This window comes from Streptomyces lydicamycinicus (assembly GCF_000829715.2).
GTDB lineage: Bacteria > Actinomycetota > Actinomycetes > Streptomycetales > Streptomycetaceae > Streptomyces > Streptomyces lydicamycinicus.
Window position 1 is genome coordinate 1 of sequence record NZ_BBNO01000002.1, and the last position, 57,671, is coordinate 57,671.

At 71.7% G+C, this 57,671-nt stretch carries 46 protein-coding genes (1 of these 46 running past the window's edge); 21 read left to right on the forward strand and 25 right to left on the reverse strand.

All coding sequences use genetic code 11. From position 1 onward, the window contains the following. Nucleotides 1–871 precede the first annotated feature (871 nt). The gene (trpS, locus tag TU31_RS05445) at nt 872–1,891 is read left to right on the forward strand and encodes a tryptophan--tRNA ligase (protein ID WP_042150137.1); all 1,020 of its coding nucleotides are present in this window, start codon (nt 872–874) and stop codon (nt 1,889–1,891) included. A gap of 56 nt (nt 1,892–1,947) precedes the next feature. Here trpS and proC read toward each other — a convergent pair whose 3' ends face one another. The 3 genes from proC to TU31_RS05460 form a co-directional block, all read right to left on the reverse strand. After that, the gene (proC, locus tag TU31_RS05450; protein ID WP_042150140.1) at nt 1,948–2,757 is read right to left on the reverse strand and encodes a pyrroline-5-carboxylate reductase; all 810 of its coding nucleotides are present in this window, start codon (nt 2,755–2,757) and stop codon (nt 1,948–1,950) included. A 101-nt stretch (nt 2,758–2,858) separates the two neighbouring features. Next, entirely contained in the window at nt 2,859–3,638 is a 780-nt protein-coding gene (locus TU31_RS05455; protein WP_042150143.1) for an ABC transporter permease, read from the reverse strand. Continuing rightward, complete coding sequence (locus TU31_RS05460) at nt 3,635–4,432, reverse strand: ABC transporter ATP-binding protein (protein WP_042150146.1); 798 nt, start codon at nt 4,430–4,432, stop codon at nt 3,635–3,637. The genes TU31_RS05455 and TU31_RS05460 overlap by 4 nt, the downstream gene beginning before the upstream one ends. A gap of 296 nt (nt 4,433–4,728) precedes the next feature. Between TU31_RS05460 and TU31_RS05465 the strand changes: the two genes are divergently transcribed. The 3 genes from TU31_RS05465 to TU31_RS05475 all read left to right on the forward strand — a co-directional run bounded on the left by TU31_RS05465 (nt 4,729) and on the right by TU31_RS05475 (nt 8,470). Then, on the forward strand, nt 4,729–5,130 hold the full coding sequence (locus TU31_RS05465; RefSeq protein ID WP_042150150.1) for a hypothetical protein: 402 nt from the start codon (nt 4,729–4,731) through the stop codon (nt 5,128–5,130). A 224-nt stretch (nt 5,131–5,354) separates the two neighbouring features. Next, a complete protein-coding gene (locus TU31_RS05470) occupies nt 5,355–6,932 on the forward strand; it encodes a SulP family inorganic anion transporter (protein WP_245698429.1) in 1,578 nt (525 codons plus the stop codon). Between the two features lie 113 nt (nt 6,933–7,045). Beyond that, nucleotides 7,046–8,470, forward strand: coding sequence for a M1 family metallopeptidase (locus TU31_RS05475; protein WP_245698430.1), 1,425 nt, complete (start codon nt 7,046–7,048; stop codon nt 8,468–8,470). A gap of 70 nt (nt 8,471–8,540) precedes the next feature. Here TU31_RS05475 and TU31_RS05480 read toward each other — a convergent pair whose 3' ends face one another. The 5 genes from TU31_RS05480 to TU31_RS05500 form a co-directional block, all read right to left on the reverse strand. Next, entirely contained in the window at nt 8,541–9,671 is a 1,131-nt protein-coding gene (locus tag TU31_RS05480) for an NAD(P)/FAD-dependent oxidoreductase (protein WP_042150156.1), read from the reverse strand. A 166-nt stretch (nt 9,672–9,837) separates the two neighbouring features. Continuing rightward, entirely contained in the window at nt 9,838–10,896 is a 1,059-nt protein-coding gene (gene sigJ / locus TU31_RS05485; RefSeq protein ID WP_078885570.1) for an RNA polymerase sigma factor SigJ, read from the reverse strand. A gap of 83 nt (nt 10,897–10,979) precedes the next feature. After that, nucleotides 10,980–11,819, reverse strand: a complete 840-nt coding sequence (locus TU31_RS05490; RefSeq protein WP_078885571.1) for a class I SAM-dependent methyltransferase — start codon at nt 11,817–11,819, stop codon at nt 10,980–10,982. A gap of 682 nt (nt 11,820–12,501) precedes the next feature. Beyond that, entirely contained in the window at nt 12,502–13,056 is a 555-nt protein-coding gene (locus TU31_RS05495) for a hypothetical protein (RefSeq protein ID WP_042150159.1), read from the reverse strand. Between the two features lie 86 nt (nt 13,057–13,142). Beyond that, nucleotides 13,143–13,463, reverse strand: coding sequence for a peptidase (locus TU31_RS05500; RefSeq protein WP_042150162.1), 321 nt, complete (start codon nt 13,461–13,463; stop codon nt 13,143–13,145). Nucleotides 13,464–13,677: 214 nt separating this feature from the next. Between TU31_RS05500 and TU31_RS05505 the strand changes: the two genes are divergently transcribed. Continuing rightward, nucleotides 13,678–16,146, forward strand: coding sequence for a serine/threonine-protein kinase (locus TU31_RS05505; RefSeq protein WP_042150165.1), 2,469 nt, complete (start codon nt 13,678–13,680; stop codon nt 16,144–16,146). Nucleotides 16,147–16,297: 151 nt separating this feature from the next. Here the strand turns inward: TU31_RS05505 and TU31_RS05510 are convergent, their stop codons facing one another. Then, the gene (locus tag TU31_RS05510; RefSeq protein WP_042150168.1) at nt 16,298–16,525 is read right to left on the reverse strand and encodes a hypothetical protein; all 228 of its coding nucleotides are present in this window, start codon (nt 16,523–16,525) and stop codon (nt 16,298–16,300) included. Nucleotides 16,526–16,694: 169 nt separating this feature from the next. Between TU31_RS05510 and TU31_RS05515 the strand changes: the two genes are divergently transcribed. Both TU31_RS05515 and TU31_RS05520 read left to right on the forward strand, forming a co-directional pair. Further along, complete coding sequence (locus TU31_RS05515) at nt 16,695–17,537, forward strand: helix-turn-helix domain-containing protein (RefSeq protein ID WP_042150171.1); 843 nt, start codon at nt 16,695–16,697, stop codon at nt 17,535–17,537. Then, nucleotides 17,519–17,734 (forward strand): DUF397 domain-containing protein, encoded by a 216-nt coding sequence (locus TU31_RS05520; RefSeq protein ID WP_042150174.1) that lies wholly within the window; start codon nt 17,519–17,521, stop codon nt 17,732–17,734. Before TU31_RS05515 ends, TU31_RS05520 begins: the two co-directional genes overlap by 19 nt. Before the next feature lie 74 nt (nt 17,735–17,808). Here the strand turns inward: TU31_RS05520 and ilvD are convergent, their stop codons facing one another. From ilvD to TU31_RS05540, 4 genes are all read right to left on the reverse strand, one after another. Next, complete coding sequence (gene ilvD / locus TU31_RS05525; RefSeq protein WP_042150176.1) at nt 17,809–19,659, reverse strand: dihydroxy-acid dehydratase; 1,851 nt, start codon at nt 19,657–19,659, stop codon at nt 17,809–17,811. A 257-nt stretch (nt 19,660–19,916) separates the two neighbouring features. Then, nucleotides 19,917–20,567 carry a TetR/AcrR family transcriptional regulator gene (locus TU31_RS05530; RefSeq protein WP_042150178.1) on the reverse strand — a complete coding sequence of 217 codons (651 nt, stop codon included), beginning with the start codon at nt 20,565–20,567 and terminating at the stop codon, nt 19,917–19,919. After that, complete coding sequence (locus tag TU31_RS05535; RefSeq protein WP_181018549.1) at nt 20,564–21,388, reverse strand: sugar phosphate isomerase/epimerase family protein; 825 nt, start codon at nt 21,386–21,388, stop codon at nt 20,564–20,566. Before TU31_RS05535 ends, TU31_RS05530 begins: the two co-directional genes overlap by 4 nt. 181 nt (nt 21,389–21,569) lie before the next feature. Further along, nucleotides 21,570–22,496, reverse strand: coding sequence for a Ppx/GppA family phosphatase (locus TU31_RS05540; protein WP_042150187.1), 927 nt, complete (start codon nt 22,494–22,496; stop codon nt 21,570–21,572). 77 nt (nt 22,497–22,573) lie between these two features. On the opposite strand from TU31_RS05540, the gene TU31_RS05545 reads away from it, so the two are divergent. Beyond that, entirely contained in the window at nt 22,574–23,428 is an 855-nt protein-coding gene (locus TU31_RS05545; RefSeq protein WP_042150191.1) for a DUF3109 family protein, read from the forward strand. Nucleotides 23,429–23,473: 45 nt separating this feature from the next. Here the strand turns inward: TU31_RS05545 and TU31_RS05550 are convergent, their stop codons facing one another. Next, the gene (locus TU31_RS05550) at nt 23,474–25,225 is read right to left on the reverse strand and encodes a sigma-70 family RNA polymerase sigma factor (protein ID WP_042150194.1); all 1,752 of its coding nucleotides are present in this window, start codon (nt 25,223–25,225) and stop codon (nt 23,474–23,476) included. A 243-nt stretch (nt 25,226–25,468) separates the two neighbouring features. Between TU31_RS05550 and radA the strand changes: the two genes are divergently transcribed. Beyond that, nucleotides 25,469–26,881, forward strand: a complete 1,413-nt coding sequence (gene radA / locus TU31_RS05555; protein ID WP_042150197.1) for a DNA repair protein RadA — start codon at nt 25,469–25,471, stop codon at nt 26,879–26,881. Between the two features lie 125 nt (nt 26,882–27,006). Then, the gene (gene disA / locus TU31_RS05560) at nt 27,007–28,131 is read left to right on the forward strand and encodes a DNA integrity scanning diadenylate cyclase DisA (RefSeq protein WP_042150200.1); all 1,125 of its coding nucleotides are present in this window, start codon (nt 27,007–27,009) and stop codon (nt 28,129–28,131) included. A 143-nt stretch (nt 28,132–28,274) separates the two neighbouring features. Here disA and TU31_RS05565 read toward each other — a convergent pair whose 3' ends face one another. Both TU31_RS05565 and TU31_RS05570 read right to left on the reverse strand, forming a co-directional pair. Further along, a complete protein-coding gene (locus TU31_RS05565; RefSeq protein WP_042151657.1) occupies nt 28,275–28,772 on the reverse strand; it encodes a pyridoxamine 5'-phosphate oxidase family protein in 498 nt (165 codons plus the stop codon). A gap of 107 nt (nt 28,773–28,879) precedes the next feature. Continuing rightward, nucleotides 28,880–30,169 (reverse strand): globin domain-containing protein, encoded by a 1,290-nt coding sequence (locus tag TU31_RS05570; RefSeq protein WP_042150204.1) that lies wholly within the window; start codon nt 30,167–30,169, stop codon nt 28,880–28,882. 268 nt (nt 30,170–30,437) lie between these two features. On the opposite strand from TU31_RS05570, the gene TU31_RS05575 reads away from it, so the two are divergent. After that, entirely contained in the window at nt 30,438–31,136 is a 699-nt protein-coding gene (locus TU31_RS05575) for a response regulator transcription factor (RefSeq protein WP_042150207.1), read from the forward strand. A gap of 46 nt (nt 31,137–31,182) precedes the next feature. Here the strand turns inward: TU31_RS05575 and TU31_RS05580 are convergent, their stop codons facing one another. The 3 genes from TU31_RS05580 to TU31_RS05590 form a co-directional block, all read right to left on the reverse strand. Further along, nucleotides 31,183–32,793: a GAF domain-containing sensor histidine kinase gene (locus TU31_RS05580; protein WP_042151660.1), complete on the reverse strand. Its 1,611-nt coding sequence runs from the start codon at nt 32,791–32,793 to the stop codon at nt 31,183–31,185. Nucleotides 32,794–33,429: 636 nt separating this feature from the next. Next, nucleotides 33,430–34,416 (reverse strand): NAD-dependent epimerase/dehydratase family protein, encoded by a 987-nt coding sequence (locus TU31_RS05585; protein WP_042151663.1) that lies wholly within the window; start codon nt 34,414–34,416, stop codon nt 33,430–33,432. Between the two features lie 411 nt (nt 34,417–34,827). Continuing rightward, nucleotides 34,828–35,643 carry a hypothetical protein gene (locus TU31_RS05590; RefSeq protein ID WP_042150209.1) on the reverse strand — a complete coding sequence of 272 codons (816 nt, stop codon included), beginning with the start codon at nt 35,641–35,643 and terminating at the stop codon, nt 34,828–34,830. Between the two features lie 272 nt (nt 35,644–35,915). Here TU31_RS05590 and TU31_RS05595 point away from each other — a divergent pair, with 272 nt between their 5' ends. Next, entirely contained in the window at nt 35,916–36,500 is a 585-nt protein-coding gene (locus TU31_RS05595; RefSeq protein WP_042150213.1) for a phosphatase PAP2 family protein, read from the forward strand. A gap of 268 nt (nt 36,501–36,768) precedes the next feature. On the opposite strand, the gene TU31_RS36515 is transcribed toward TU31_RS05595, so the two are convergent. Next, on the reverse strand, nt 36,769–37,599 hold the full coding sequence (locus TU31_RS36515; protein WP_245698431.1) for a hypothetical protein: 831 nt from the start codon (nt 37,597–37,599) through the stop codon (nt 36,769–36,771). A 381-nt stretch (nt 37,600–37,980) separates the two neighbouring features. Here TU31_RS36515 and TU31_RS05605 point away from each other — a divergent pair, with 381 nt between their 5' ends. From TU31_RS05605 to cseC, 5 genes are all read left to right on the forward strand, one after another. Next, a complete protein-coding gene (locus TU31_RS05605) occupies nt 37,981–38,940 on the forward strand; it encodes an HhH-GPD family protein (protein ID WP_042150219.1) in 960 nt (319 codons plus the stop codon). A 559-nt stretch (nt 38,941–39,499) separates the two neighbouring features. Then, on the forward strand, nt 39,500–40,105 hold the full coding sequence (locus TU31_RS05610; RefSeq protein ID WP_370682710.1) for a SigE family RNA polymerase sigma factor: 606 nt from the start codon (nt 39,500–39,502) through the stop codon (nt 40,103–40,105). Nucleotides 40,106–40,358: 253 nt separating this feature from the next. After that, complete coding sequence (locus tag TU31_RS05615; protein ID WP_052718826.1) at nt 40,359–40,970, forward strand: hypothetical protein; 612 nt, start codon at nt 40,359–40,361, stop codon at nt 40,968–40,970. Nucleotides 40,971–40,979: 9 nt separating this feature from the next. Continuing rightward, the gene (gene cseB, locus TU31_RS05620; RefSeq protein WP_042150225.1) at nt 40,980–41,690 is read left to right on the forward strand and encodes a two-component system response regulator CseB; all 711 of its coding nucleotides are present in this window, start codon (nt 40,980–40,982) and stop codon (nt 41,688–41,690) included. 8 nt (nt 41,691–41,698) lie between these two features. After that, nucleotides 41,699–43,003: a two-component system sensor histidine kinase CseC gene (gene cseC, locus TU31_RS05625; RefSeq protein WP_042150228.1), complete on the forward strand. Its 1,305-nt coding sequence runs from the start codon at nt 41,699–41,701 to the stop codon at nt 43,001–43,003. Nucleotides 43,004–43,253: 250 nt separating this feature from the next. Here the strand turns inward: cseC and TU31_RS05630 are convergent, their stop codons facing one another. Next, complete coding sequence (locus TU31_RS05630; RefSeq protein ID WP_370682703.1) at nt 43,254–44,897, reverse strand: MDR family MFS transporter; 1,644 nt, start codon at nt 44,895–44,897, stop codon at nt 43,254–43,256. Between the two features lie 141 nt (nt 44,898–45,038). On the opposite strand from TU31_RS05630, the gene TU31_RS05635 reads away from it, so the two are divergent. Next, entirely contained in the window at nt 45,039–45,650 is a 612-nt protein-coding gene (locus TU31_RS05635; RefSeq protein ID WP_042150234.1) for a TetR/AcrR family transcriptional regulator, read from the forward strand. On the opposite strand, the gene TU31_RS05640 is transcribed toward TU31_RS05635, so the two are convergent. Next, complete coding sequence (locus TU31_RS05640) at nt 45,632–46,303, reverse strand: M23 family metallopeptidase (protein ID WP_042150237.1); 672 nt, start codon at nt 46,301–46,303, stop codon at nt 45,632–45,634. The genes TU31_RS05635 and TU31_RS05640 overlap by 19 nt on opposite strands. 721 nt (nt 46,304–47,024) lie before the next feature. Between TU31_RS05640 and TU31_RS05645 the strand changes: the two genes are divergently transcribed. Then, the gene (locus TU31_RS05645) at nt 47,025–50,267 is read left to right on the forward strand and encodes an NACHT domain-containing protein (RefSeq protein ID WP_042150242.1); all 3,243 of its coding nucleotides are present in this window, start codon (nt 47,025–47,027) and stop codon (nt 50,265–50,267) included. 59 nt (nt 50,268–50,326) lie between these two features. Further along, entirely contained in the window at nt 50,327–53,023 is a 2,697-nt protein-coding gene (locus tag TU31_RS05650) for an NACHT domain-containing protein (RefSeq protein ID WP_042150245.1), read from the forward strand. Between the two features lie 214 nt (nt 53,024–53,237). On the opposite strand, the gene TU31_RS05655 is transcribed toward TU31_RS05650, so the two are convergent. Continuing rightward, the gene (locus TU31_RS05655) at nt 53,238–55,763 is read right to left on the reverse strand and encodes an ATP-dependent Clp protease ATP-binding subunit (protein ID WP_042150248.1); all 2,526 of its coding nucleotides are present in this window, start codon (nt 55,761–55,763) and stop codon (nt 53,238–53,240) included. Nucleotides 55,764–56,261: 498 nt separating this feature from the next. Between TU31_RS05655 and TU31_RS39355 the strand changes: the two genes are divergently transcribed. Next, nucleotides 56,262–56,942, forward strand: coding sequence for an SCO3374 family protein (locus TU31_RS39355; RefSeq protein ID WP_078885572.1), 681 nt, complete (start codon nt 56,262–56,264; stop codon nt 56,940–56,942). Here the strand turns inward: TU31_RS39355 and TU31_RS05660 are convergent. Then, nucleotides 56,873–57,211 carry a histone-like nucleoid-structuring protein Lsr2 gene (locus tag TU31_RS05660; RefSeq protein ID WP_042150251.1) on the reverse strand — a complete coding sequence of 113 codons (339 nt, stop codon included), beginning with the start codon at nt 57,209–57,211 and terminating at the stop codon, nt 56,873–56,875. The genes TU31_RS39355 and TU31_RS05660 overlap by 70 nt on opposite strands. 156 nt (nt 57,212–57,367) lie before the next feature. Then, on the reverse strand, nt 57,368–57,671 hold the 3' portion of the coding sequence (locus tag TU31_RS05665) for an amino-acid N-acetyltransferase (protein ID WP_042150254.1). Its footprint extends 215 nt past the window's final position; only the last 304 of its 519 coding nucleotides appear in the window; its start codon lies beyond the right edge, outside the window; the stop codon is at nt 57,368–57,370.

The following is a 57,671-nucleotide window of genomic DNA, read 5'->3' on the forward strand; positions in this document are numbered from 1 at the left end:
CGCTGTGTGTGCCATCCGCACCACATGGGCGGGATGGGCTTTTCAAAGGAACCTCATCCTCCGGATGTTTCCGGTGGACGGGGTATCAACATATCTGGCGTTGACTTTTGGCACGCTGTTGAGTTCTCAAGGAACGGACGCTTCCTTTGTGCCTGTTTCACCAGGCTCTCCGGGCGCTTCCCTTCGGTCTTGCGTTTCCGACTCTATCAGATCCTTGCGGGCCCGATTTTCGCCGGTGCGTTTCCGCCTTTCGGCTTCTTCGCGTTTCCAACCTTACCAGATCCGTTTCCGTCTCTGGCGCCCTGCTGGAGCGGGCTCGGCCGTTTGGCTTTCGCTTTTCGGCCTTTCCGACTCTATCAGATCCGTTTCGGTCCGTTGCCGGTCCGAATTCGTTTCCGAATCCCCGTCGGAAGGGGGTTCCGCCGTGGTCCGGCAATTTGCGTTGCCGTGCCTTTCGGCGTGATCACTACTTTAGCGGAATTCCTCGTTGACGCATAATCACGTCGCGGTTCGAATTTCGGCATGCGAAATCGTTCCCGTTGAGGGGCCGTGCAGTAGTGGTGTGCCGCGAAGCGGCGGGATGGCTGCCCCGGGCCTGTCGGCTCCGTGGCAACTCGGAGGACACTACACGAGGGGTTGGGGTTGTTCAAACCCGCACGACGGCGGGTTGTGGGGGGTACTTTGGGGGTCATGACTACGCATGCGCTCGTACAGCAGTGGTGGCTCGCCTGACGGCGGCCGACCACAGCGCATGCATGACGACGGCCGCCGCTTCGGCGGCCGTTTGCGTATCTCCCTCTCGTAGCCGGCCGGTGAGGTCGGCGGTCCCGACGCGCACTCCTTGGGCAGTGCGGAGAGAAGGACGGACGAGATGGCGATCACGGCGAGCGGGCGTACGCGGATCTTCAGTGGGGTGCAGCCGACGGGGCATCTGACGCTGGGGAACTACCTCGGGGCGGTGCGGCGGTGGGCGCAGGAGGACCAGCACCGGGCGGAGGCGCTGTTCTGTGTGGTGGATCTGCATGCGCTGACCGTGGAGCACGATCCGGCGCGGGTGCGGCGGCTCAGTCGGCAGGCGGCGACGCTGCTGCTGGCCTCGGGGCTGGATCCGGAGCTGTGCACGGTGTTCGTCCAGAGCCATGTGGATGAGCATTTGCGGCTGTCGTATCTGATGGAGTGCACGGCCTCCGACGGGGAGATGCGGCGCATGATCCAGTACAAGGAGAAGGCCGCGGCGCAGCAGGCACGTGGGGGGAGTGTGCGGCTGTCGTTGCTGACGTATCCGGCGCTGATGGCGGCGGACATCCTGGCGTACGGGACGCATGAGGTGCCGGTCGGGGAGGACCAGGCGCAGCATGTGGAGCTGACCCGGGATCTGGCGGAGCGGTTCAACCAGCGCTACGGGACGACGTTCGTGGTGCCGAGGACGACGCTTCCGGCGGTGGCGGCGCGGGTGATGGATCTCCAGGAGCCGACGTCGAAGATGGGGAAGTCGCATGCCCGGACGGCGGGGGTCATCTCGTTGCTGGATGAGCCGGAGGTGGTGCGGAAGAAGGTGCTGCGGGCGGTGACCGATGCGGAGCGGGATGTCGTGTACGCCCCGGAGCAGCGGCCGGGGGTGGCAAATCTGCTGAATGTGCTGGCCGCGTGCAGCGGGGGTGATCCGGGGCGGCTGGCCGAGGAGTACGACTCGTACGGCGCGCTGAAGAAGGATGTGGCGGAGGCCGTGGTGGAGACGTTGCGGCCGGTGCGGGAGCGGCATGCGGAGCTGGCCGCCGATCCGTCGTATGTGGACGGGGTGCTGCGGCAGGGGGCGGAGCGGGCGCGTGCGCTCGCCCGGCCGCGGGTGGATGCGGCGTTCGAGGCGGTGGGGCTGCTGCCCGCGGGGTGAGGTGGCGGACGTGCCGGGGGCGCGGTGGCCGTCGCGCCCCCGGTGGCGGTCGTGGGTCAGCCGTTGCCGGAGGCCAGTTCGCGGCTGCGGTCGCGGGCGGCCTCCAGGGCGGCGATGAGGGCGGCGCGTACGCCGTGGTTCTCCAGTTCGCGGATGGCGTTGATGGTGGTGCCGGCCGGGGAGGTGACGTTCTCGCGGAGCTTGACGGGGTGTTCGCCGCTGTCGCGGAGCATCACGGCGGCGCCGATGGCGGCCTGCACGATGAGGTCGTGGGCCTTGTCGCGGGGCAGGCCGAGGAGGATGCCGGCGTCGGTCATGGCCTCGACGAGGAAGTAGAAGTAGGCCGGGCCGGAGCCGGAGAGCGCGGTGCAGGCGTCCTGCTGGGACTCCGGGACGCGGAGGGTCTTGCCGACGCCGGAGAAGATCTCCTCGGCGCGGGTGAGGTGGGCGCCGTTGGCGTGGCTGCCGGCGGAGATGACGGACATCGCCTCGTCGACGAGGGCGGGGGTGTTCGTCATGACCCGGACGACGGGGGTGCCGGCGGCCAGGCGCTCCTCGAAGTACGAGGTGGGGATGCCGGCGGCGCCGCTGATGACCAGGCGGTCGGCGGGGACGTGCGGGGCCAGCTCCCGCAGCAGGCTGCCCATGTCCTGGGGCTTGACGGTGAGGATGAGGGTGTCGGCGGACTTGGCGGCCTCGGCGTTGCTGACCGCTTCGACGCCGTAGCGCTCATGGAGCTGTGTGGCGCGTTCCGGGCGGCGGGCGGTGACCAGCAGGTCGGAGGGTGCCCAGCCGCCCCGGATCATTCCGCTGAGCAGGGCTTCGCCGATTTTTCCGGTGCCGAGTACTGCGACCTTCTGGGTCATCGTGCGGGTTCACCTTTCCGCTGCGCTGGGCGTTTGCGGCCATCCTCGCACCGCGGGGGTCCGGCTCGGGGGTCGGCTGTCCCACAGCGGCGGTGCGTGCGTCACGCCGTGCGGCGGCGGAGGGTGGCGGCGCCGAGGGCGAGGACGAGCAGGGCGCAGCCGGTGACGACGGCCGCGTCGCGGACGAAGCCGCCGGTGATGTCGGGGTGCTGGAGGACCTCGTTCATGCCGTCGACGGCGTAGGACATCGGGAGGACGTCGGAGAGCGCCTCCAGGGCCGGCTGCATCGTGGCGCGCGGGGTGAACAGGCCGCAGAGCAGCAGCTGGGGCATCAGGACGGCGGGCATGAACTGCACGGCCTGGAATTCGGAGGCGGCGAAGGCCGAGACGAACAGGCCGAGGGCGGTGCCGAGGAGGGCGTCGAGGACGGCCACCAGGAGGAGCAGCCAGGGGGAGCCGGTGACGTCGAGGCCGAGGAGCCAGACGGACAGGCCGGTGGCGAGGGCGGACTGCACGATGGCGAGCAGGCCGAAGGCGAGGGCGTAGCCGCTGATCAGGTCGGCCTTGCCGAGGGGCATGGCGAGCAGGCGTTCCAGGGTGCCCGAGGTGCGTTCGCGGAGGGTGGCGATGGAGGTCACCAGGAACATCGTGATCATCGGGAAGATGCCGAGGAGCGAGGCGCCGATGCCGTCGAAGGTGGCCGGGCGGTCGTCGAAGACGTAGCGCAGCAGGGCGATCATCACGCAGGGGACGACGAGCATCAGCGCGATGGTGCGCGGATCGTGGCGCAGCTGGCGCAGGACCCGGGCGGCGGTGGCCAGGGTGCGGGACGGGGAGAAGGGCGCGGGGGCGGGTGCCGCGGTGCGGGGCGTGGTGGTCATCGCGCGGACTCCTGGGGGGTGCTGGGGTGCGGTGGCCGGGTGGCCGCCGCGGCCTCGTCGACCAGGTGGAGGAAGGCGGCCTCGACGGTGGCCGCGCCGGTGCGGTCGCGGAGGGCGCCGGGGGTGCCCCCGGCCAGCAGGCGGCCCTCGCGCATCAGGAGCAGCCGGTGGCAGCGCTCGGCCTCGTCCATGACGTGCGAGGAGATCAGGAGGGTGGTGCCGCGGTCGGCGGCGAGGGTGTGGAAGAGGTTCCACAGGTCGCGGCGGAGTACGGGGTCCAGGCCGACGGTGGGCTCGTCGAGGACGAGGAGTTCCGGGGCGCCGAGCAGGGCCACCGCGAGGGAGACCCGGCTGCGCTGGCCGCCGGAGAGCCGGCCGGCGAGGGCGTCGGCGTGGCGGGTGAGGTCGACGTCCTCGATGGCGCGGGTGATGCGCTCGTGGCGCAGGCCGCGGGCGGACCGGCCGGGGTACAGGACGGCGGCGAAGTAGTCGAGGTTCTGCCGGACGGTGAGGTCGTCGTAGACGGACGGGTCCTGGGTGACATAGCCGATACGGGGGCGCAGCCGGGGGTCGCCCGCGGGCCGGCCGAGGACGTCGAGGGTGCCGGTGACCTTGGCCTGGGTGCCGACGAGGGCGCGCATCAGGGTGGATTTGCCGCAGCCGGAGGGGCCGAGCAGGCCAGTGACCTGGCCGCGGGGCACGTCGAAGGCGAGGGCGTCGAGGACGGTGCGGCCGCCTCGGACGACGGTGAGGTCGCGGGCGTGGACGGCGGGGTCGACGCCATAATTCATCATGTGATGAATAATGCGCCGGGCGGGGTGGGGCGTCAAGGGTGGGGACGGGATGGAGGGTCTGCGCCGCGAGGACGGCAGAGGGGTGGGGACATGGGGGTGGTGATCCGGCCAGGCGTGGTGCGGAAGCGGCGCATGGTGAGGATCTCCGCGCACCGGCGGGCGCCGTAGTGAAAGAAACCAGCCGTTCTTGGTCGATAACTCCGCGTTTACAGGGTGGTTACAAACCGACTGCCGGTCCTGCATGTCCGCTTGGACACAATGGGATGACCTGTCCAGGCGCACCGGAAGGGGCGACGATGGCGAAGATCCGGGTCCGCGGCCTCGGCCGGCTCCTGTTGATCGTCATGGCTGTCCTGCTGGCCTTGCCCATGGGTGCGGAGGGCGTGTACGGGGAACGTGCGACGGCCGCGCCGGCCACGAACGGAGTGGGCCGTACCGGTCCCCCCGGCCCCACCCCCTGGGCATCGGACTCCTCCGAGGACTCCGAATCCGGCAGCGACCGCTGCCCGCCGCGCCGCGACGGACGGTCCACGGCCTCGGTGTCCGCACCGACGCCCCCGCTCACCACCGTCTCGACCGCCGCACCGGCCCGGACCGGGGGCGGTCTGCACCTGACCGCCCCGCTGACCGGCCGGCAGGCCGTACCCGTGTCGAGATCCGGTGAACTTCCGGTCCAGCACGCCGTGTTCCGCTGCTGAGCGCTGAGAGCTGCCCCCAAGGGCCTCCCCCGGCCCGCGCATCCGACGGATCCAGCCGTCATTTCCCCATGGCGCGCACCGCGCGGGCAGTGCGCGGCAGCAGGCGACCGCACAGACCAGTCGCGGTGGTCGCCGGCCGGCTGCTCGTACCGCCCCGCGTCCGCTCGTGCGTATCCGTGCGTACCCGTGCGCCACCGCATCTCGCACTCGCTGGAGGCATCCCCATGCGTAGGTTCCGTATTGCCCGACAACGCCCGTCCCGGCCCTCCATACCGTCACGGCACACGCTGTCGGTCTGGCGCGCCGACTTCACCGCCTCGCTGGTCGTCTTTCTCGTCGCCGTCCCGCTGTGTGTCGGGGTGGCCGTCGCCTCCGGAGTACCGGCCGAACTGGGGCTGGTCACCGGAATCGTCGGCGGGCTGCTCACCGGCTTACTGCCGGGCAGCAGTCTCCAGGTCAGCGGTCCGGCCGCCGGGCTGACCGTGCTGGTTTACGAGGCCGTGCAGGAATTCGGTGTCGGGGCGCTCGGCGCTCTCGTACTGCTCGCCGGGCTGCTCCAGCTGGCCATGGGCGCGCTCCGGCTGGGGCGCTGGTTCCGGGCGATCTCCGTGGCCGTCGTCCAGGGCATGCTCGCGGGCATCGGGCTGGTGCTGATCGCCGGGCAGTTGTACGCCCTGGTGGACGCACGGGCGCCGGGCAACGGGCCGGCGAATCTGGCCGGGCTGCCGGACCTCGCGGCGGACACCGCCGGATCCGCTACGGCGCTGTCGGCGCTGGCGGTCGGCGCGGGCACCATCGTGCTGCTGGTGCTGTGGCCGAAGTGGCGGCGGGCGGCGCGGGTGCTGCCAGCGCCGCTGGTGGCGGTGGCCCTGGCCACGGTCGTGGTGTTCGTGCTGGACCTGCCGGTGGCCCGGGTGGAAGTGGCGGGTCTGCTGGAAGTCGTACAGCCACCGGGCGGCGCGGACTTCGCGCGGCTGACGGAGGCGGGGGCACTGGCCGGTGCGCTGGGCACGGTGCTGGCGTTCGCCCTGATCGCGTCGGCGGAGTCGCTGTTCAGCGCGGCCGCCGTGGACCGGCTGCACGACGGCCCGAAGACCGATTACGACAAGGAGCTGATGGCGCAGGGCGCGGGCAACACCGTCTGCGGGCTGCTCGGCGCGCTGCCGATGACCGCGGTGATCGTCCGCAGCTCCGCCAATGTGTTCGCCGGGGCGCAGACCAAGGCCTCGCGGGTGCTGCACGGGGTGTGGCTGCTGGTCTTCGCGGCGGCCTTCCCGGCGGCGCTGGGCGTGGTGCCGCTCGCGGCACTGGCGGGCGTACTGGTGCATGCGGGCGGCAAGTTGATCCCGGTGAAGCAGTGGCGTCCGCTGTGGCGGGAGCACCGGGGTGAGGCCGTGGTGCTCGCGGCGACGGCGGTGGCGATCGTGGCCACCAACATGTTCGAGGGGGTGCTGCTGGGGCTGCTGATGGCGGTCGCCAAGTCGGCGTGGGAGACCTCGCACGTCCACCTGGAGATCGTGGGGCTGGACGAGCCGGCGGCGCGCGACGGGGCACCGGCCGGTCCGGGGATCCGGCGCCCGATCCGCGTACGGGCCCTCGGCAATGCCACTTTCCTCCGGCTGCCCAAACTGCTCGACCAGTTGGAGGCGCTGCCCAAGGACCGGGAGGTCGAGCTGGATCTGACCGGGCTGCGGCATCTCGACCATGCCTGCGCGGCCGCGCTCGGTGCCTGGGAGGAACAGCGCCGGGGCCGGGGCCCGGACGGGACCGCCCGGAAGGAAGCTCCGTCCGTCGCCCCGTAGAACGGCTGCGTGGGATAACCGGGCAGGACGGCCGCGTAGGAACGGCCGTGTAGGACGGTCGCGCGGTAAAGGGCCGGTGTGCGCGCGGAAATGACCGTAGGGTCGGGACGCTGATGTCCGCCGACCCCGGGAGTGCTGTGAACCGCCGGCCCCTTCGCAGTTGCGGTGCGACCGCCGCCCTCTCCGTCGCCCTGCTGCTCTCCTCGTGCACCGGTGGTGTACGGGGCGCGGCGGGCAGCGGCGGAGTGGGCGACCCGCTCTTCCCGTCGCTCGGCAACGGCGGCTACCAGGTGCGCCATTACGGGCTCGACCTCGACTACGACATCAAGAAGCGGCATCTGGACGCGACCGCCGACCTCACCGCCGAGGCCACGGCGGATCTGCGGTCCTTCCAGCTCGACCTCCAGGGGCTGCGGGTGACGGAGGTCCAGGTCGACGGCGAGAAGGCGGAGTTCTCCCGTAAGGGACACAAGCTGACCGTCCGGCCGGCCGAGGTGCTGCGCAAGGGCGCGGAATTCCGTACCCGCGTCGACTACGACGGCACCCCGCAGGAGTTGAAGGACCCGGACAAGTCGACCGAGGGCTGGGTCAAGACCCGCGACGGGGCGTTCGTCTCCGGTGAGCCCGCCGGTTCCATGACGTGGTTCCCGGGCAACAACCACCCCCGGGACAAAGCCACCTACGACTTCACCCTCACCGTGCCGAAGGGCTACACCGCCGTCGCCAACGGGGAGTTGCGATCCGAGCGGACCGCCAGGGGCCGGACCACCTTCCGCTGGCACAGCGGCCGGCCGATGGCCAGCTATCTCGCGACGGCCACCATCGGCAGGTTCGAGGTCCACACCTCCCGTACGCCCGAGGGGCTGCCGCTGTATGTGGCGGTGGACCCGGCGGAGGCGAAGGCCAGCAAGGAGGCACTGGAGAAGCTGCCGGAGATCGTGAAGTGGCAGAGCAAGCTCTTCGGGCCGTACCCCTTCCCCTCCGCGGGCGCGATCGTCGACGACACCCCGAAACGGATCGAATGGATCGCCCTGGAGTCCCAGACCAAGCCGGTCTATGCGGGGGCGCCGGACACCGCGACCGTGGTGCACGAGATGGCCCACCAGTGGTTCGGCGACTCGGTGACGCCGAAGACCTGGGCGGATGCCTGGCTCAACGAGAGCTTCGCGACCTACGCCGAGTGGCTGTGGGAGGAGCGTGAGGGCGGCAAGACCCCGCAGGAGCAGTTCGACGCGCTCTACGACGACACCACGGACCCGAAGCGCTGGGCCTTCCCGCCGGGCAAACCGGGCCAGGCGAAGAATGTGACCGGCACCCCCGTCTACGAGCGGGGCGCGATGCTCCTCCAGGAGCTGCGCAACGCCGTCGGCGACAAGACCTTCTTCACGATCCTGCGCGAGTGGCCCACCAAGTACCGCTACCGCAACGCCGACGCACAGGACTTCATCGACTTCTGCCAGGACCGCACGGATGTGGACCTGGAGCCGCTCTTCAAGAAGTGGCTGTACGAGAAGGGGAAGCCGGAGCTGACGGACTGAGGGGGCGGTGGCCGGACCGGGCCCGGAACGCGGCGGTCCCGCCGGCCTGCCCCGGGCCCTCCGCACCCGCCTAGCCGATGCCCGGGATCAGCGGGATGACGCCCGGGCGGCGGGCCGCCAGGTGCAGGACGCGGACGGCGTTGCGGACCACCTGTTCCTTGACCCGGGCGGCCGGGCGGCCCGTCAGGACGCGTTCGCGCGGAGTGTCGTCGGCCCGTACGGACTGGATCAGGGCGTCATGCCGCCCCAGGCTCACGCACTGCACGAAGAAGCCGTACGACAGCGGCCGGGGCTCGGCGCCGCGCAGCTCGGCGGCGATGGCGCCGGCCACGTACGAGCCCGTGGGCAGCGCGGCCGCGCAGGACATCCGCAGCGCACCGGCGCGGGGCGTACGGGCCGCAGCGGCATCGCCCGCGGCGTAGATGTCGGGGTGGCTGACCGAGCGGAGCCGCGCGTCGACCCGGAGCCGGCCGGTGACCGGTTCGGTGACCAGCCCCGCGTCCTGGGCGAGACCGCCGGTGGCCCGCAACGCCCCGGCCCACACCACGGCGTCGGCATCGACGGCGTCCCCGTCGTCGACCCGGTGGCCCTCCTCGACCCGGACGCGCAGCCGGTCGAGGACGGTACGGACATGGTCCCGGCCGCGCACCGACAGACCGCCGCCGAGCTCGCCGCCCGTAACCAGCCGGACCCGCCACTCCGGGTGCGACTCGGCGATCTCGGTGGCCATCTCGATGCCGGTCAGCCCCCCGCCGACCACGGTCAGCGCACCCGGCCCGTCCACCAGCCGCTTGTGCAGGGCGGCGGCGCTCTCCGCGGTGAAGGCCCGCTCCCCGATACCGCGCGGATCGGTGTGGCTGCCCAAGGCGTAGACGAGCCGGTCGTAGAGGAGCGTGCGGCCGCTGTCGGTGTGTACGGCGCGGACGTCCGGGTCGAGGGAGGTGGCGCGGGCGGCCAGATGCTCGATGCCGGTGCCGTGCAGCATCCGGGCCCGCGCGTGGCTCACCTCGGGGCGGCCGGCGGCCAGTTCGTGCAGCCGGACGCGCTCGGTGAACCGGTCACTGGGGTCGACCAGCGTCACCTGCGCGTACGGGGCGAGCCGGAGCGCGGCCATCGTCCCCGCGTAACCGCCGCCGAGGACCACGACCCTCCCCCGGGCCCTGCGGCCCCGGGAGCCCCCGTGCTTCGTGACGCTCTTCATGCTGCCTCCTGAGGTCGGTCGGTCCGGGGCGCCGGTGTGGGTGGTGGCGGCGCCACGAGGGGGACGACGTGGGGCGGTGGGGTGTGACATGGGGGCGGGGTGGGGTGGGGCGGCGAGCGGTGGGGTGGGGCGGCCGGGGCCGACCACCCCGGGGCGACCGGCCGGATCAGAGCCCGTCGAGGTCCAGATGGCCGAGCTTCTCGGGGTTGACGACGGCATCCACCTCCGTGATCCGGCCGTCGTCGACGGTGAAGGCGAACACCCCGGACTGCTCCCCCGCCGGGTCCACGAAGACCAGCCCGGTGGCGCCGTTGACCTCCGTCAGCGCGACCCGCAGCCCCTCCCGCTGGGCGCCGCGCTTGACCAGGCCCTGCACATAGCGGGCCACCTTCTCGCGGCCCAGCACCGGCCGGCGCGCGGCGGACACCTTGCCGCCACCATCCGTACGCCAGACCACCTCGGGGTCGAGCACGGACAGCAGCGCCTCGAAATCGCCGCCCATGACGGCGGAGAGGAATGCCTCGACGGTGCGGCGGTGCTCGGCCCGGTCGACGCTGCGGCGCGGCGCCTCGGCCCGCACCCGCTTGCGGGCGCGGGAGGCCAACTGCCGTACGGAATCCGGGGTTCGGCCGACCGCCTCGGCGATCTCCGGGAAGGGGACCGCGAAGACGTCGTGGAGGATGAAGGCGGTGCGTTCGGCCGGGGTGAGCCGTTCCAGGACGGTCAGCAGCGCCATCCCGACGGATTCGTCGAGGGTGACCCGGTCCTCGGGACCGCCGGGTCCCGCGGAGGCCGCGCCGCCCAGCGTCAGTGGCCCGCCGGTGCCGTGGAGCAGCGGCTCCGGCAGCCAGGGCCCGACGTACGTCTCGCGGCGGGCGCGGGCCGAGCCCAGCAGGTCGTAACAGATGCGGCTGACGACGGTGGTGAGATAGCCGCGCGGGCTGGCCACCACCTGCTCACCGGGCAACGCCTGCCAGCGCAACCAGGCCTCTTGGACCGCGTCGTCGGCGTCGGTGACCGTGCCCATGATCCGGTAGGCGATGGCCCACAGCCGGCCGCGCTGCTCCTCGAACTGCGCGAGGCGGTCGGCGGCGGGGGTGGCCGGCGCCGGTCCGGGCGCCCCTGCGGCAGCTCCCGTCTCCGGCCCCGGCTCGGTCCTCGTCTCCTGCTCCTGCTCCTGCTCCTGCTCCTGCTCCTGCTCCTGCTCCTGCTCCTGCTGCGTCATCGTCCGTTCCCCTGTGGTCCGTTCCCGCCGTCACGTCGTTCCACCACCTGTACAACACCGCACCGCGTCGGCCCTGCACCCCCTTAGGACGAAGCGGGCGGCCGGAGTGTGACAGTCAGGTCGAGCGCGTAGGCCTCCTCGACGATGCCGTCCGGGAAGACGTCACGCAGGGCTTCCCGCTCGGCCGCGAGAACGGGGGCGGCGGCGGCCGGGCCGATGGCGGAGAAGTACGAACGGCTGCCCAGCATCGCGAGGTGGGTGTCGACGGGAACCCGCCGGGTCCAGTGCAGGACCTGGGCAACGGGGTGCAGGCCGAGACCGAGGCCGCGGATCAGGTCGGGGGCCTCCGGCGCCACGCTGTGGGCGTGGTAGCCCGGTAGACGACGGGCGATCCTGGCCTCTTGTTCAGCGGCCCAGTCGACGTCCGGGTTCGGAACGTTCCACCAGAGGGCGAGCGCGCCGCCGGGGCGCAGCACCCTCAGCGCCTCCGGGACGGAACGGGCCGGTTCGGTCCAGTGCCAGGCCTGTGCGTAGCCGACGAGGTCGAAGCCCGCGTCGTCACGGAACGGCAGCGCGTCGCCGAGGGCGCGGACGAGGGGGACGGCGGGGTGGGCGGCGTGCAGCTCGGCGGCCATGGCGGCGCCCGGCTCCACGGCGGTGACCCGCGCGCCACGCTCGGCGAGCAGCCGGGTCGCGATGCCGGTGCCGGCCCCGACCTCCAACACCCGCGCCCCCGCCAGCGGCAGCCCGGCCAGCTCCTCGATCGCGTCGAAGAGCGCCGGTGGATAGCCGGGGCGGGCGGCGGCGTACTGGGCGGCCACCGCGTCGAAGGACCGGGCGAGGGTGGCGTGCTGTGGTGTCGAAGCGGGCTCTAACGGCTGGTTTTCCAGGGGGCGTTGGTCGCGCTGGGAGCTCTTCGGCATACGGGTCATCCTGCCCGAGGTGGGGTCTTCGGCCGTGGCGTTTCCGGTGGCTGGGGTGGGGGCGGGTTGCCGGTGGCTGGGCGCCGGTGCGGGTTTGCCGGTGGCTGGGCGCCGTTCGCCTACGGCTTGTGGGTGGTGGGTCGGAGGGGACGCCCGGTACCCCGTCCTCGGCGCGGGCGGCCCTGGTCCCAGAGGTTGGAGCCCCGGTGTTCGCTCCGGTCCTGCGGGCGGGGCACCGGACATCCCCTCCGACCACCGTGCATGCGCGACTGACCCGCCGTACGGATCACCGTTACGGCGATGCAGCAGCACCTCTTGGCAGGCATCTGGCCGAGCTGTCCGCCGCTGCTTGGGCGCGGGTCGAGGTGGTCTGTGACGGGCGGTGCCACCGGCCGGCAGTCGGCAACGCCGGACGGTCGGAGGGGATGTACCGGGGCCCGCCCGCAGGACCGGAGCAAACGCCGGGGTAATCAAACGCGTGGACCCGCGTCGCCCGCGCCGAGGACGGGCCCCGGTGCGTCCCCTCCGACCCCCGCGGCAACCACACAAGCCGCCCGGCGCCAGCCACCACGGCGCCGCACCGAACAACGTACGGCGCCCCCTTAGGGGCGCGGGGAACGGCGCGCCCAGCCACACCCCACCCGCAGACAAACCCGCAACCAAACAACAAGAAGCGCCGGCCTCAACGCCGCTTCTTCGGCCGGGACTTCCGCGCCGCCGGATTGCCGGTGCGGCTGCCACGACGACGCTCGTAGCAAGCGCGGGCCGCGGCGTACTCGGTGCGGTGCAGCTTCTCCCCGGGGGCCTCGACAAGGCTGCGGCAGAAGTAGGCGAGCAGCGAGCCGATGAAGCCGATGAACATCAGGCTCTGCGCGGACCTGTCGGCCGCGCTCTCGGCGGCCGGGTCGGGGCGGCGGACGAACCCGTCCCAGGTACGGCGGAAGGCCAGCGCGCTACAGATGGCGAAGCCGGCGACGACGAGGATGCCGACGAACGGGCCGACGTCGGCGATCTCCAGGCCCTGGAACGCGAAGCGCAGGACGGCCGCGCCGGCCGCGGCGAGCGCGAGCGAGCCCACCGCGACGCCGGCCCGGCGCAGGCCGTAGCCGCCGTCGTGGTGGAGCCAGGTGGTGCCGAAGAACCGGATCGCTTCCGGCTCGGGCCCCTGTCGCTCGGGCCCGCCGGACGCGCCGCCGCCGGGCTCCGGGCTCCCCGAGGACCGCTGCTCATCGCTCATGGCATCGATTATCCCCGGCGGGCCCGGTCACCCGGCGACCTGTGGCCGCGAGGCGCACCCGTTCCACGCTCCCGCGGCGCCGTGCCTCAGCTCGTGCAGAGCGGCGCGACCATGCCGCTGCTGCCGGTCCGGACGTACGTGTCGGAGATGTACTCGCCGGGCGCGATGTTGTCCCAGATGTCCGAGGTGCCGTACGGGCCGCTGACCTTCTGGCCGTGCCGCTGGCAGCGGATCTGGATCCTGGCGCCCTCGGCGAGCTGGCGGACGACCGGCGAGTCGGTGCTGGGGCCCTGGCGGACCTTGACGCGGTAGCCGGGCGCGATGGGGTAGGTGAGGCCGCCCGCCACGGCGGCGAGCGCCTGGCCGTCGGCCGCTTCCGCGGCGCCCTGATGGTCCTGTGTGGTCATTTCGTGTTCCCCCGTGGATGAGATCGGTGATGGTGGTGACGTCGGCCCAGGGGCCGTGCGTGGAGTGGCTCGTGGAGCCCCCCGTGAAGCCGCTCGGTGCGGCTCCGCAACGCGCACGCTAGCAAGCCTCGTTCATCTCGTACGCGCTATCGACTAGGCTCCGCGCGTCGCACTTGCGACCGAATGGCACGGGTAATGACACGGGGGTGGAACCATGCCATCGCTGCGCGATTCCGGCATCGGGCCGGAAGCGGAGCATCCGGAATACGCCGGCCAATACCGCCTGGAGGCGCGGCTCGGCTCCGGCGGTATGGGCGTGGTCCATCTGGCGCGCTCGTCCTCCGGGCTGCTGCTCGCGGTCAAGGTCATCCATGCCGAATTCGCCCAGGACCCGGAGTTCCGCGGGCGGTTCCGGCAGGAGGTGGCGGCCGCGCGGCGGGTCAGCGGGGCCTTCACGGCGCCCGTCGTGGACGCCGATCCGGATGCCGAACGGCCCTGGATGGCGACCCTCCACATCCCCGGCCCGACGCTCTCCGATCATGTGAAGCGGAATGGCCCGCTGGCGGTCGACGAGGTACGGCGGCTGGCCTCGGGGCTCGCCGAGGCGCTGCGTGACATCCATCGCGCCGGGGTGGTGCACCGCGATCTGAAGCCCGGAAATGTGCTGCTGGCCACAGATGGCCCGAAAGTCATCGACTTCGGCATCTCGCGGCCCTCCGACAGTGAAATGCGCACCGAGACCGGCAAGTTGATCGGCACTCCGCCGTTCATGGCGCCCGAGCAGTTCCAGCGGCCGCGTGAGGTGGGCCCGGCGGCGGATGTCTTCGCGCTGGGTTCGGTGCTGGTGCATGCCGCCACCGGGCGTGGCCCGTTCGACTCGGAAAGCCCGTACCTCGTCGCGTATCAGGTGGTGCATGACGAGGCCGATCTGGCGGGTGTGCCGCCGGAGTTGGTGCCGCTGGTCGAGAGCTGTCTGGCCAAGGATCCGGCGGACCGGCCGACACCGGATGCGCTGATGGAGCTGCTGCGGACGGAGGCGCCCGCGGACGTGCCGATCGGCGGCCTGGCGGCGGGCGGTCTCGTGGCGGGTGACACGGTGGCCGGTGAGGCGCTGGCCGGCGGCGCAGGCCCGGGCGGCGTACTGCCGGGCCCATCGGCGCCCCACGGCGTGGTGCCGGCCGCGCGGATACCGGAGCAGCGGCAGCCCGTGCAGCACCGGCCGGAGCAGCCGCATCCGGTACGGGCCGAGGCCACCCCGTCGCGCGCCGAGACCACGCATGTCCGCGCACCCGCGCCCGTCGAGCATCCCGACGGCCCCGGACTCCCCGACGATTGCGGACGCGCCGGGACCCCGGAACTCCCCGCCGCCCCCGCCGACTCCACAAGGCCCCACCGCCCTGGCCGTTCCCGCACCGACACCGACACCGGCTCGCGCTCCCGCTCCCGCCTCCGCGCCCGCCGCTGGCCCCTCTGGGCCGCCGTCGCCCTCGTCGTGACCGGAGCCGGCACGTACGCGGGCGTCCAGGCGCTGTCCGGCGGCCCCGGCCGGGACCCGGCCCTTCAGACCCACCCGTCACGCGACGGCCACGCCGACTTCCGCCCGTGGCACACCACCCTCGTCGAGCACCCCAAGGGCCACGACGCCGAACTCCCCCACTGCACCACCGGTTCCGGCGCCGTCTTCTGCGGCCAGCCCGGCATGCTGGCCGCCCGGCTCGACCCGGACTCCGGCCGGGTGGCATGGCGGAGCAAGGACCCCTCCGCCACCGGTAAGCAGGCGGCGAAGAAGGCCATCTCCCGGACCGCACCGGTGCTCTCCGGCGGGCTGCTCTACGTCTTCTCCAACGACGGCAGCCGGCTGCTGGCCCTCGACCCGTCGCCGGGCGGCAAGGGCGCCACCCGCTGGACCAAGGACGTCTCCGGGTACGAGGGCGGGGCCAAGGTCGTCGGCGACCGCATCCTGCTGGCCGCGTCGGACGGCACGGTCACCGCGCTGGACAGCAGAACCCACCAACAGCGCTGGCAGAAACGGTTCCCGGGGCATCAGCTGCCGCTCTTCACCTCGTACGGTGACGCCCACACCGCCTACGCGGCCGAGCCCACCCCCGACGGGAACGGCACCCAGGTCACCGCCATCGACCCGGCCAACGGCAAGGTCCGCTGGGCCCGTCGGCTGCCCGGGCTGCTCACCGTGGCCGGTTCCGGTGCGTCCGGGACGCTCTTTCTGACCGTCACCGACCCGACGCTCTCGTACCGCACCACCGCCGTCGTCCGCTACGACCCGGCCACCGGGCACAGCCGCCGCCTCAAGCTGACCGCGCCGCTGGACGGGGCGTCCGCCGTGGTGCACGGCGAGTCGGTGTATCTGCTGGCCGAGGGCGGTGCGCTCCAGGCCGTCGGCCAGCGGAAATGGGACACCGAGACCTCGGTCAGCCGCGGCTCGGCACCGGTCGTCAGCGGCGGCCGGCTCTTCTTCACCGCGGCGGACGGCCGGCTCCTCGCTGTCGACGCCCGGTCGGGCGAGCTGCTGGGGCAGACCCCGCCACGGATGAACGGGCGCCACAACGGCTTCGTGGAGACGCTCCCGGCCCCGCGTACGGACGGCCCGGGTGGCCGGATCTATGCGGCGGCCCCCGACGGCACGGTCTTCGCGGCGGCGACGAAGGACCCGGCGGGCTGGTGAGGGGACGGCCCGCCTCCCGTATGGCAGCGGCAGGCACAGCTTTCGCGCCGCACGCCGGGCACGGTGACGACCTCCGCCGCGGGGACGCCCTTGTCACACGCCGGATGCCTGCCGACATGACATGCGGGCGAGACGTACGGGGCGCGCCCGCTCACCGGGCCGCCGCCCTCTCCAGCACCGCGATGAGCTTGCGCGTCGTCTCCACGTTGCAGCGCCCCAACTCGACCAGGACACGGCTCTGTTCGTAGCCGTACGTCACCGGGTCGACCATCAGTGACGGCAGCACGATCCCGGTCCGCCGCAACACGGCGGCCAGCTCCTCACACACTGCTTCGGCCTCGGCCATCCCGTCGGCCACCGCCCGTCGTTCGCTCGTCATGAGTGCCACTCCCGTCTGCCGTTTCCCTGCGTGAGACCCCGGAGCGCCACTACTGTGCGTGTTCCGGCCCTCACGAGAATGGCCCGGAAAAAGGGCGCGAATACCCCTTGCAGGCTGTATTTCGCCCGCACGCACCGTTAGTTCCACACCTTCCACGGAGGAGGTCGCCATGCCACCGAGGCGAGCGGTCACCGGTCGCAGCCAGGAGCCCCGCCAACGCTTCGTGGAAGAGCTGCGATTACTGCGCGCCCAGAAGGGCGACAGCCTCCGGCAGCTCGGTGACGTACTGGGGTGGGACTGGTCGCTGTTCGGGAAGATGGAGAAGGGCCAGACGATGGGTGGCCCGGAGGTGGCGCAGGCGCTGGACCAGTACTACGGGACGGCGGGACTGCTGCTGACACTGTGGGAGGTGGCGGCGGGGGATCCTACGCAGTTCAAGGAGCGGTACCGCCGCTATATGACCTTGGAAGCGGAAGCATTGAGCCTGTGGCACTACGCGGTAAGCGTTCTGCCTGGGCTGCTCCAGACGGCGGACTACGCATACGACCTGCTCTCGGCAGGCGGAATGAGCGGCGACGAGCTGACCCGGAACGTTGAAGCGCGCATGGGACGACGGGAGTTGCTCGAAGGCAATCACGGACCTCGGTTCCGCTCCGTCCTGTCCGAGGCCGTGTTGCGTACGCCGTTGGAGGATGCCGAAGCGTGGCGCAAGCAGCTGGAGCATCTGATCGAGATCGCCAAGCGTCCAAACGTCACACTCCAGGTGCTGCCATTCAGTAGCGGTCTCTATGGTTTGGAGAGCACCGCCGTGATGTTTTTGAGGCTGCCTGATGGCCGCACCGTGGCCTACACCGAGAGCGCCCACCGTGGCGAACTCATTGAGGACCCGCAGCCTGTTGAGCGCCTGCAACGCGCGTACGATGCGGTGCGTGACCTGGCGTTGAGCCCGGCCGAATCGCGGAAGTTCGTCATGCGGACGTTGGAGGAAGTGCCGTGCGATCCATCGACCTGAGCAACATCACCTGGCGCAAGAGTTCCTACAGCAACTCAGACGGGGGCGAGTGCATCGAGGTCTCCAACGACCTCCCCGCCCTCACCCCCGTCCGCGACAGCAAGAACCCCCAGGGTCCCGCTCTCCTCTTCGGCACCTCCGCCTGGGCATCCTTCGTCACCGCCGTGAAGACCGGCGAACTCCCCGGCACCGTCTGACGCGTCCGGCGCCTCACGAGAACGGCCCCCGTCTCCACGACGGGGGCCGTTGCCGTACTACCGCTGCCGACGGGTCAGCCGAGCTTGCTCACGTCCCGCACCGCGCCCTTGTCGGCGCTGGTGGCCATGGCCGCGTACGCGCGCAGGGCCTGCGAGACCTTGCGCTCGCGGTTCCTGGGGGCGTAGACGCCGCCGAGGGCCTCGCGGCGGGCCGCCAACTCCTCTTCGCTGACGAGGAGTTCGATGCCGCGGTTCGGGATGTCGATGCGGATGCGGTCGCCGTCCTCGACGAGGGCGATGGTGCCACCGGCCGCCGCCTCGGGGGAGGCGTGGCCGATGGAGAGGCCGGACGTGCCGCCGGAGAAGCGGCCGTCGGTGACCAGTGCGCAGGTCTTGCCCAGGCCGCGGCCCTTGAGGAAGGACGTCGGGTAGAGCATCTCCTGCATGCCGGGGCCGCCCTTGGGGCCCTCGTAGCGGATGACGACGACGTCGCCTTCCTTGACCTGCTTCTTGAGGATCTTGTCGACGGCCTCCTCCTGCGACTCGCAGACCACGGCGGGGCCCTCGAAGGTCCAGATGGACTCGTCGACGCCGGCGGTCTTCACGACGCAGCCGTCCTCGGCGATGTTGCCCTTGAGGACCGCCAGGCCGCCGTCGACGGAGTAGGCGTGCGCCATGTCGCGGATGCAGCCGCCGGCCGCGTCCACATCGAGGGAGTCCCAGCGCTCGGACTGCGAGAAGGCGGTCGCGGAGCGCTTGCAGCCGGGGGCCGCGTGCCACAGCTCGACGGCCTCGTCGGAGGGGGAGCCGCCGCGCACGTCCCAGGTCTTGAGCCAGTCCTCGATCGAGGCGCTGTGGACGGTGTGCACGTCCTCGTTGAGCAGACCGCCGCGGTAGAGCTCACCGAGGATGGCGGGGATGCCGCCGGCGCGGTGCACGTCCTCCATGTAGTACGTGCCGCCGGGGGCGACGTTCGGGGCGACCTTCGCCAGGCAGGGCACCCGGCGGGAGACGGCGTTGATGTCGTCCAGGTCGAAGTTCAGGCCGGCTTCCTGCGCCGCGGCGAGCAGGTGCAGGATCGTGTTCGTCGAGCCGCCCATGGCGATGTCCAGGGCCATGGCGTTCTCGAAGGCGGCGCGAGTGCCGATGTTGCGCGGCAGGACGGTGTGGTCGTCCTCGTCGTAGTGGCGCTTGGTGATCTCGACGACGGTGCGGCCGGCGTTCTCGTACAGCGCCCTGCGGGCGGTGTGGGTGGCCAGCGTCGAGCCGTTGCCGGGCAGCGAGAGGCCGATGGCCTCGGTCAGGCAGTTCATCGAGTTGGCGGTGAACATGCCCGAACAGGAACCGCAGGTCGGGCAGGCGTTCTCCTCGATGCGGAGGATGTCCTCGTCCGAGATCTTGTCGTTGACGGCGTCGGAGATCGCGTCGACCAGGTCGAGGGTGCGGACGGTGCCGTCGACGAGGGTCGTCTTGCCGGACTCCATCGGGCCGCCGGAGACGAAGACGGTCGGGATGTTGAGCCGCATCGCGGCCATCAGCATGCCGGGCGTGATCTTGTCGCAGTTGGAGATGCAGATCAGCGCGTCCGCGCAGTGCGCCTCGACCATGTACTCGACGGAGTCGGCGATCAGGTCGCGGGAGGGCAGGCTGTAGAGCATGCCGCCGTGGCCCATCGCGATGCCGTCGTCGACCGCGATGGTGTTGAACTCGCGCGCGATGCCGCCCGCGGCGTGGATCGCCTCGGAGACGATCCGGCCGACCGGCTGGAGGTGGGTGTGGCCGGGGACGAACTCGGTGAAGCTGTTGGCCACCGCGATGATCGGCTTGCCGAAGTCCTCGCGCGCTACGCCGGAGGCCTGCATAAGGGCTCGGGCGCCGGCCATGTTGCGGCCATGGGTAACGGTGCGGGACCTCAGATCAGGCACGATGGGTCACTCCCTCGGGATCGTCCGTACGACCGCCGTGCCGGTACCTGGCCCCTGGCCGCGTACCGGGCGGCGTCATATATCAGCTCCTGTCGAGATTACGCTCCTGATCCAAGATCTGGACAGCCTCTCCGGCATGTGAGACGCCTGACCGCAGTGCGGACAGCGGATCGGGAGGAGTTCTCGCAGGTCGGGGGCGTCGACGGGCCGATGAGGCGCCTCGGGGGGTGGTTGTCAGGGCTGTGTCATGGCTGGCGTCACGGCTGTGTCAGATACCGCTGGAGGGTCGGCGCCACCATGGCGATGATCTCCTCCGGGTCCGCGGAGGCGATCGGGTCCATCTTGATCACATAGCGCAGCATGGCGATCCCGATGAGGTGCCCGGCGGCCAGCTGCACCCGGAACTCCGGGTCGGGGACGTCCAGTTCGCCCGCCACCCGCTGGAGCATCCGGCGCTCGATGAGGCCGCGCAGCACCGCCGCTGCGGTCTCGTTGGTCAGCGCCGAGCGCATGATCGCCAGCAGCGGCGGCCGGCTGACCGGGTTCTCCCAGACGCCGAACATGAAGCGGGCCATCCGCTCGCCCACGTCCGCGCCGCCGCCCGCGAGGGCGTCCGGCATGGTCAGCGCGGGCGCGAAGGTCAGCTCGATGGCCGCCGCGAAGACCTGCTCCTTGGTGCCGAAGTAGTGATGGACCAGCGCCGCGTCCACCCCGGCCGCCTTGGCGATACCACGGACCGAGGTCTTGTCGTAGCCACGCGCGGCGAACTCCGTACGGGCCGCGGCCAGGATGCGCTCGCGGGCGCCGGGGCCGGCCTCGGCGGCGGCGCGGGCCGGGCGGCCACGGCGGCGGGCCCGCGCGGGCGGTGTACCGGGCTCCGGGGTCGCGTCGTCCCGGCCGGCGCTCACGGGCCCTGGACCCGGCTCGGTGAGGCGAGATGCAGCCGGGTGAAGGCCAGCGCCTCGGCCAGATCGGCCTCGCGTTCGGCGGCGGACATCGCCCGGCGGGTGTTGACCTCGACGACGACGTGTCCGCTGAAGCCGGTGGCGGCCAGCCGCTCCAGGACCTCGGCGCAGGGCTGGCTGCCGCGTCCCGGCACCAGATGCTCGTCCTTGGCGGAGCCGTTGCCGTCGGCGAGGTGGACATGCCCCAGGCGGTCGCCCATCCGCTCCACCATCGCCAGCGCGTCGTTGCGGGCGGTGGCGGTGTGCGACAGGTCGACGGTGAAGTGCCGGTAGTCGTCGTTGGTGGGGTCCCAGTCAGGGGCGTAGGCGAGCATCTCGCGGTCCCGGTAGCGCCACGGGTACATGTTCTCGACGGCGAATTTCACGTCCGTCTCGTGCGCCATCCGCCACACCCCGCGGACGAACTCCCGCGCGTAGCTGCGCTGCCAGCGGAACGGCGGGTGCACGACCACCGTGGAGGCGCCCAGCTTCTCCGCGGCGTTGCGGGCGCGCTGGAGCTTGACCCACGGGTCGGTGGACCAGACCCGCTGGGTGATCAGCAGACACGGGGCGTGGACGGCCAGCACCGGCACGCCGTGGTAGTCCGAGAGGCGGCGCAGCGCGTCGATGTCCTGGCTGACCGGATCGGTCCACACCATGACCTCGACGCCGTCGTAGCCGAGGCGCGCGGCGATCTCGAAGGCCGTCGCCGTCGACTCCGGATACACCGAGGCCGTGGACAGCGCGACCTTCGCATCCGGGATGCGCACCACTGGCTCTGTCACGAGGGACAGCGTACGGGCCGGGGCTGGGTGCGGGGCAGGAGGTCCGGACAGCCGTGGCCCGCCGCCGGTGGCTCGTCCCCTGGGCGGGGAGGCCGGGACGGGCGCCACCGGGGGGCGCGGCCGGCGGGGGCGTGACGAGTCTCACCCGCGCCGGGCGCGCTCCGGCGGACGGCCGCGCGCCCTACGGCAGGTGGTCCAGCCGCCGCAGAATGACGCCCTCGCGCAGCGCCCACGGGCAGATCTCCAGCGTCTCGACCCCGAACAGGTCCATCGCCGCCTCGGCGACCAGCGCCCCGGCGAGCAGCTGCCGCGAGCGCCCCTCGGACACCCCGGGCAGCGCCACCCGCTCCTCCGCGGACATCCCGGCCAGCCGCGGCACCCACTCCTCCAGCTTCTTACGGGTCAGCTCCCGCTGGACGTAGAGGCCCTCGGCGGAGCGCGCGGCGCCCGCGATCCGGGCCAGCTGCTTGAAGGTCTTGGACGTGCCGACGACCTGGTCGGGCGTGCCGTAGCGGCTGAAATCGCTCACCACCTTGGCGATCTCGGCCCGGACCCGGCGGCGCAGCGTCCGGACGTCCTCGGCCTCCGGCGGGTCGCCGGGCAGATCGCCCGCGGTCAGCCGGCCGGCGCCCAGCGGCAGCGACACCGCCACGTCCGGGTCCTCGTCGAGGCCGTAGGCGATCTCCAGGGAGCCGCCGCCGATGTCCAGCACCAGCAGCCGGCCGGCCGACCAGCCCAGCCAGCGCCGGGCGGCGAGGAAGGTGAGCCGCGCCTCGTCCTCACCGGAGAGCACCTGGAGCGAGGCATCGGTCTCCAGGGCGACCCGGCGCAGTACGTCCTCCCCGTTGGTGGCCTCCCGGATCGCCGAGGTGGCGAACGGCAGCACGCTCTCGACGCCCTTGTCCTCGGCCACCTGGAGCGCCTCGTGGATGGTGGCCACCAGGCGCTCCACCCCGGCATCGCTTATCGCGCCGCCCTCGTCGAGGAGTTCGGCAAGGCGCAGCTCCGCCTTGTGCGAATAGGCGGGCAGCGGGCGCGCGCCCGGGTGTGCGTCCACCACCAGCAGATGGACCGTATTCGAACCCACATCGAGGACACCGAGTCTCATACGGGGAAACCTACTGCGCGCGCCGACCGCTCCTGTCGGCGCGGTCGGCACCCGTCGCTCCCCCTTACGCTGGAGTCGTGGCAAAGACGAAAAAGGCGAAGCACGAAAAAGCGCTCAAGAAGGAAGAAAAGCGGCGCGCCCAGGCGGCCGAGGGGCAGCGGGCCCCCGCCGACGAGGTCGGGCTCGACTTCGCCCGTGCCTGGGTCACCTTCCCGGACCCGGGCGACGACGAGCAGCTCTTCCGCTGTGACCTGACCTGGCTGACGTCCCGCTGGACCTGCATCTTCGGCAGTGGCTGCCAGGGCATCCAGGCCGGCCGGGCGGACGACGGCTGCTGCACCCTCGGCGCGCACTTCTCGGACGACGACGACGAGAAGCGGGTGGCCGAGCATGTGGCACGGCTCACGCCCGAGGTGTGGCAGCACCACGACGTGGGCACCACGACCGGCTGGGTCGAGGAGGACGAGGACGGCGAACGGCAGACCCGGCGCTGGGAGGGCTCCTGCATCTTCCAGAACCGTCCCGGCTTCCCGGCCGGCGCGGGCTGCTCGCTGCACCTCCTCGCGCTGCGCGAGGGCCGTGAGCCCCTGGAGACCAAGCCGGACGTCTGCTGGCAGCTGCCGGTCCGGCGCACCTACGACTGGATCGACCGGCCGGACGACACCCAGATCCTTCAGGTGACGATCGGCGAGTACGACCGCCGCGGCTGGGGCCCCGGCGGCCATGACCTGCACTGGTGGTGCACCTCCGCGACCTCGGCGCACGGCGCGGGCGAGCCGGTCTACGTCTCGTACAAGCCCGAGCTGACCGAGCTGATGGGCAAGAAGGGCTACGCCAAGCTCGCCGAGCTGTGCGAGGAGCGGCTGGCCGCGACGCTGCCGATGGCGCCGCACCCGGCGGACCCGGCGCCCCTGAAGAAGCCGCAGAAGTAGCACGCGACCCGGCCCGGGCCTGCCGGGCCGGGCGGCCGTCTGCGCTCAGCGCGCCGGGTGCGTGGTGTTCGAGGGCGTCGAGGACGGGGCCGGGCCGGTCGGCTTCGGCGTCGGAGCCGTCGCCGTCGGCGTGGGTGACGGCGACGTCCGGGTCGGCGTGGGCGTCGGTTTCGGGGCCGGCCGGGTCGGCTTCGGATGCGCGGGCCCCGGGCGCTGCGGACCGGCGGCCGGGCCGGTCGCGCCGTAGCCCCGCATCGTGACGGCAGTACCCCCGGGCTCGATGGCGATCCTGGCCCGCCAGGGGCCCGCCGGCTCCCGGTCGTGGTCGATATGGACCGTGATCGTGGTGGTCTCGCCCGGCCGCAGGGTGCCCGCCGTACGGCTCATCTGGAGCCAGGCCGCGCCCGCCGAGGCGTACCAGCGCACCGGGGCGCCGCCGGTGGCGCGGAGCGTGAGGAGCGTGGTCCGGCCCCGGGGTGCAGCGGCGATCGTCAGCCGGCCGGGGCCCGACTCCCGCCGGCGGTCCGCGCCGTCCGGCCGCTGCGGGGTGCCGTCCGCACTGATCACCTCGACGGACACATCGGGCGTCCCGTCGCCGTCCGTGAAGCCGGGCTGGGGCGTCGTCCTGGCGTTCCCGGCGTTCTCGTACGGGCTGCCGCCCAGCCGCGGCCCGGGTTCCGTGTCGCTGGCCGTCACCGAGGGCGAGTCATCGGCCGCCACGTCGGTGACGGGGGCGCCCCGGTAGGCAGCCCACAGGGCCAGCACCGGCGCGGCGACGACGGTGGCGACCACGGTGGTGGTCAGCGCCCGGTTGCGCAGCCGGCGCCGGCGGGCCACCCGGTCCTTCGGGGGGCCCACGGGGAAACCGCTGCGGTCGTAGCGAGGAGAACCGTTTGCCCCACTCGCCCGGCCGCCACCTCCCGCCCCGGCCACCCCTTCCGCGCGGCCCGACTTGGTGCGCCGGGCGACCGCCAGCGCACCGAGCACGGCCTCCCGGGGCGCGGCGACCAGCGGCAGGCTGCCCCGGTCCACCGGCGCGGTGCCCGGCCAGGTCCCCGGGGCGGTGGCCCGCTCGGCGGTCCGCCGGCACTCGGCGCAGTCGTCGACATGGCGCACCAGCTCCCGGCTGAGTGCCGCGCCCAGCAGCATCTGGGTGTCGCCCGCCAGCTGCGCGACCTCCCGGCAGCGGCCGGACTCGACGACGGCCAGCGCCGCCCGGGTCCGTTCGACCTCGCAGGCGGCGGTGGCCAGCAGCGTGCGGGTGGCGATCGGGTCGGCGCCGAGCACCGCGGCGACCTCGTCGGCCGAGAGGTGGTGGCGCACCGAGAGCTCCAGCGCCTCCCGCTGCTCGGGGGTGGTGCCGGCGGCCTCCGGCCAGGCCAGCGCGGCCAGTTCACGCTGCCGGCGCTCGGCCTCGCGGGCCGCGCCGGGGCCCGGGGTCCCGGCGGCCGGCGCGGTCCGCTCGGCGAGCCGGCGCAAACAGGCCCAGCGGGCGAGGGCGTAGAGCCAGGAGCGGTACAGCGCCGGGTCGCCGGGGCGGCGGCCGCGGTGCCGCTCGGCGAGCGCGAGCGTCTCGCCGAGCACCGCGGTCGCGGCGTCGTGTTCGCACAGCACGGACAGGCAGTAGGTGAACAGCCCGTCCAGATGGGGCTGGTAGCCGTCCCGGCCCCGGTCCGGGGGGCGGGCGGCGTCCGGGCCGGGCCGCTCGGACGGCTGCGGCCGGTTCCGGCGCCGCGCGTCGCCGCGCGACCGGTGTGCGCCGGTGGAGTGCGTGGGGTGCTCGGGCCTGCTGCTCATCACCCCGGCGACGGTAGGCGGATGATGCAGCCCTGCTTGCTCGCGTTGGACACTTTTAACCCTTACGGGTGACCATCTCCCTCAAAAGGGGACACGAATAGCTCTTTACACGGGCGGTGCGCTCCGTATGCGCCACTCGGTCGGCGCAACCGCCGACGGCGGCGCCCCCTCCTGGGACGCTCCCCGCAAGGGCGCCCGCCGGCTCCCGGCGGCGTTGTCAGACCCCGCCGCTACGGTGACCCCATGGCAACGCGTAAATCGTCGGGCAAGGAGCGTCCCTCCTACCGCTGCACCGAATGCGGCTGGACCACCGCCAAATGGCTCGGCCGCTGTCCCGAGTGCCAGGCGTGGGGCACGGTCGAGGAGTTCGGCGGCGCCCCCGCGGTGCGCACGACCGCGCCCGGCCGGGTCACCACCGCCGCCCTGCCCATCGGCCAGGTCGACGGCAAGCAGGCCACCGCCCGCTCGACGGGCGTGCCCGAGCTGGACCGCGTCCTCGGCGGCGGGCTGGTCCCCGGCGCCGTCGCGCTGGTGGCCGGCGAGCCCGGCGTGGGCAAATCCACCCTGCTGCTGGACGTCGCCGCCAAGGCCGCCTCCGACGCCCACCGCACGCTGTATGTCACCGGCGAGGAATCCGCGAGCCAGGTACGGCTGCGCGCCGACCGCATCGGCGCCCTCGACGACCATCTGTATCTGGCCGCCGAAACCGACCTGTCCGCGGTGCTCGGCCACCTCGACACCGTCAAGCCGTCGCTGCTGATCCTCGACTCGGTACAGACCGTCGCCTCCCCCGAGATCGAAGGGGCGCCCGGCGGGATGGCCCAGGTCCGCGAGGTCGCCGGCGCACTGATCCGGGCCTCCAAGGAACGCGGGATGGCCACCCTCCTGGTGGGCCATGTCACCAAGGACGGCGCCATCGCCGGACCGCGCCTCCTGGAGCATCTCGTCGATGTCGTCCTGCACTTCGAGGGCGACCGGCACGCCCGGCTGCGCCTGGTCCGCGGCGTCAAGAACCGCTACGGCACCACCGACGAGGTCGGCTGCTTCGAGCTGCACGACGAAGGCATCACCGGCCTCACCGACCCCTCGGGCCTCTTCCTGACCCGCCGCGCCGAGCCGGTGCCCGGCACCTGCCTGACCGTGACCCTGGAGGGCCGCCGCCCCCTGGTCGCCGAGGTCCAGGCGCTGACCGTCGACTCCCAGATCCCCTCCCCCCGGCGCACCACCTCCGGCCTGGAGACCTCCCGCGTCTCGATGATGCTCGCCGTCCTGGAACAGCGCGGCCGGATCAGCGCCCTGGGCAAACGCGACATCTACAGCGCGACGGTCGGCGGAGTGAAGCTGACCGAGCCCGCCGCGGACCTCGCCGTGGCCCTCGCCCTGGCCAGCGCGGCCAGTGACACCCCACTGCCGAAGAACCTCGTCGCCATCGGTGAAGTGGGCCTCGCGGGCGAGGTCAGACGCGTCACGGGCGTCCAGCGCCGGCTGTCCGAGGCGGCCCGCCTCGGCTTCACCCACGCCCTCGTCCCCACCGACCCCGGCAAGATCCCCGACGGGATGCGGGTCCTGGAGGTCGCCGACGTCGGACAGGCACTCAGCGTGCTGCCCAAGCGGGTGCGCCGGGAGGCCCCACAGGAAGAGGGCGCACGCCGGTAGACTTTGCCCTGGTCTCGCCCGTCACCGCAGAATTGCCTGTCGGCCACGTACGCTCCGCTGGTACGTCAACCACAGCATGGGCCGGGCGGCCTGCGGACCGACAGACCTTGTGACGGAGGAGTGCAGTGGCAGCCAACGACCGGGCATCGACTTCCGGCAGGTCCGGTGGAAGCGCCGGCACCGAGAGCCTGATGCGCGCCTCGCTGAGCGCCGTCGCGCCCGGTACCGCCCTGCGCGACGGCCTGGAGCGCATCCTCCGCGGCAACACCGGCGGGCTGATCGTCCTCGGCTTCGACAAGACCGTCGAGTCCATGTGTACCGGTGGCTTCGTCCTCGATGTGGAGTTCACCGCGACCCGGCTGCGCGAGCTGTGCAAGCTCGACGGCGCCCTGGTCCTCGACAAGGACATCACCAAGATCATGCGGGCCGGGGTCCAGCTGGTGCCGGACGCCTCCATCCCGACGGAGGAGACCGGCACCCGCCACCGCACCGCCCAGCGCGTCTCCATCCAGGCCGGCTTCCCGGTCGTCTCCGTCAGCCAGTCGATGCGCCTGATCGCCCTCTATGTCGACGGGGAGCGCCGTGTCCTGGAGGAGTCGGCGGCGATCCTCTCCCGCGCCAACCAGGCGCTGGCGACGCTGGAGCGCTACAAGCTCCGCCTGGACGAGGTCGCCGGCACCCTCTCCGCCCTGGAGATCGAGGACTTGGTGACGGTCCGCGATGTCACCGCGGTCGCCCAGCGCCTGGAGATGGTCCGCCGGATCGCCACCGAGATCGCCGAGTACGTCGTCGAGCTCGGCACGGACGGCCGGCTGCTCGCCCTCCAGCTGGAGGAGCTGATCGCCGGTGTGGAGCCCGAGCGGGAGCTGGTCGTCCGCGACTATGTCCCCGAGCCGACCGCCAAGCGGTCCCGTACGGTCGCCGAGGCGCTCGCCGAGCTGGACGCCCTCAGCCACACCGAACTCCTCGAACTCCCCATCGTGGCCCGCGCCTTGGGCTACAGCGGCGCCCCCGAGACGCTGGACTCCGCGGTCTCGCCGCGCGGCTTCCGCCTGCTGGCGAAGGTCCCCCGGCTGCCCGGCACGGTCATCGACCGCCTCGTCGACCACTTCGGCGGCCTCCAGAAGCTGCTCGCGGCCAGCGTCGACGACCTCCAGACGGTCGACGGCGTCGGCGAGGCCCGCGCCCGCTCGGTCCGCGAGGGCCTGTCGCGGCTGGCGGAGTCATCGATCCTGGAGCGGTACGTCTAAGCGGTACGTCCGGACGGTACGTCCAAGCGGTACGTCCAGGGGGACACGCCCCGGTCCGCCGTCCCCGCTCGCCGTACGCCGCGGCTCCTCGACGATCCGCTGCAAGGCCGCCGCGTGTGCCGCCGGCCCGGTCCGTCCGCCGGTCAGGGACGGGACCCGGTGGCAGATGCGGGGAGCGCGGCGGTGAGCCGGAGGCCCGTGACGAGGTCGGGGCGGATCCGCAGGGCGTGTTCCCGCTGCCCCTCCGTCCAGGGGTGCAGCAGCTCCCCGTAGTACGCCAGGTCGCGCGGATCGGTGACCGGCCGGCAGTAACCGGTGACCACCACGCTCCAGCCGACGTGCGTCACCGGGTCGATGGTGTCCGCCTCGTAGGCGACGACGACGCCCTCGGTATCGGCCTGCCGGGTCACCGTGGCGATCGCCGCGCCCTCCTGCGTCCGGATGATGATCTCGCCCCGGTCCAGCAGATGGTTGACCGGGCGGATCGCCGGCAGCGCGTCCTGGGTGAAGACGATCCGGCCCAGCGACACACTGCCGAGGAGCCGCAGCGCCTCCGCACGGTGCAGCGGGATGCTGTGCCGGGGCCCGGCGGTCCCGGCCCCGCCCGCCCGGGTCACTCCGGCACCCGGCCGGGACGCCATGTAGTTCACCGTGTGCTCCCTCTCGTCCTCCCACGCGCTGACATGCCCAGTAGAAGGCCGGCGATCACCGCGCACCAGGGGCCGTTCGGCCCCCGGGCGGGGCGGGATCAGGCGGCCGGGGAGTCGAGGACCGGGTCGTACCGGACCTGCTCGGCGGGCAGGCCGGCCGCGGTCAGCCGCGCCACGGTCGCGCCGACCATCGCGGGCGGCCCGCTGACGAAGGCGAGATGCCCGGACCAGCCACCCCGGCGGGCCACCGCCTCCACCACCGGGCCGCGGCCGCCCCCTTGGGCACCCACGTCGAGCACAGGCACCACATGCAGCCACCGATGACGCGCCGCCCAACGGGACAGCACCCGCGCGTCATACAGCTCGTCGCGGCTGCGGGCGCCCAGGAACAACTGCACCCCGCGCGGCTCCCGCACCGCCGGCAGGGCGGGCCCACCACCGCCGCCCCGGCGCCCGGCCAGCTCCTCCAACAGCGCCTTGACCGGGGCCCACCCCGTGCCGCCCGCCACCATCAGCAGCTCACGCGAGGGGTCGTCGTCCAGCGTCATCGTCCCCTGCGCCGGCCCCAGACGCAGTGTGTCCCCGACCCGGGTGTGCGCCACCAGCGCCTCACTGACCCCTCCGGCGCCGGTCTGCCGCACATGGAACTCCAGCTCGCGCACCGGCCGCGGGGCGCAGGCGAGGGAGTACTGTCGCCAGGCCTGCGGCAGCAGCGGGGACTCGACGGCGGCGTACTGGCCGGCCCGGTACGGATAGGGCTCGTCGGTCCGCACCCGCAGCACCGCGAGGTCCGGGCGGCGCAGCTCATGGCCGACCACCGTGCCCCGCCAGTACGCCGGTTCGGCGAGAGTGGCCTCCGCGCCGTCGACCATGGCCGCCACGGCGAACCGCAGCATCCGCACCCACGCCTGCTCCGCCGCCTCGCTCCAGCCCGGCCCCGCGGACTTCCGCAGCGCCACACACAAGGCCGCCTCGAACGTCTCGTAGTGCACCGGCCGCACCCCGAGTTTGCGGTGGTCCCGGCCGAGCCGGGTGAAGAACGCGGCCACCTCGTCCGGACGGTCCAGATTCTCGATCAAGTAGCGGAAGGCGCGGGCGAGATGGGACCGCTGGAACTCCATCGACGCGGGGAACAGCCGCCGCAGGGACGGCCACCGCGCGAACATCTCGTCGTAGAGAAGGCCGATCAACTCGTCGAACGGCGTCACCAGCGGCAGGTGCCGCACGATCAGCCGCTGGTCGGCGGCGCCGTCGTAGGGCACCGCCGACGCTAACTCCGGCTCCGGCGCACGGTCCTGGCCCAGCATCCGGCGCCGCAGCCGCATCGCGTCGTGCCGGGCCAGCAGTGCGTGGTACTCGTGGCCGACGGTGCCCGTAAAGGCATGCATGAGCGGACCTCCTGGCTGCGACGACGGACCGGGCGGCGGGATACCGGGAATGCCGCGGTCCGGAAAGGGGCGCCAGTATGGCAGCGGGCCGCGGTGCCCCATCGGCCCTGCTCCCCAGGGCCGTTCGGCCCTTTCGCCCCCGCCGCGCACCCCGCGATGCTCGACCCCGGGGGCCGTACCGGGCGCACCACGCCCACCAGGGCCGCCCATACTGAGAGACCCCACAACGGACCATCCCGCACCTACCGGGCGACCAAGCGAGCACCGAATGAACCTGCACCCCGCACCCGCCGCACCGCTGCGCGTCTTCATCCTCGACGACCACGAGGTGGTCCGGCGCGGGGTGCGGGACCTCCTCGAAGCGGAGGAGGACATCGAGGTCGTGGGCGAGGCGGGGGACCGCCGGCAGGCCCTCGCCCGGGTACCGGCCGCCCGCCCGCAGGTGGCGGTGCTCGACGTCCGCCTCGGCGGCGGCGACGGCCCCGGCGGCGACCACGAAGGCATCGAGGTGTGCCGGGAGTTACGCGCCCGGATGCCGGAGCTGGCCTGCCTGATGCTGACCTCGTTCGACGACGACGAAGCGCTCTTCGACGCCATCATGGCGGGGGCCGCCGGCTACGTCCTCAAGCAGATCAACGGATCCGGCCTGGTACACGCGGTACGCACGGTGGCGGCGGGCGAATCCATGCTGGACCCGCGCACCGCGTCCCGGGTGATGGCACGGCTGCGCGGCCCCCACGAGACGCCCGAGGCACCGCCGTCGGAGCTGGACCAGCTCTCGCCCCGGGAACGGCAGGTACTGGAGCTGATCGGCGAGGGACTGACCAACCGGGAGATCGCCGACCGGCTGTTCCTCGCGGAGAAGACCGTCAAGAACCGCGTCTCGGCCATCCTCGCCAAGCTGGGAGTGGGCCGCCGCGTCCAGGCGGCGATGGTCGCCGAGCGCTTCCGGGAACAGCGGGGCTGAGCGCCCCGGCCCGCCACACCGGGTCCGCCCCGATGCCCGACGGGGCTCAGCCCGGCAGCGGAACCCGCCACACGATCCGGGTACCGCCCGGCTCCGGGGACTCGACCGTCAGCCGGCCCCCGTACAGCTCGGCCCGCGCCCGCATATTGGCCAGGCCCCCCGTATGCCGCGCGGCGCCCACCCCCACCCCGTCGTCCACCACCGTCAGCGTCACCTCGTCCGCCACCGTCAGGGCGACATCGAGGCGCCGGGCGCGGGCGTGCCGGGCGGCGTTGCTGAGGGCCTCCGCGGTCACCGCCAGCAGGTGCCCGGCCAGTTCGTCGGGGACGCTGGTGTCCGCCGGGCCGTCGATCCGCAGCGACGGGGTGAAGCCCAGCGTGCGCGCCGCCGTCCGCACGGCGTCGGTGAGCCCACGGCGCAGACCCGCACCGTCGGCACCGTCCCCGGCCGTGCGCAGTTCGAAGATGGTGGACCGAATGATCTTGATGGTGGTGTCCAGGTCATCGACCGCCCGCCCGACCCGCTCGGCCGCCTCGGGCCGGTCGATCAGCCGGGTCGCGCTCTGCAAGGTGATCCCGGTGGCGAACAGCCGCTGAATGGCCAGATCATGCAGGTCCCGGGCGATGCGGTCCCGGTCGTGGAAGACCGCCAGCTCCTCCGACTCGGCCCGCCGCCGGCCGAGTTCCAGGGCGATCACGGCCTGATCGGCAAAGCCCGAAATCAGCTTCGCCTCGGTCTCGTCGAAGGCCGGCCGGCCCGCCAGCCGGCACAGCCGCAGCGCCCCGCACCCGATGTCGACCTGGAGCGGCACCGCGACCGCCGGACCGTACTCCTCGTCCGCCCCGGTACCCGCCCCCAGCGGATGCGCCCGCGGATCGCTCCGTACATCGGCGCTGACCACCGGCCGCCCCGTACGCGCCGCCGTCCCGGGCAGCGACCCCTCGGCCGGCACCGTCAGCCCCGCGATACGGCCGGCGCCCGCGCCGTGCGCCACCGCCACCGCCAGCCGGTCCGGGGCCGACGGCACCGGCAGCAGCACCGCCGCGCAGTCGGCGCCGGCCACCTCCATGGCCCGCTCGGCGATCAGCCGCAACACCTGGTCCGCCTCCGTACCGGACAGCAGGCTCCTGGTGATCTCGCCCAGCGCCTCCAGCCAGCGCTCCCGGCGGCGGCTCTCGTGATACATCCGGGCGTTGTCGATCGCCACCCCCGCCGCGATCGACAGCGTGGTCACCACCGCCTCGTCATCGGCGTCGAACGAGCCGCCGCCCCGCTTCTCGGTGAGGTAGAGATTGCCGAACACCTCGTCACGCACCCGGACCGGCACCCCGAGGAACGTCCGCATCGGCGGATGGTGCGCGGGAAACCCGTAACTGCGCGGGTGGCGGGACAGATCGGTGAGCCGCAGCGGCTCGGGACGGCGGATGAGCTCACCGAGGATGCCCCGGCCGCACGGTAACGGGCCGATCGACGCGATGAGCTCCTCGGACATCCCCACCGGCAGGAACTGCGAGAGCCGCTGCCCGTCACCGACCACACCGAGCGCGCCGTACTCCGCGTCGGTGAGGGCGACCGCCGCCTCCACGATGCCCCCGAGCACCTGCGGCAACTCCAGCCCCCGCCCCAGGCCCATCACCGCGTCGAGCAGACTGCGCATCCGGTCCTCCGGCGCGCGCAGATGCGGCCAACGCGCCTCCGGCGCGGCCCGCTTCGGATCGGACATGACCGCCCTGCCCCCAATTGCCCCGAACCCCGTCCCTGCTCAGCAGCGTAGCCGAGCGGCCCGGCCGCCCCGTCCGGAGACCGCATCGCCCGGCCACCCACCCGGAGATCGCACCGGCCGAACATCCACCCGGAGACCGAACCGGCCGAACTTCCCCTCCCCCTAGGGTCTCCCGGTCCGGCGAGGGGGCTGTTCGGCCCTGGGCCCCGGCCCCCCGGCGAACGAGCATGGTGACACCGGGAAGGGCCGAGTCTCCCCCGTGCTCATGTCCCGGCCCTTCCCGGTCCATTGGCCGCGTTTCCGCGCCGGCCCGCGCGCCCCTCGGGTGGCGGGGCGGACCCGTCGGATGCCGGGGAGCCACGGCAACAGCGGGCGGTCAGCAGCACACCGCGGAACGCAGATCCTTCAGGGTGGGCTACGCGGGGAGGGGGGCCGAGGTGGACTGCTGACGTGACACGGGTTGGAGGAGGTCTCTGAGGAGGGGTCCGCGGGGCCTCGTGGGGAGCGCGGGGCCTCGTGGGGGGCGCAGGACCTCGTGGGGTCCGCGGGGCCTCGTGGGGACCGCGGCCCTCACCCCCGCAGGACAGCGGCCTCCTTCTCCGGCGGCAGCCCCACCACCGGCCGGTCCGGCCGCTGCGGCGCCACCCCGCCGATGCTCTGGAGCCAGGCCCAGGTGTCGGCGACCGTCTCGCCCACGGGACGGCAACGCAGCCCGTCCGCCAGGGCCTTGGACACATCGGAACCGTAGATCACAGCATCCGGCTCGCCGGTCGCCAGCCAGACCGGCAGCTCGATCCAGGGCGCGATACCGGCGGCGAGGACATCCTCCGGGGCGGTCCAGCGCAGCTCCACGTCCGCGCCGGTGACCGTCACACAACTCTCCAGGAACTCCCCCATCGTGGCGTGCCCGACCTCGCTCACCAGGTTGTACGCACCGCCGCGCCCGGCCTCCAGCGCATCGACCGTCCATGCGGCGAGATCCCGGACGTCGATGTACTGGAGCGCCAACTCCCGCGGCCCCGGCGCAAGAACCGGGCCACCACGGGCGATCCGGGTCAGCCACCACGGCAGCCGCCCGATGTTCTCGTACGGCCCGAGGATCAGCCCCGCACGCAGCAGCAGCGCCCGGTCCCCGAACGCCTCGGTCGCGGCCAGCTCACCGCCCCGCTTGGCCAGCGCATAGTCCGCGGCGTCGGTGGCATCGGGGGAGCCCGCCACCACTGGGGCCTGCTCGTCGAACGGGGGCGTGGGCGGAAAGGCGTACACCGAGCCGCTGGAGACATACGCGTACCTCCCGACCCGCCCGGCCAGCAGCCGCGCCGTGTCCCGCACCGCCGACGGGGCACCGCTCCAGGTGTCGACGACGGCGTCCCACTCACCCTCCTCCAGGGCCGCGAGCCCCGCCGCGCTCCCACGATCGCCGTGCAGCGTCGCCGCCCCCTCCGGCGGAGCATGCTTCCCCCGGTGGAACACCGTCACCTCCCACCCCCGCGCCAGCGCCGCCTCGGCAACCGCCCGCCCCACGAACTCCGTACCACCCAGCATCAGTAGCTTCATGACGGCGACTGTGCCGCACGCCGCCACCCGCGACCAGCAACGCACGCTCTCAGCGGAATCCCTCTGGGCGGAATAAGGGGAGGGGGCGCTTCCGCGCTTGGGGGCGGCGGGGTGTTCGAGGCTGGTTGGTGTCGGCCGGAGCCGGTCGGTGCCGGTTGGACCCGGTCGGTAGTGGTCGGCTGTGGCCGGTGCCGGGGTGCTTCCTTTGGGGCGGCGGGGCGTTCGGCTCTGGTTGGTGTCAGCCGGAGCCGGTCGGTAGTGGTCAGCTCCGGCCGGTGCCGGTCGTCGGGCTCGATTCGCGGCCTCAGCTCCAGGCACAGCCCTGGGCCTCAGGCGGCGGCCTCAGGCAGGGGCCTCAGCCGTCAGCCCTCAGCCCTCAGCCCTCAGCCCTCAGCCCTCAGCCCTCAGCCCTCAGCCCTCAGCCAGGACGAACGTCGTACGGGCCGCCTCCAGCCCCGGCACCTGCGCCTCGATCTCATACTTGCCGGCGGGCACCTTGGCCGAACTCGGCGTGGCGCACTGCGGGCCGCTGGCCCGGCGGTCCCACTCGATGGTGCGCTGCACGGACCCCTTGGCCGGCACCTGCAACAGCGCGGGCGCGGTGCCCGACGGGCAGTCGTTCGAGGCCCAGACCCGTTCGTCGCCCGCGGCGTCGCTGATGGTGAGCACCGCGGCCTTCTGCCCGAGATCCACCTTGCAGGCCGCCCCGGCCGCATTCTCGATCGTCAGCTCGAACTTCGGCCGGGTACCGGGCGCGTAGGAGTGCTTGACGCTACGAAGATCCAACTCCGCCTTACCGGAAACACAGTTGGGGAGCGAGGAACCGGCCGCGACGGCGTTCTTGCCTGAGCCCTGACCGATCGGCCCACTCCCGGAACCGGAACCACCGGATCCTCCGCTGTCGCCGGAACTTCCACTGCCGCCACCCGCGGCGCCCGACCCACCGGAACCGGAGCCCGATCCCCCGTCGTCACCCGACTCGTCGCGCCCGCCCGGCTTTTGGTCATTCACCGGCCCGCTGGCGGAGGGGCCAGGTGTGATGGACGTCGCGGGTCCGTTGCCGTGCGATCCCTTGCCCTCATCGCCGCTCTTGCCGGCGCCCCCGCCCCAGTTGACGGCCCACACCACCAGGAGGGCGAGCAGGACGACGATGGCCAGCGCAACGGCCCTCCGCCGCCAGTAGATGGAGGAGGGAAGCGGCCCGATCGGATTGCGCAGTGATCCCACGCGGAAACTCTACGAGAGATCGGCACCCACACAGGCCAGTACCCGCCGCTTCCGGCTGCAACTTTTCCCATGATCGGCCCGGAGCCGGCCAGAAGACGTCCCCCAGCCGCGTTTCCGGCCCCAACGGGGCCTGATGCCCCACTACCTCTCGACCTGCTCCACTCCGGTCCGCTTCGATCCACTCCGGTCCACTCCGGCCTCACTTTCGTCAGATGCGCCCCTGCCGATCGTCAGCAGCGGCACAACCGGGCCCGTCCATACGGTCGTTGATCATGAACAGCACCACTCTCTACCGCGACCTCACCGACCTCGCCCACCACGCCCCCGACTGGCTCCGCACCCTGGCCGAACTCGGCACCGAGGGCGGACTGCTGCTCCTGATGGCTACGGCGGTGCCCGTGTGGTGGCGGGCCCGCAGCCACCCGGCCCGCTCGGTGGCCCGCGCGGTACTGGTGCCGATATCCAGCGCCGTCGCCTACCTGCTGAGCGAGCTCGTCAAGAGCGTGGTGGACGAGGAACGGCCGTGCCGGGCGGTGGCGGGCGCGGCCGCCTCGCTCGTGCCGTGCCCGCCCGAGGGCGACTGGTCCTTCCCCAGCAACCACTCAACCATCGCCGCCGCCCTGGCCGTCGCCCTCGCCCTCGCCTGCCGCGCCACTCTCCTGCTCGCCCTACCGGTCGCCCTCCTGACCGGCCTGTCCCGGGTCTTCGTCGGCGTCCACTACCCCCACGACGTCCTGGCCGGCCTCACCCTCGGCGCAACAGCCGCGGCCCTGTGCACAGCACTGCTCACCCGCCCGACAACCAACCTGGTGACAAGGATGCGGACCGGCCGGTGGCGGGCACTGGTCGCGGCATAGCCCACGCGCAGCCCGCACAGCTGCCTGCACAGCCCACACGGCCCACATAGCCGCCGGAGCGCACCACCTCAGGGCCACACCCCCAGGGCGCACCCCCCGGGGGCCCGCCATCCCAGGGGCGCACTACCCCCAAGGCCTCATCGCCCCAGGGCCTAGCCACCCGCGGGCCTAACCACCCGCGGAGCCTCACCGGCCCGGGGCTCCACCCGGTCTCACCACCCGCGGGCCCGCCCGGCCTCACCCCCGCGGGGCTGAGCACCCAAGGGGCTCAGCTCCGCGACCACTCCTCCTTGTGGCCGAAGCCCTGGCTGTTGTCGATCAGCCGCAGCCAGTCGGGGCGCAGCTCCCAGAGCGTCGTCCGCTCCAGGGCGGCACGCAGCCGGTCACTCGTCGCGACGAACGGAAAGCGCTCGACATATACCTGCCAGCCGGCCGCCCGCTCGGCGCCGGTCAGCGGACGGCAGCGCCCCCGCCCCTGAAGCCCCGTCAGGCCGCTCCACTCCTGCCCGTCCCGCTGAGCCGTGAACGCGACCCGCGCGCCGGGCTCCGCGAGGGCCCGGCCGTGCCGGGTCGCGGTCGCGGTGACGAAATACAGCGCGGGCCCGGCACCAGCCTCCAGGCCGCCCGTCACACCGGCCGCCCCGCCGGCCTCCACGCCCGACACGCCGGGCCCGCCCGACACACCGGCCTCGTCGACGTCGTCGGCTGCGCCGGCCTCGTCGAGCGCGCCGGGCGTCTTGGCCGCGCCGGCGGTGGCAGTCCCCTCAACCGCCTCGGCCGCCCCGGTCGCGTACAGCACCGCGCACGCCTGTGGCCCGTCCTCGTCCACATACGCGAGCGTCATCGTCGTATGCGCGGCCAGCGCCCGCCGGATCGCCTCCGGGCAGACCGACCCGGCCGCCGGCGCGGCGCCATCCGGCCCCACCGCGCCACCGTGCCCCGCGGCACCCCCCGGTCCCGCCACGCCACCCGGCCCCGCCGCAGCGCCCGCCCCCGCCGCGTCACCCGCATGCCCCCTACCTTCCGAGTGGCCCATGCATTCCCCCGCGCCCGCGCCGTCCATGCCGCCCGTGCCGCCCGCTCCGTTCATCTCCGCCATGCCCGCATCCTCGCTTGTTGTCTCCTTGGCCTCGCTTGCCGCCTCCTTCTATTCCAGCAACGATTACGGAGAGTAGCGAGTTCCTGCCGGGGCGTGGCTGTTGAGTCGTCGTGCCGGCCCCTCGCACCGCACGCCCCCTCCCCGCCCGCCACCGGGCCCCCGGCCCCGGCCCCAGCCCCCTAACACCGACCACCGACCGCCGACCGATTCGCCCACCGCACACCACTCACCGCCCTCCCCCCATGCCCCGCCCCACCCCTCCCTACCCCCCAGTAGCCCCCGCCCGTGAGTGGTTGGCCGTCCTGCGTGTGGGTGGGCGTGCGGCGGGGCGGGCCCGGTGCGTTTCCTGGGCGAGGCCGGACGTGCCAGGATCGGCATGCCATGACTTCGACGCCTGTCACCACCACTGCCACGACCGCCGCCGCCGAGACCGCTTCTGCCGCCGACGCGGCCGCGGAAGCCGCCGACGGGACCGCGCTGCACGGCCCGGTCACCGACTGGTTCGACGAGCACGCCCGCGATCTGCCCTGGCGCCGCCCCGAAGCGGGCGCCTGGGGTGTGATGGTGAGCGAGTTCATGTTGCAGCAGACCCCGGTCAGCAGAGTGCTGCCGGTGTACGAGCAGTGGCTGGCCCGCTGGCCGCGCCCCGCCGACCTGGCCGCCGAGGCGCCGGGCGAGGCGGTCCGGGCCTGGGGCCGGCTCGGTTATCCGCGCCGCGCACTGCGGCTGCACGCCGCCGCGTCCGCGATACAGGAGCGGCACGGCGGCGACGTGCCGCGTGAGCACGGCCAGTTGCTGGCGCTGCCCGGCGTCGGCGAGTACACGGCCGCGGCGGTCGCGTCCTTCGCGTACGGGCAGCGGCACGCGGTGCTGGACACCAATGTGCGCCGGGTGTTCGCCCGCGCGGTGGCCGGCCGCCAGTTCCCGCCGAACGCCACCACCGCGGCGGAGCGCAAGCTCGCCCGTGCGCTGCTGCCCGAGGACGAGCAGCTCGCGGCGCGCTGGGCGGCGGCCACGATGGAGCTGGGTGCGCTGCTGTGCACGGCGCGCGCGCCGGAGTGTCACCGTTGTCCGATCGCGGCGCAGTGCGCGTGGCGGCAGGCCGGGTCGCCGGCGCACGACGGTCCGCCGCGTCGTACGCAGACCTATGCCGGTACCGACCGGCAGGTGCGCGGCAAGCTGCTGGCCGTGCTGCGCGAGGCGGTCGCGCCGGTGCCGCAGCAGGTGCTGGACGCGGTGTGGGACGAGCCGGTGCAGCGTGCGCGGGCGTTGGACGGGCTGGTCTCGGACGGTCTGGTCGAGCCGCTGGGCGGAGGCCGGTACCGGCTGCCACTGACGTAGCCCGGCCGTCGTCCAGGCCGGGCTGCGCCTGTCACAAGGGCAGGAGCCCGGCTGTCATCTGGGCCAAAGCGCGGCTGCCACCCCCACAGGACCGCGGCCGCCATCCCCAGGACCGCAGCCGCCACACCCACAGAACCCGTCACACACACAGGGACGCGGCCCCCCGCCACCAAACCCGCGGCCGTCATCCCCCCGTCCCCACCCACCCCCGTCACCCCCACACCAAAGAGGAGGCGCGGCCGCTTAGGCGGCCGCGCCTCTTCGCGTGACGGCCGGCCGTCTGACGCGGTAACACATTTAGGGCAGCATGACCGAAAGGTGCCGCGATACGGCCTGAAGAAGGCCCTCGCTGGGCACGGTTGCCGTCGTGTCACGGCCGATAGGTCTTGGGGCGGGGGTGCTTCTCCCCCCGGAGTATGACGTGCACGGGCCTGCCGTCCGTCCGAAGTAGGACCCCTGGCGCGCTGTTACACAACCGAGGGTTTTCCGTGCACTCGTTGTGGGGCCGACGCACATTACGTCGCAACACCCCCTCCGTAGCGTCTTCCTCGTGCTGGAGATGACTGCCGGCACGGTCAACGTGGGGAAACGAAAGCGGATCGGAGGCGTCGAGATGGCGACCAGCGGCGGCAAGGTACTGGACTTCGAAGAGTACGTTCGTACGCGGCAGGAGGCCCTGCTGCGGAGCGCCCGGCGCCTCGTGCCCGATCCGGTGGACGCTCAGGATCTGTTGCAGACCGCTCTGGTCCGCACCTACGGCCGCTGGGACGGCATCGCGGACAAGTCGCTGGCCGATGCCTACCTCCGCCGCGTCATGATCAACACCCGGACGGAGTGGTGGCGGGCGCGCAAGCTGGAGGAGGTGCCCACCGAGCAGCTCCCGGACGCGAGCGTGGACGACGGCACCGAGCAGCGCGCGGACCGTGCCCTGCTGATGGACATCCTGGGGGTGCTCGCTCCGAAGCAGCGCAGCGTCGTGGTGCTGCGACACTGGGAGCAGATGAGCACGGAGGAGACCGCGGCGGCGCTCGGGATGTCGACGGGTACCGTCAAGAGCACGCTGCACCGTGCGCTGGCGCGGCTGCGTCAGGAGCTTCAGATGCGCGACATCGACGCCCGGATGCTGGAGCGCGGCGAGCGGGAGCGGGAGCGGTGCGCGGCCTGACGGGCGGCGCACGGCACGCGGGACACGGCACGACGTACGACATCACACCAGTTACCACACGAAAACTATCCTTACCGGTGAAAACGGGCAGAACGACGGGTGCCTTACGGCTCCGGGCTCGACGCGCGACAATCACTTCAGGAACAGCAGCGGGATCAGCGGCTGTGCGAGCAGCACGGTGAGCGGGAGCGGATTGTCCAGGTACAGGTTGACCAGGATCGGGTTGACCAGAGGCGGCGCGGCCACGGCAGGAGTGGCCGCCGTCGGCCTTTTGCTGGCCGGATGCAATCCGGGGGGCGAGGGTGTGCGCAGTGAGGGCTCCGCGACCAGCACCCCGGTGCCTCCCAAGGGCCCGGTGAGCAGTTCTCCCAGCCCGTCCTCGACCGCGGACTACAAGAAGGTCGACGCGGTCCAGCTGCTGAAGGACGACCCGAAGGTCGGCGCGTTCGTGAAGAAGTCCCTGGCCAAGCCGTGCGCCGCCGACGAGTACCCGGTCGAGGTGACCTATGCGTCGCTGACCGGCGGCAAGTCCCCCGATGTCATCGTCAACGTCATGACCTGCGCGGATTCCGTCGGGATCGGCTCGTACGTCTACCGCAAGCACAGCGGCACGAAGCTCGGGTATGACAACGTGTACACGAACGAACAGCCGTCGGTCTCCGCCGGGGTCAACAAGGGCGAGCTGGAGGTCTCCAAGCAGACCTATGACACCGGCGACAAGGTGTGCTGCCCTTCAGGTGAGGACGTGATGCCCTACCGCTGGTCGGGTGGCCGCTTCGTCGAGAACCACGGCTATCACACCGACTACAGCAAGACCACCGTCGACGGCGCCACGCCGGACGACGGCACGGGATCGGAGGGTTGAGACAACCGCATGGCCGAGACCCATGTGCTTTTCGTCGAGGACGACGACGTCATCCGCGAGGCCACTCAGCTCGCTCTGGAGCGGGACGGCTTCGTGGTCACCGCGATGCCCGACGGGCTCGCGGGGCTGGAGGCGTTCCGTGCCAACCGTCCGGACATCGCCCTGCTCGATGTGATGGTGCCGGGGCTCGACGGCGTCAGCCTGTGCCGGCGGATCCGCGACGAGTCGACGGTGCCCGTCATCATGCTGTCGGCGCGTGCCGATTCCATCGATGTGGTGCTCGGCCTGGAGGCCGGCGCCGACGACTACGTCACCAAGCCGTTCGACGGTGCGGTGCTGGTCGCCCGGATCCGTGCCGTGCTGCGCCGCTTCGGTCACGCCAGCGGGCCGGAGCGGGGCGGGGCCGCGGCGGCCGAGGCGGACGATCCCGCCGAGGCGGTGCTGCGGTTCGGTGATCTGGAGGTCGACACCGAGGGCATGGAGGTGCGCAAGGGCGGCCGGAATGTCGCGCTGACGCCCACCGAGATGCGGCTGCTGCTGGAGTTCTCGAACGCGCCGGGTACGGTCCTGTCGCGGGACCGGCTGCTGGAGCGGGTCTGGGACTACGGCTGGGGCGGTGACACCCGGGTGGTGGACGTCCATGTCCAGCGGTTGCGCGGCAAGATCGGCCAGGACCGGATCGAGACGGTCCGCGGCTTCGGATACAAGCTGAGAGGCTGACACCTCCGGTGGTCAGGCTGGCCCTGCGGACGGGGCTGAGATGGAAGCTCAGCGCCGCGATCGCGCTCGTCGGAGCACTGGTCGCGATCGCGCTGAGCCTTGTCGTGCACAACGCCGCCCGGCATTCCATGCTCGACAACAGCCGGGATGTGCAGATCGAGCGGCTCAACTTCACGCAGAAGATCTTCGAGTCCACCAACCGGCTTCAGTTCGGCGCGAAGATCGATGATCCGTCGCTGCCGCAGCCGCTGCGTGACGAGGTCGCCAAGAACAAGCGCGCCACCTATCTCCAGGACACCGGACAGACCGCCCCCGAGGTGTGGGCGGCCTCCCCGCTCAGCAACGGCCGGGTGCTGTCCGTCCACGACAGTTTCCCGGACCGCTTCGCCGTCCTGGACGATCTGGACCAGGCGCTGGTGATCGGCTCGACCGCGGTGGTGGTCGGCGGCTGTGCGCTGGGGGTGCTGGTCGGCGGGCGGCTCTCCAAGCGGCTGCGCAAGGCGGCCGCGGCGGCCGGCAAGCTCGCCGACGGCGACACCTCGGTCCGTATTCGCGACGAGGTCGGCACCGGCCGGGTGCGGGACGAGACCGATGATCTGGCGTGGGCCGTGGATGCCATGTCGGACGCCCTACAGGAACGGATCGAGGCCGAGCGGCGGGTCACCGCCGATATCGCGCATGAGTTGCGCACTCCGGTCACCGGTCTGCTGACCGCCGCCGAGCTGCTGCCGCCGGGCCGCCCGTCCGAGCTGGTGCGCGACCGGGCGCAGGCGCTGCGCACCCTGGTCGAGGACGTGCTGGAGGTGGCGCGGCTCGACGGCCATGCGGAGCGCGCCGAGCTTCAGGACGTGGTGCTCGGGGAGTTCGTGACCCGCCGGGTGCGGGCCCTGGACCCGGACATCGTCGTCGACGTCGTACGGGACGCCGATGTCACCACCGATCCGCGCCGGCTGGAGCGGATCCTCGGCAATCTCATCGCCAATGCGGCCCGGCACGGCCGCCCGCCGATCGAGGTCACCGTCGAGGGCCGGGTGCTGCGGGTGCGCGACCACGGTCCGGGTTTCCCCGAGGCGCTGTTGCGGGAGGGCCCGAGCCGTTTCCGTACGGGCAGCAGCGACCGGGCGGGCCGCGGACACGGGCTGGGGCTGACGATCGCGGCGGGCCAGGCCCGGGTGCTGGGTGCCCGCCTGACGTTCCGCAACGCGGATGAGCTGACGGACGGTTCGACGGGTGCGGTGTCCGTTCTCTGGCTTCCGGAGAACGCTCCGACCAATACGGGGAGCTTTCCGGTTATTCAGCTTCCGGATCGTTAGGCCGATTTGGCGGGGCTTCCCACCTTTTCGGCTTTCCCGCCGTGGGAGACCTCGTTCTTTCGCCTGCGGCGGGCGGTGCCGCTGCGCGGGGCTGTCGGGTGCGGTGACGGGCCTCCGCGGGTGGGTGTCCGGACTGCTTCGCTTTACGTCCGGACACCCACCCGCTCCGGCCCGTCACCTCCCGTTGGGGGTGGGGAAAAGCCGGTGGGGGTGCACGTGATCGTTCACGTGCACCCCCACCGGCTTTTGCTCAGACGGACTCGGGGACTGCTATTCGGTCCGTGGGAGCGTCGTCGCGCTGCGCGCTTTCGGCCGGGGTGGCCGGGCCGCCGCGCAGGGGGACCTCCTTGAGGAACCAGGCGGCGGCGAAGCCGACGACGCTGATCACCGCGGCCCACAGGAAGACGTGGTGGGTGCCGGTGGCGACCGCGTGCGAGTAGGCGTCCTTGATCATCGGCGGGAGCTGGGCCAGCCCCTTCGGGTCCATCTGGGCGCCGCCGCTGGTCATCTTCTCGCCGGCCTTGCCGATCCGTTCGACCATCGTGGCCTGCACCTGGTGGGTGAAGATCGCGCCGAGGATGGCGACGCCGAAGGAGCCGCCGATCGTACGGAAGAGGGTGGCCGAGGACGAGCCGACGCCCATGTCCTTCATCTCGACGCTGTTCTGGGCGATCAGCATCGTGGTCTGCATGAGGAAGCCCATACCGGCGCCGAGCACCGCCATGTAGGCGCCCGAGGTGAAGCGCGTGGTGTCGGTGTCCATCAGGGACAGCAGGGTCAGGCCGGCGGTGATCAGACCGCCGCCGACCACGACGAAGATCTTGTACTTGCCGGTCCGGGTGGTGACCCGGCCCGCGAACAGCGACACCACCATCATGGCCAGCAGCATCGGCAGCAGCAGCAGACCGGAGTTGGTGGCCGAGGCGCCCTGCACGGTCTGCTGGAACAGCGGCAGGAAGGTCATCGAGCCGAACATCACGAAGCCGACCAGGAAGCCGATGAGCGTGACGAGTGAGAAGTTGCCGTTGCGGAAGATGTGCAGCGGCAGCACCGGCTCGCTGACCTTGCGTTCGACGAGTACGAAGAGGGCGAGCGCGACCACACCGAGGACGCCGAGGCCGATGATCTGGCTCGACAGCCAGTCGTACTCGGTGCCGCCCCAGGTGGTGATCAGCACCAGTGCGGTGATGCCGACGGTGAGCAGCGCGGCGCCGACGTAGTCGATCCGGGTCTGCGCCCGCTTCTTCGGCAGCTGCAGCACCGCGGTGACCATGATCAGTGCGATCGCGCCGAGCGGCAGGTTGATGTAGAAGCTCCAGCGCCAGCCCAGGTGGTCGGTGATGGTGCCGCCGACGAGCGGTCCGCCGATCATGGCGACGGCCATGACGCCGGCCATCATGCCCTGGTACTTGCCGCGCTCCCGCGGCGGAATCAGATCGCCGATGATCGCCATGACGCCGACCATCAGACCGCCGGCGCCCAGGCCCTGGACGGCGCGGAAGCCGATCAGCTGCCCCATGTCCTGTGCCATGCCGGAGAGCGCGGAGCCGATCAGGAAGATCACGATGGAGGTGAGGAAGACGCCCTTGCGTCCGTACATGTCGCCGAGCTTGCCCCAGATCGGTGTCGAGGCGGCGGTGGCGAGCGTGTACGCGGTGACCACCCAGGACAGATGCTCCAGTCCGCCCAGTTCACCGACGATGGTCGGCATCGCGGTGCCGACGATCATGTTGTCCAGCATCGCGAGCAGCATCGCGATCATCAGCGCGAAGAGCACCATCCGCACGCTGGCCGGCTGTTTTTCCTGCCCCTTGGCCGGTGCTGCATCCGGTCTGGCCTGCACGGCCGAGGTCTGTCCGTCCCCCGTCGGGGTCGCATGACGCGACTTCCCCATCACTCACTCCTACTTACTTGCCGCCCGGCTAGTTCAGTACAGTGAGGAAGGTAGGCGACTAACTAGCCGGGCGTCAAGTAAGTTTCTCTGGTGCCCCACTGGGCAGCCCTCTGACCAGTACCGACGACGCAGGAGAGCACCATGAGCACACAGGCGCGCAGGGGAAACACCCGCCAGCGCATCCAGGACGTCGCTCTGGAGCTGTTCTCCGAACAGGGCTATGACAAGACGTCACTACGGGAGATCGCGGAGAAGCTTGAGGTCACCAAGGCCGCGCTGTACTACCACTTCAAGACCAAGGAAGACATCGTCATCGGCCTGTTCCAGGACCTGGGCCGGCCCATCGACGAGCTGATCGCCTGGGCCGAGGGGCAGCCGCGGACGCTGGAGACGAAGCAGGAGCTGATCCGCCGCTACAGCGAGTCGCTGCGCTCGGCCGAGCCCCTCTTCCGCTTCATGCAGGAGAACCAGGCCGCGGTGCGCGATCTGAGCATCGGCGAGAGCTTCAAATCGCGCATGCTGACCCTCTTCGGGCTGCTCAGGGAGCCCGAGTCGGAGCTGACGGATCAGGTGCGCTGCATCACGGCGCTGTTCTCCATGCATGCGGGCATGTTCGCGATGCAGAACCTGGAGGGCGACCCCGAGGAGAAGCGCAAGGCCATCCTCGAGGTCGCCACAGAACTGGTCACGGCGGCAAACCCGCCGAACCGCCGGCCAGCCCGGCCGGATTCAGCTCAGACGGCATCGCCGTGAGCCCGCAGGAATCCGGTCGGCTCGATGCCCGTCCCGTAGTCAGGACCGGTGCGGACCTCGAAGTGCAGATGGGGGCCGGTGGAGTTACCGGTGCTCCCGGACAGGCCGATCTTGTCGCCGGTGCCGACCTGCTGGCCGACGTTCACGCCGATCTGCGACAGGTGCGCGTACTGGGTGTACATGCCGTTGTCATGCTTGATCACGATGGCGTTGCCGTACGCCGGGCCGTCGCCGCCGCCGTAGGGACCGGCCTTGACCACGGTGCCCTTGTGGACGGACTTGACCGGGGTGCCGGTGGGCACGACGAAGTCCTGGCCACTGTGGTTGTGCGACCAGTGGCTGCCGGCCAGACCGAAGGTCGAGCCCAGGGTGTACTTGTCGACCGGCTTGACCCAGGAGTCGGCCTTCTTGGCCGCGGCCTTCTTGGCCTTGGCCGCGGCGGCCTTGGCGTCGGCGGCGGACTTGACCTGTGCGTCGGCCTGCGCGGACACGGTCGAACCGACACCCGAGGTGAGGTTCTGCAGACCCGCGTCGGCGGCGGTGGCAATACCGGCGCCCAGGGCGGCGGTAACGCCGACACCGGCGGCGACAACGGCGACGCGATTGCGCAGCGCGAACTTCTTCGAATTGCGGAGAGCGGTGAACTTCGACATGCGGGTTTTCCTCCAGTGAATTGATTGGTTTCCCGGCTGCGGACCGGGATCGCCATTCCTTGGTAACCCGCCTTCGCCGCCCCGCCAAGGGGCCTTTCTACTAACCCGGCCCGTACGAGGAGCCGGGTGACCGAGGCCCTTGCGTGCCCGTCAAAGCTCTGCACGAAACCCCCGAATTCGGACATCTCGCCACGCTCTCCGGGCCTGCCACACACCCCTTGAGCAGGCCGTTTCCCTATGCGTCACACGGGGCCCGCCTCCCCCGCGCCGCTCACCCGCCTCCAACCCCTCGCCCGGCCCGGGAAACCCCCGTATCCCCGGGCTCCCATTCCCCTAATTCTTTTAGTAGGCCCCAAAACGCCCGTGTGCCATGTCACCGATAATCAAGATCCAACCGCTTTTCACACCCCTCCCGGACGCCCGATACGGGGTTTCGAGGTCTTGTGACGCGGGCAACTTGGGCCTTTGTGACGTGGCTTACCCGGCCTTTGTGACCCGGATTACTCGCTATTTGTGACCCGGATTACGCAGCCCTTGTGACCCGGGTTACCCGAGCTCGCCAAATGTCCGAATTGAGCGGTAATGGCGTCCGGAATTCCGTGACCGCCGCCACAGCGGCCCGCCCGCCCGCGCACCTGGCCGATCACCACCCCGTCGCCCCGACCACCGCTCTAGCCTGGCGGGACGGCAGCACCGGCCACGGGGGAGGGCGGACCGCACGATGGACCCGTCAGCGTTGGGTGTCCGACTCGCCTCCGGCGTGGTCACACCGCTCATCAGGAAGCTCTTCGTCAAGGAGGGGCCGGGCGCCGGCCTGGTGGCGAAGCCCGTACGGATCTCCGGGCTGGTCAGCTTCAAGGGCGAACGGCGGACCCTGTCCGACAAGGACCTGCACAAGCTCGCGGCGGAGCTGGTCGACCGGGCCATCCGGAGCGCCGGGCCCGGCGAGCGCCCCCTCGCCGCGGACGAGGACCGGGCGGTGGCCGAGGCCCTGGCCACCACGCTGCGCGGACTGGGCGAGCTCGACATGGACGACGTCCAGGCCGTCCGTCTGGGCGCCACCGCCCTCGCCGAACGTCTGGAGGCGGCGAGCCCGCACGCCGTCCGCGGGCTCTCCCGGGACGCCGAGCTGCTGCACGCCACCCTTCTCGGCATCGCCTGCCTGCACATCGTGCACTTCTTCACCCAGCGGTCGGCCTTCGTGGCCCGCACCCTGGTCCAGCAGAGCAGGAGCCTGGACAGCCTGATCACGCTCATCGACGAGTTCCTGGCGCGGCATCCGTCCCCACGGGCCGCGGACGCCGCCTTCGAGCGCGGCTACCTCGCGTACCTCGCCCGCAAGCACGGCCGGCTGACCATCTACGGCATCGATCTGGCCCACTCCCCGGACCGGTGGCCGCTGGACGCGGCGTACATGAGCCTGGAGGCGACGGCCCCGGCCGCCCCGGAGGTGGAGGCCGTCTTTCCCTTCGCCGAGGAGGACGGCCCCCGGGGCGCGCCGCCGGCGCCGGTGGCCGTCCCCGCCGACCAGGCCCTGGCCGGGCGCGACCGCGTCCTGCTGCGCGGCGTCGCCGGCTCCGGCAAGAGCACCCTCGTCCAGTGGCTGGCCGTCTCCTGCACCAAGGCCCCCGGCGACACGGCCCTCCCCCACCTCTACGGCCGGATCCCGTTCGTCCTCCCGCTGCGCACCCTCACCCGTGACGGGGCGCCGCTGCCCACCCCCGACCGGTTCCTGGCGTCCGTCGGCTGCCCGGTGTCCGGCTCGCAGCCCGAGGGCTGGGCCGACCGCGTACTGACCTCCGGGCGGGCGCTGCTGCTGATCGACGGCCTGGACGAGATCCCCGAGCGCGAGCGCGAGCTGACCCGCCGCTGGCTGCGCGATCTGACGGACGCCTTCCCCGACAACCTGTGGCTGGTCACCTCCCGCCCCTCCGCCGTACGCGACGACTGGCTCGCCGCCGACGGCTTCGGCGAGCTGACGCTGTCCGCCATGAGCCGCACCGAGGTCGCCGCCTTTATCGGCCGCTGGCACACCGCGGCCCGCTGCGACGCCGACGACCCCGAACGCCTCGACGCCTATGAGCAGTCCCTGCTGGCCGCCGTACACACCAAACAGGACCTCGCCCGGCTGGCCACCAACCCCCTCATGTGCGGCCTGATCTGCGCACTGCACCGGGACCGCCGCGGCTATCTGCCCACCGGGCGCAAGGAGCTGTACGACGCCGCCCTGGGCATGCTGCTCTCCCGCCGCGACCGGGAACGCGATATGGCCGCCCCCACGGGCATCGAGCTGAGCGACGAACCGCAGATCCAGCTGCTCCAGCGGCTCGCCTACTGGCTGATCCGCAACGGGCGCAACGAACTCGACCGGGAGCGCGCCGAACGCATCCTCGGCGAGGCACTCCCCGCCGTGCCCGCCGCGGCGGAACAGGGCGATGCGACGGCTATTTTCCGCCATCTGCTGCTGCGCAGCGGCCTGCTGCGCGAACCGGCGCCCGGCTCGGTCGACTTCGTCCACCGGACCTTCCAGGACTACCTGGGCGCCAAGGCGGCCGTGGAGGACGGTGACTTCGGACTGCTGGTGGCGCATGCGGAGGACTCCCAGTGGGAGGACGTGATCCGGATGGCGGTGGCGCATGCGAGGCCGCGGGAGCGGGCGGAGATCCTGCGGGGGTTGCTGGAGCGCGGGGACGGTATCGAGGACCGCGGAGCCCGTTTGCGCGTCCACCTTCTGGCCATGGCCTGTCTGGAGCATGCGACGGAGGTCGATCCACGGGTGCGGGACGAGGTCCACGGGCGGGCGCAGGCCGTTCTGCCGCCGCGCAGCCGCGAGGAATCACATCTGCTCGCCGAGGTGGGGCCGCTGGTGCTGGAGCTGCTGCCCGGTCCGGAGGGGCTGGCGGACGACGAGGCACATGAGGTGGTGGCGACCGCGGCGCTCATCGGGTCGGACGCGGCGCTGGAGGTCATGAAGCGCTTCCGGAATCACCCGGCGACGGGTACTCAGCACCAACTCGCCCTGTCATGGCAGCAATTCGATACCGACACCTATGCCCGGGAGGTCATCCGGCACCTCGACCCCACGGTGGTCGTCACCGCGACATCCCCCGCCGAACTGCACGCACTCCGGACACTCGGCCGGGCACGCGTCTCGGTGAGCGGCTCCTTCACGGCTGCCGAACTCCTCGGCGCGCTGCCGCTCGATCTGATCGAAAGTCTGTCGATCACGGAGAACCCGGAGATCGCCGACCTCACCTTCCTCCGCGAATTCCCCGCATTGGAGTGGCTGTCGCTCTGGGACTGCCCGGCGGTCGAAAGCGTCGCCCCGATCACGGACCTTCGCCTCCACGCCTTGAGCGTCTCCGGGCCGCCCCGGAAAGACGTCCCGATTCCGCGCGGGCTTCGCCGGCTGCGCCACCTCCGCACCCTGCTGCTCCACTGCACGCTCCCGCCGGAGGGCTTGGCGGCGCTCCCCGTTGATGCCCCGTTGAATAACGTGACCCTCAATCGGTCCGTCGGCGCCGAATTCACCGGCATCACCCGCTGGCCCCATTTGCGCGGCATCCAACTGCCGCGTCTCACCGCCGACTTCGGCGAGGATCAATGGGGTGCGCTGGCCTTGCTGAGCGAGCTGGAGGATTTCTCGTTCGGCCTGGCGAGGGAAGGGGTCCCCCTGCACCTGCCGGCCGGTCTTCGGCTTCCGCAGGTGAAAACGCTCAGCCTCCTCAACGCGGCACGCCTTCCCCTGCCCGAAATGAGCCGCCTGCTGCGCGCCGCCCTCCCGGCTTTCCCCGGTGTCCGCAAACTCCAGCTCTACGGCATCCTCGACGGCTCCATCGACCTCTCCCCCGCGGCAGCCCTGCCGGAACTCCAGGAGGTCTATCTCTCCTACGTCCACCCGGAACCCGGCCACTCCCTCCCTCCCCACATCAAACTCACCCACTACCCCCGCCCCCGCGCATAGGCTGACCGACAGCGCTCCCCCTCAACCCCCTTATTCAGCACCGCAGTTACGGGGAACCCATGGATCCCACGAACATCGTTGCCCGCCTCACGCCCCAGGTCGTCGATCCGCTGATCCGCCGGCTCTTCGCCCCGGACGGGCCGGTTGCCGAGCCGGTCGACCGGCCCGTGCGGATCTCCCGGCTGCTCTCCTTCACCGGCGAGAAGCCGACGCTGAGCGAGAAGGAGCTGTACGGCCTCGCCGCGGCCCTCGTCGAGCGGGCGTCGGCCGGCCGGACGGACGCCCAACGGACGGACGCCGAGAACCAGGCCGTCGCCGCCGCCCTCGCCCGTACCCTGCACGCCCTCGCCGATATCGGGATGGACGATCTCGACGCCGCCCGTCTCCTCCCGGCCGAGTTCGCCCGGCGCCTCTGCGGGACGGTGCCCGGAGCCACCCGTGATCTGACGCACGACGGTGCCCGGCTGCACGGCCTGCTGCTGGATGTCGCCGCCCGGCATCTGCTGTACCTCTTCACCGAGCGGTCGGCCTTTGTCGCCCGGACGCTCGTGGAGCAGACCCGTACCCTCACCGAGCTGATCCACGGGCCGGGCGCCGCTCCCACCGCCGCGCTGCCGTCCCGTACCGCCGGGGGCCCGGCCCCCGAGGCCGTCGTGGAAGACGACGCCTTCCAGGCCAGCGCCGCTCCGCCCCTGTCCCCCGCCACACCGGACCTCCCCTCCCAAGACGCCGCCTTCGAAGCCCGCTACGCCCAGGACACCGCCGCCCTCCACAACCACTTGACGATCTTCGGGATCGATCTGACGCACTCCCCGGACAGCTGGCCGCTGGACGCCGCCTATCTGGGGCTCCAGTGCGAGCCCGGCCCCCAGGACACCGAGGGTTCGCCGGACACCGCGGGGCAGGACGACCCGCCGCTTCCCGCGGAGCAGGCGCTGTCCGGCCGCGGGCAGGTTCTGGTCCGCGGGGTGGCCGGGTCGGGCAAGACGACCTTGCTCCAGTGGCTGGCCGTCGCCACCGCCCGTGACGAGCTGCCCGAGGCGCTGGCGGGCCTGCGCGGCCGGGTGCCGTTCCTGCTGCCCGTACGCCGCTTCGCCCGTGAGGGCCTCCCCTCCCCCGGCACGTTCCTGAGCGCCGTCGGCCACCGGGACGCCGAGGCGGCGCCGGCCGGCTGGACGGAGCGGGTGCTCGACGCGGGGCGCGGGCTGTTGCTGATCGACGGGATCGACGAGGCCCCGGAGAGCGAGCGCGAGCAGGTGCGCCGCAAGCTCGCCGAGTGGACGGCGCGCTATCCGGAGAACGTCTGGATCGTCACGTCCCGGCCGTCCGCGGTCCCCGGCAACTGGCTCGCCGGTGAGGGGTTCAGCGAGCTGTCGCTGGCGCCGATGGGCCGTGAGGACGTCGCCGCGTTCATTCAGCGCTGGCACCGGGCCGCGGCCCAGCGGTGCCCGGCCGACCTGGACCGGCTCGGCCAGTACGAACGCACGCTGCTCAATGCCGTACGGATCACCCGCGATCTGGGGCGGCTGGCGACCAATCCGCTGATGTGCGGGCTGCTGTGTGCCCTGCACCGTGACCGCCGGGGCTATCTGCCGTATGGCCGGAAGGAGCTGTATGACGCGGCGCTGTCGATGCTGCTGGAGCGCCGGGACCGGGAGCGGGCCATGGTCCCCACCGACGGGGTGGAGCTGACCCGGCAGCCCAAGATCCAGCTGCTGCAGAAGCTCGCCCACTGGATGCTGGTCAACGGCCGCTCGGAGATGGACCAGGCGACCGCGATCGGCACCCTCGCCCGGTATCTGCCCTCGATACCGGACGCGGCCCGCCAGGGCGGCCCCGAGGACGTCTTCCGGCATCTGCTCAACCGCACCGGACTGCTGCGCGAGCCCACTCCCGGCACCGTCGACTTCGTCCACCGCACCTTCCAGGACTATCTGGCCGCCCGCGCGGCCGTGCAGCGGCACGATTTCGGGCTGCTGCTCGATCATGCCCACCACGACGACTGGGAGGACGTGGTCCGGATGGCGGTGGCGCTGGCCCGCCCCGACGAGTGCGCGGCGCTCCTGGACGGCCTGCTCGCCCCGCACCCCGGCGTACGCGCCTCCGAGGCCCGGCACCGCAAGCTGCTCGCGGCGGCCTGCCTGGAGCACGCCACGGAGCTGGATCCGGCGGTCCGGGCGCGGGTGCAGCGCTTCACCCGCGCCATGGTGCGGCCCAGCACCCCGGCCGCGGCCCGTGCGCTGGGCTGGATCGGGCCGATCGTGCTGGAAATGCTGCCCGATCCCACCCAGGTCTCCGACCACGAGGCGTATATGCTCGCGATCACCGCGACCTCGATCGCCGACGACATGGCGATCGACTATCTGACGGGGCTGCGCGACCGGGCGCATCACGACGTACGGGCGCAGCTCGCCGGGGCGTGGCGGCGCCATGACACCGCCCGCTACGCCCGCGAGATCATCGCCCACCTCGAACCGGCCGAACTGTATTTCCCGGTCGCCGATCTGGAGGAGCTGCATACGCTGCGCCGGCTGGGCGGCCGCCCGCATCTGCGGATCGCCGGGCCTTTCACACCGGACCAGCTGCTGGAGGGCATCGCCCCGGCCGAGGGTCTGACGCGGCTGTGGCTCGCCTATGACCTGGGCGTCTCCATGGAGTGGCTGTCTGCTTTTCCGCGGCTGGACACCCTGCGGATCGGCCGCCGTATTCCACCGGTGACCGGCGTTCCCGAGGGCATTCGCGTGGTGCAGATGTAGCGTGCGGCCGGCGTCCGCGCCGCATCCGCCGTACGCCACCTGTGCACGAATGACCGAAAATGGCCGCCGGCGAATTTGTGCTGCATTTCCGGCCCCTAAAGAACGGGGCGGGAAAGAGCGGACTCCCTACAGAACAGCCACTGCCCCGGAACCGTAGGAAACGGTTCCGGGGCAGTGGCTCAGGCGGTTATCCGCGAGTGTTGCGCTGTGCCGCTCAGGCGTCCTTGCTGAGGTTCGGACCCGAACCGCCGGCTGTGGACTCGATCGGCGGGGCGTCCGGCAGGGCCGACTTCTCCTCGCCGCGGAAGGTGAACTTGGCGGTCTCACCCTCGCCCTCGACATCGACGACCACGATGTGGCCCGGACGCAGCTCGCTGAAGAGGATCTTCTCCGAGAGGGCGTCCTCGATCTCGCGCTGGATCGTGCGACGCAGCGGACGGGCGCCGAGCACCGGGTCGTACCCGCGCTTGGCCAGCAGCGACTTGGCCTCGCCGCTGAGCTCGATGCCCATGTCGCGGTCCTTGAGCCGCTCGTCCACCTTGGCGATCATGAGGTCGACGATCTGGATGATGTCGTCCTCGGTCAGCTGGTGGAAGACGACGGTGTCGTCGACACGGTTGAGGAACTCGGGGCGGAAGTGCTGCTTGAGCTCTTCGTTGACCTTGTTCTTCATCCGCTCGTAGCTGGACTTGGTGTCGCCCTGGGCCGCGAAGCCGAGGTTGAAGCCCTTGGAGATGTCCCGGGTGCCGAGGTTGGTCGTCATGATGATGACCGTGTTCTTGAAGTCCACGACCCGGCCCTGGGAGTCGGTCAGGCGACCGTCCTCCAGGATCTGGAGCAGCGAGTTGAAGATGTCCGGGTGGGCCTTCTCGACCTCGTCGAAGAGCACGACGGAGAACGGCTTGCGGCGCACCTTCTCGGTGAGCTGGCCGCCCTCTTCGTAGCCGACGTAGCCGGGAGGCGAACCGAACAGCCGCGAGACCGTGTGCTTCTCGCTGAACTCCGACATGTCGAGGGAGATCAGCGCGTCCTCGTCGCCGAAGAGGAACTCCGCCAGCGTCTTGGACAGCTCGGTCTTACCGACACCGGACGGGCCGGCGAAGATGAACGAGCCACCGGGACGCTTGGGGTCCTTCAGGCCGGCACGGGTACGGCGGATGGCCTGGGAGAGCGCCTTGATGGCGTCCTTCTGGCCGATGACGCGCTTGTGCAGCTCGTCTTCCATCCGCAGCAGCCGGGAGGACTCCTCCTCGGTGAGCTTGAAGACCGGGATGCCGGTGGCCGTCGCCAGGACCTCGGCGATCAGCTCCTCGTCCACCTCGGCGACGACGTCCATGTCGCCGGCCTTCCACTCCTTCTCCCGCTTCGCCTTGGCGGCCAGGAGCTGCTTCTCCTTGTCGCGCAGGCCCGCGGCCATCTCGAAGTCCTGCGAGTCGATCGCGGACTCCTTCTCCCGGCGCACATCGGCGATCTTCTCGTCGAATTCGCGCAGGTCCGGCGGCGCGGTCATCCGGCGGATCCGCATCCGGGAGCCGGCCTCGTCGATCAGGTCGATCGCCTTGTCCGGCAGGAAGCGGTCCGAGATGTAGCGGTCGGCCAGGGTGGCGGCGGCGACCAGGGCGGAGTCCGTGATGGAGACGCGGTGGTGCGCCTCGTAGCGGTCCCGCAGGCCCTTGAGGATCTCGATGGTGTGCGGCAGCGACGGCTCCGCGACCTGGATGGGCTGGAAGCGGCGCTCCAGGGCCGCGTCCTTCTCCAGGTGCTTGCGGTACTCGTCGAGCGTCGTGGCACCGATGGTCTGGAGCTCGCCTCGCGCCAGCATGGGCTTGAGGATGCTGGCGGCGTCGATCGCGCCCTCGGCGGCGCCCGCACCCACCAGGGTGTGGAGCTCGTCGATGAACAGGATGATGTCGCCGCGGGTGCGGATCTCCTTGAGCACCTTCTTGAGGCGCTCTTCGAAGTCACCCCTGTAGCGGGAGCCGGCGACCAGGGCACCGAGGTCGAGGGTGTAGAGGTGCTTGTCCTTGAGGGTCTCGGGCACCTCGCCCTTGACGATGGCCTGCGCCAGGCCCTCGACGACCGCCGTCTTGCCGACGCCGGGCTCGCCGATGAGGACCGGGTTGTTCTTGGTACGGCGGGACAGGACCTGCATGACCCGCTCGATTTCCTTCTCGCGCCCGATGACCGGGTCGAGCTTGGTCTCGCGAGCGGCCTGCGTCAGGTTGCGGCCGAACTGGTCCAGGACGAGGGAGGTCGAGGGCGTGCCCTCGGCGGGGCCGCCGGCGGTGGCGGCTTCCTTGCCCTGGTAGCCGGAGAGCAGCTGGATGACCTGCTGCCGCACCCGGTTCAGATCGGCACCCAGCTTCACCAGGACCTGGGCGGCGACGCCCTCGCCCTCGCGGATCAGGCCGAGCAGGATGTGCTCCGTACCGATGTAGTTGTGGCCGAGCTGGAGGGCCTCGCGGAGCGACAGCTCCAGGACCTTCTTGGCACGGGGGGTGAAGGGAATGTGCCCGGACGGAGCCTGCTGGCCCTGCCCGATGATCTCCTCCACCTGCTGGCGGACCGCCTCGAGCGAAATCCCGAGGCTCTCCAGGGCCTTAGCGGCGACACCCTCACCCTCATGGATCAGGCCCAGGAGGATGTGCTCGGTGCCGATGTAGTTGTGGTTGAGCATCCGGGCTTCTTCCTGAGCCAGGACGACAACCCGCCGCGCGCGGTCGGTGAACCTCTCGAACATCGTTAATCGCTCCTCAGAGCGGTCAGGCAGTTAGGGGTCGGTCCCCTCCCTGTCCTTCCGCATGCTAGTCCCGCGGGGCGGGACAGCTCATTCCAACTGCCGACACCCGTCCGGATCACCCCCGCTCCGGCGGGGAAAATTACTGCCGAACAGCTGACATCTGCTCCAACTCGATGGTGCGAGACGATGTTCCCGCAGGCCAGGCATATACGCCCTCTGCCACTACGCCCGTGGCGAACGCGCCCGTTACCGACACGCCGTCCGCCGTCGGTCATCAGCCGGGGCGAAACGCCTCGGGCGCCGGTCACACCGTCTCTTCCCACTGAGACTGTCTTACCCGCTGCCACTGACACTCCATGCGGCGCGGGCCGCTTCCATCCGCTACGGGCGAACATCCGCACGCCATCGAGTGCCCCTCCGCGCCCCTCACTTCGGCACGGTGCGTATCCACACCTCTACCCAGCGTAACTTCCTGGGTTTTCGGGAGTTGCACCGGGCATGGCCCGCGTGCTTCCGCGCCCCCGCAGCCCCCTCGTCGCCGTTCGCCGGTGGTACGAGGAAGAGCTGGGCTGGCCGACCACCGGAACGGAGCCGGTGGAGCTGCTCACGGGGCGGCGCTTCGATGTGCTGGAGATGCCGGCCGGGGCGGGAAGTGCCGTACTCCGGCGATTGCCGCACACCGGCCCGGTGGCGCTCGTGCGGGCCGGATGCGACGGGAATCACGCCGGTGATCGGCCGAAATTGCTCATGCTCATCGCGGCCGGCGGCGCCGAGGAACTCCCGGGAATCCTGGAATGGCTGGAGTGGGGTGCACTCGTCCCGGATCTCACGGTGCGTGGGACCGGAGACCGGATGCCCGCGCCGGCGTTCCCCACTGGCACGGCACCGTCATACGGATTCGGTTCCCGGGAGGCCGCGCGATGGGTGCGACCTCCCCGGCCCGGGTACGAAGCGGAGAATTCCCTGCCCACCACGGGGTTCGGGGCGGGAAACGGGGACGACAGGGGCGTCCCCGACCTCGTACGACTCGTGAGCGCGGCGGCGACGGAGTGCCACCGTGCCCGGTTGATGCGTGCTGGTAATGCCCAATCGGACCGCGCGTACGGCGATCAGCCGTTGGCCTTCTCGAATGCCTCGCGAATGTCGGCGGGGACACGGCCACGGTCATTGACGTTGTAGCCGTTCTCCTTGGCCCAGGCGCGGATCTTCGCGGTGTCCTGGCTGCCGCCGGAGGCCGCACCACGCGACTTGCCGCGACCCGAAGAAGCGCGGCCACCGGTACGGCGCCCCGCCTTCACGAAGTCGGCGAGGGAGTCGCGCAGCTTCTGGGCGTTGCTGTCGGAGAGGTCGATCTCGTAGGACTTGCCGTCGAGAGCGAACGTCACCGTCTCGTCCGCCTCGCCACCGTTGAGGTCGTCGACAAGAAGAACCTGAACCTTCTGTGCCACCGGTTTCCCTTTCATCGAATGCGGATTACGACGGAAAGCAAACCGCTTTTCCGGGAAAAACACAAACCCTTGGGTAGGGTTCACTTGCCCGCAGAGCGGGGAACGCATGCTTCCGTACCCATGAGATAGGGGAGCGATTCGGACATAGAACACTCATCACAGGTGCAGAAGCATCCGGCTGTTACCCAGGGTGTTGGGCTTCACTCGTTCGAGGCCCAGGAACTCCGCAACGCCCTCGTCATAGGAACGCAGCAGCTCACTGTAGACATCACCGTCTACCGGAGCTTCGCCGATCTCTACGAAGCCGTGCTTGGTGAAGAAGTCGACTTCGAAGGTGAGACAGAAAATGCGCCGCACTCCGAGCCAGCTCGCGGTGCGCAGCAGCTTGTCGAGGACTTGGTGGCCGACTCCGGACCCCTTCAGTCGCGGATCCACGGCCAGGGTGCGGACCTCCGCCAGG

What these genes read in the sequence shown, in the direction of transcription:
- radA (WP_042150197.1), top strand. Translation starts at nt 25,469, where the DNA reads ATGGCAACGCGTAAATCGTCGGGCAAGGAGCGTCCCTCCTACCGCTGC.
- TU31_RS05540 (WP_042150187.1), bottom strand. Translation starts at nt 22,496, where the DNA reads ATGAGACTCGGTGTCCTCGATGTGGGTTCGAATACGGTCCATCTGCTG.
- TU31_RS05470 (WP_245698429.1), top strand. Translation starts at nt 5,355, where the DNA reads ATGCGTAGGTTCCGTATTGCCCGACAACGCCCGTCCCGGCCCTCCATA.
- TU31_RS05635 (WP_042150234.1), top strand. Translation starts at nt 45,039, where the DNA reads ATGAGCACACAGGCGCGCAGGGGAAACACCCGCCAGCGCATCCAGGAC.
- TU31_RS05580 (WP_042151660.1), bottom strand. Translation starts at nt 32,793, where the DNA reads ATGCGCAGTCTGCTCGACGCGGTGATGGGCCTGGGGCGGGGGCTGGAG.
- TU31_RS05570 (WP_042150204.1), bottom strand. Translation starts at nt 30,169, where the DNA reads ATGCATGCCTTTACGGGCACCGTCGGCCACGAGTACCACGCACTGCTG.
- TU31_RS05610 (WP_370682710.1), top strand. Translation starts at nt 39,500, where the DNA reads ATGACTGCCGGCACGGTCAACGTGGGGAAACGAAAGCGGATCGGAGGC.
- TU31_RS05465 (WP_042150150.1), top strand. Translation starts at nt 4,729, where the DNA reads ATGGCGAAGATCCGGGTCCGCGGCCTCGGCCGGCTCCTGTTGATCGTC.
- TU31_RS36515 (WP_245698431.1), bottom strand. Translation starts at nt 37,599, where the DNA reads ATGGCGGAGATGAACGGAGCGGGCGGCACGGGCGGCATGGACGGCGCG.
- TU31_RS39355 (WP_078885572.1), top strand. Translation starts at nt 56,262, where the DNA reads ATGGCCCGCGTGCTTCCGCGCCCCCGCAGCCCCCTCGTCGCCGTTCGC.
- TU31_RS05595 (WP_042150213.1), top strand. Translation starts at nt 35,916, where the DNA reads ATGAACAGCACCACTCTCTACCGCGACCTCACCGACCTCGCCCACCAC.
- TU31_RS05605 (WP_042150219.1), top strand. Translation starts at nt 37,981, where the DNA reads ATGACTTCGACGCCTGTCACCACCACTGCCACGACCGCCGCCGCCGAG.
- TU31_RS05475 (WP_245698430.1), top strand. Translation starts at nt 7,046, where the DNA reads ATGTCCGCCGACCCCGGGAGTGCTGTGAACCGCCGGCCCCTTCGCAGT.
- TU31_RS05640 (WP_042150237.1), bottom strand. Translation starts at nt 46,303, where the DNA reads ATGTCGAAGTTCACCGCTCTCCGCAATTCGAAGAAGTTCGCGCTGCGC.
- trpS (WP_042150137.1), top strand. Translation starts at nt 872, where the DNA reads ATGGCGATCACGGCGAGCGGGCGTACGCGGATCTTCAGTGGGGTGCAG.
- TU31_RS05650 (WP_042150245.1), top strand. Translation starts at nt 50,327, where the DNA reads ATGGATCCCACGAACATCGTTGCCCGCCTCACGCCCCAGGTCGTCGAT.
- TU31_RS05500 (WP_042150162.1), bottom strand. Translation starts at nt 13,463, where the DNA reads ATGACCACACAGGACCATCAGGGCGCCGCGGAAGCGGCCGACGGCCAG.
- sigJ (WP_078885570.1), bottom strand. Translation starts at nt 10,896, where the DNA reads ATGACGCAGCAGGAGCAGGAGCAGGAGCAGGAGCAGGAGCAGGAGCAG.
- TU31_RS05565 (WP_042151657.1), bottom strand. Translation starts at nt 28,772, where the DNA reads ATGGCGTCCCGGCCGGGTGCCGGAGTGACCCGGGCGGGCGGGGCCGGG.
- TU31_RS05495 (WP_042150159.1), bottom strand. Translation starts at nt 13,056, where the DNA reads ATGAGCGATGAGCAGCGGTCCTCGGGGAGCCCGGAGCCCGGCGGCGGC.
- TU31_RS05630 (WP_370682703.1), bottom strand. Translation starts at nt 44,897, where the DNA reads ATGGGGAAGTCGCGTCATGCGACCCCGACGGGGGACGGACAGACCTCG.
- TU31_RS05510 (WP_042150168.1), bottom strand. Translation starts at nt 16,525, where the DNA reads ATGACGAGCGAACGACGGGCGGTGGCCGACGGGATGGCCGAGGCCGAA.
- TU31_RS05505 (WP_042150165.1), top strand. Translation starts at nt 13,678, where the DNA reads ATGCCATCGCTGCGCGATTCCGGCATCGGGCCGGAAGCGGAGCATCCG.
- TU31_RS05655 (WP_042150248.1), bottom strand. Translation starts at nt 55,763, where the DNA reads ATGTTCGAGAGGTTCACCGACCGCGCGCGGCGGGTTGTCGTCCTGGCT.
- TU31_RS05645 (WP_042150242.1), top strand. Translation starts at nt 47,025, where the DNA reads ATGGACCCGTCAGCGTTGGGTGTCCGACTCGCCTCCGGCGTGGTCACA.
- TU31_RS05460 (WP_042150146.1), bottom strand. Translation starts at nt 4,432, where the DNA reads ATGATGAATTATGGCGTCGACCCCGCCGTCCACGCCCGCGACCTCACC.
- TU31_RS05550 (WP_042150194.1), bottom strand. Translation starts at nt 25,225, where the DNA reads ATGAGCAGCAGGCCCGAGCACCCCACGCACTCCACCGGCGCACACCGG.
- TU31_RS05490 (WP_078885571.1), bottom strand. Translation starts at nt 11,819, where the DNA reads ATGCCGAAGAGCTCCCAGCGCGACCAACGCCCCCTGGAAAACCAGCCG.
- TU31_RS05455 (WP_042150143.1), bottom strand. Translation starts at nt 3,638, where the DNA reads ATGACCACCACGCCCCGCACCGCGGCACCCGCCCCCGCGCCCTTCTCC.
- TU31_RS05585 (WP_042151663.1), bottom strand. Translation starts at nt 34,416, where the DNA reads ATGAAGCTACTGATGCTGGGTGGTACGGAGTTCGTGGGGCGGGCGGTT.
- TU31_RS05515 (WP_042150171.1), top strand. Translation starts at nt 16,695, where the DNA reads ATGCCACCGAGGCGAGCGGTCACCGGTCGCAGCCAGGAGCCCCGCCAA.
- TU31_RS05575 (WP_042150207.1), top strand. Translation starts at nt 30,438, where the DNA reads ATGAACCTGCACCCCGCACCCGCCGCACCGCTGCGCGTCTTCATCCTC.
- TU31_RS05480 (WP_042150156.1), bottom strand. Translation starts at nt 9,671, where the DNA reads ATGAAGAGCGTCACGAAGCACGGGGGCTCCCGGGGCCGCAGGGCCCGG.
- cseB (WP_042150225.1), top strand. Translation starts at nt 40,980, where the DNA reads ATGGCCGAGACCCATGTGCTTTTCGTCGAGGACGACGACGTCATCCGC.
- proC (WP_042150140.1), bottom strand. Translation starts at nt 2,757, where the DNA reads ATGACCCAGAAGGTCGCAGTACTCGGCACCGGAAAAATCGGCGAAGCC.